Origin of the sequence: Streptococcus sp. 2106 (assembly GCF_013277315.1) — a bacterium.
Taxonomy (GTDB): domain Bacteria; phylum Bacillota; class Bacilli; order Lactobacillales; family Streptococcaceae; genus Streptococcus; species Streptococcus pseudopneumoniae.
On sequence record NZ_VMMS01000047.1, the window covers coordinates 1 to 46,703 of the forward strand.

The following is a 46,703-nucleotide window of genomic DNA, read 5'->3' on the forward strand; positions in this document are numbered from 1 at the left end:
CCTGTTGCCATGGAACCATCAGTATTATAAAAATACCACATACCATTTTCTTGTTTCCAACCTGTTGTTGGAGCAACTGGTTTAGCTAATTCTACTGCTGCGTTTGTTCCTTGGTTAGATGTAACAGATACAGGATACGAAGGAATAGATGATTGCTCAGGAACAACAACTTTTTCAGGTTCTCTCGTCCCTCTCCTTATACGTCTTTTTACCATCTCTTTAGTAATTTGACGAGAAGTAGTTTCTTCAATTGTTCCATCACGTTCATCTACAGTATAGATTGTAGTAAGCGTAATTTCACCAATTTCTCCTGCTTCTTCTATTTCTTGACCTTTATCAAGAGTTGAGTCATCGAGATATTCTGTTTCGATTGGAATTTCTTGGACAAGAACTTGGGGCTTGGTTCCTTTTTTAACAACTCTTGTTTGAGAGTCTTCTTTTTGACTTAAAGTACTCTCAGTTACTTGTCCACTCTTTCCATCTACATCATAAGTTATCGTTGTAACTGTTTTCCCATTCTTTCCTAGAGTAATCTCTTGCTCCTGTCCTGCAGAAAGGTCATTGTCTGCTTCATATTTAGTAGCAAATGGAACAAGAACTTCTTCAACCTTGCTCTTAGCTGGAACTTTGATAACTGTATCCGTGGCTTCTTTTCTATCAACAGTAACCGTTTCGCTAACCTTACCAGTCTCTGGATTAACATCGTAGGTCGTCGTTGTGGTTACATAGCCATCCTCTCCGTCAACCATCTCAATAGAAGCTCCTCGGTCTCTACTTTCATCTTTTTCATAACGGATGACACTTGTAGGCAGAACTTCACGCTCAACCTTGCTTTTGGCTGGAACTTTGATAACTGTATCCGTGGCTTCTTTTCTATCAACAGTAACCGTTTCGCTAACCTTACCAGTCTCTGGATTAACATCGTAGGTCGTCGTTGTGGTTACATAGCCATCCTCTCCGTCAATTGTAACAGGATTTTCATTACGGTCTCTAGTTTCATCTTTTTCAAAACGGATAACACTTGTAGGCAGAACTTCACGCTCAACCTTGCTTTTGGCTGGAACTTTGATAACTGTATCCGTAGCTTCTTTTCTATCAACAGTAACCTTTTCGCTAACCTTACCAGTCTCTGGATTAACATCGTAGGTCGTCGTCGTGGTTACATAGCCATCCTCTCCGTCAATTGTAACAGGATTTTCATTACGGTCTCTAGTTTCATCTTTTTCAAAACGGATAACACTTGTAGGCAGAACTTCACGCTCAACCTTACTTTTAGCTGGAACTTTAATAACTGTATCCGTGGCTTCTTTTTTCTCTACGGTAACCTTTTCGGTAACCTTACCAGTCTCTGAATCAACATCGTAGGTCCTTGTCGTGATTACATAGCCATCCTCTCCGTCAATTGTAACAGGATTTTCACTACGGTCTCTAGTTTCATCTTTTTCAAAACGGATATTTGTACTTTTTTCGGCGATGCGTTTTTCTACCTTATCTTTAGCTGGAACTTTTACAACAGTAGGTGTAGGCTGAGTTAGTATTTTTTCAGTTGTTTCTAGTTCGGAGACTTCTCCAGTATTTGTATCTAATTTGTATGTTGTAGTGATTTCCTTAGTTCCATTTTCTCCAGGTATAGTTTCAGGGTTACTTCCTCTTGGATGTTCTAAATCTTTTTCGAACTTAACTTCTTTTGATTCAATATCTCCAACACGAACAGTAGGTTTAGTTCCGACTTTTATGATTTTCTTTTCCATAGGAGTTGTTACTTTTTCTGTAGAAGTATCCTCTACTGCTTTACCATTTTCAATTCTGTAAGTAGTAGTAATAGTTCTGATACCTAGTTTACCTTGACGATTTGGATCATCTACTTTTTTCCCTTTTTCTAACGTGGGGTCCGCCTCGTATTCTGCTTCTATTGGAATATCTTTATGCTCAATCTTATCTTTAGCAGGGACTTTTACAACAGTAGGAGTAGGCTGAGTTAGTATTTTTTCGGTTGTTTCTAGTTCTGAGACTTCTCCGGTATTTGTATCTAGTTTGTATGTTGTAGTGATTTCTTTAGTTCCTTTTTCTCCAGGTATAGTCTCAGGGTTACTTCCTTTTTGATGTTCTAAATCTTTTACGAACTTAACTTCTTCTGAATAAAAATCTTTAACACGAACAGTAGGTTTAGTACCAATTGTTATCACTTCAGTTTTAGGTTCTGTTCTTTTTTCTATTGGTGTATTAGGAGTAGGTGTACCATTAATAGGGGATACACTATATGAAGTAGTTGTAACTATTTTTCCATTTTCTCCTGGAGTTTTTACTTTTCGTGTTCTAACTTCAAGATTATCATCGTTCTCATATATTTTTTTATGATTAATCGTAGTTTCTTGAATTTTATCTTGAGCTCCGACTTTATAGACGATGTCTTGCGCTTTTTTCTCAATAGTAGTTGTGTTTTCTTTAACCGTAACCTCTCCAGTATTTTCGTTTAAAGAATAGGTAGTGGTAATTTTCTTAATACCATCCTCCCCATCACTTTCTGTTAAAACATTACTTCCAACAGGGCGAGTGGCATCTTTTATATATCTAATAAGAGAGCTAATCGTTTCGGTAACTACAGTAGGCTTTGTTCCCACTTTGATAACTTCTGTTTGAGGTTGAAGAATAACAACGTCAGATTTCTCGCTGACCAACTGTAAAGTTGTAGATGAATATGTTTTTACGGTAGCTTTTATTCCTTTTTTACCAGGTGTTTTTGTTTCTTTCGTTCCTTTAGGAAGATTGTCATCTCTTTCGTATATTGTTTCATAGGGGATATCTTTTCGGTTATCTTGGGTTTCAAAATTATCATCCAATTCACTTGTCACATCTGCCCCATCAGCATGAACAAAACTTGTATTCAGGACTCCTCCTAAAAATAAAGTTAGCCCGATTATCACAGAACCAAAAATCTTTCCGAGTTTACGTAATGCATAGCGCTTATTGGTATTAGATTTTGCCATTACATCCTCCTTCTAAAAATTACTACTTCTAGTATAGCATCTTTTTTGGCAAATGTTAAACAATATGTTTCATACATCAAATAAACTTAGAATGCCATTTATTATATTTACAATAAATAGTTGACTTCGATAGAAACAGAAAATAGAATTCAACATTCTTCCCTACTTATCTGATAATAAATAAGATCCGCAAGATAGCCTTTTCTCTCTACACCATTAACAATCGTTTGTAGATAGGACATTCCAGCCTTCTCCATGACACGACCTGAAGCTGGGTTGAGACTGGCATATCGAGCTTTGACTTTTTGAAATCCTACTTGAGTAAAACAAAAGTCCAAGACAGCTTTTAAGGCCTCTGTCATAAGACCACGACCCCAATAGTTTTTTCCTAAAATATAGCCAATTTCACAAGAAGAATTGTTCTCATCTATTGCAACGATGCTGATATCTCCTATCACTTGCTCTGGGTTTTCTTTGAGACAAATAGCCCATTTGTAATAGTTGGGATTAGTATAGGAAGCAACCCAGTTACGAATCGAATTTCGAGTCACCACGACATCAGGATGGGGATCCCAGGTAACATAGGTCAGATTCTCAGCGGATGAAGCCCAATTTTGAAACATAGCTTCTGCATCACTCTCCACAAATCTTCTTAAAATCAAACGTTCTGTCTGGAATATTTGCGTACCAATAGATTTCATGATACTACCTCACTTCCTTATTTCTATGCTCGTAGTAAAAAGGCTCAACTCAGTAACAGCTAGAAAACGAGTTTGTCTTCTAATTTCTTGACGCAGTCGCTGCCTGGTTTGAAATGCGCTCTAGCAAGCTTTTTCAAACCTAGTCATCGTTGCAGGGGTAAGACGATGAAATCGAACTCTTCGAGTTACCGAATCTGCCTCATTTTCTTATTTCTAAACTCGGGGTTCAAGATCCCCCAGACCTACTCTCACTTTTTTATTTCAAGGTGAGAGGCTGAAAACCTCCACTGGAGGTTTTTCTTGCTTTTTAATTTCAGGGCAAGAAGCTAAAAAGGTCCCCCGGACCTTTTCACTCCCAAAAGTCATCAAATACGGTGATGGGTAGGTGGCGTTTATGTTGGCCTTTATGCCACCAGTTTTCGATTCTTGCTTGAGCTTCTGAGCTGATTGTTTTGCCTTCTAGGTAGTCGTCAATCTCTTCATAAGTAACTCCAAGGGCTACTTCGTCAGCTAGGCCTGGTTTGTCTTCTTCTAGGTCTGCCGTTGGGATTTTTTCATAAAGGGCTGGGTCTGCACCAAGTTCCTGCAAGAGTTGTTTTCCTTGGCGTTTATTGAGGCGGTAAAGAGGGAGAATATCCGCACCACCATCACCAAACTTGGTAAAGAAACCTGTGATATTTTCCGCGGCGTGGTCTGTCCCAATGACCGCTCCACTATGGGCACCCGCAAGGGCATATTGGGCAATCATACGACTACGAGCCTTGATATTGCCCTTGTTAAAATCTGAAACAGGACTACCTGTCGCTTCAACAGCAGCTGTCATAGCGTCAGCTGATTCCTTAATATTGACGACTAAACTGACATCTGGCTGGATGAAGTCTAGGGCTTTTTGAGCGTCTGCTTCATCGGCTTGTACTCCATAAGGCAGGCGGACAGCGATAAATTTGTAGCTGTCGTCTCCCGTTTCTGCTCGCAGTTCTTCCATAGCTAGTTGAGCCAAACGACCTGCTAAGGTTGAGTCTTGTCCTCCAGAAATCCCTAGCACAAAGGTTTTAAGGAAGGGATGTTTTTTCAGGTATCTCTTTAAGAAATCAATGGAACGACGGATTTCTTCTTGGACATCAATCACTGGTTTCACGCCCAGTTCTTGGATAATCGTTTCTTGCAAACTCATTCTTCTTCTCCTTCACCAAGGGCTTCCTTACGCATTTTGTCTATCAAGTCCATCTTGTCTTGCCATACATCACGCGCCAAATCCACTGGATAATGCTGCGGATTGAGCACACGCTTGTACTCATCCCAAAGCTTGTCAAATTCCTTACGAGCATAAGCCTGAATCTCAGTTAAACTAGGCAGGTTGTAAATCAATTTCCCGTCTTTGAAGATATCCACCAAGAGAGGAACAGCGTCAAAATTACGAACGGTCTTCTTGATGTAGGTATAAGTCGGATGGAACATCTTGATTTCTGTCATACTGGCAACATCTACGCCGTCATAAGTGATGTAATCACCCTCTGACTTGCCTTTTTCACGACTGGTAATGCGCCACACCTGCTTCTTACCTGGCGTAGACACTTTTTCCGCATTATTAGACAGCTTAATCGTATTGCGCATGTTCCCATTTTCATCTTCGATCGCAACAATCTTGTAAACTGCACCAAGAGCTGGCTGGTCATAGGCTGTAATTAGCTTGGTACCCACACCCCAGACATCAATCTTGGCCTTTTGCATCTTGAGGTTGAGGATAGTATTTTCATCTAGGTCATTTGAAGCATAAATCTTAGCTTCTGTAAAGCCAGCCTCGTCCAATTGCTGACGGACTTTCTTGGAAATGTAGGCAATATCCCCAGAGTCAATCCGCACACCCATAAAGTTAATCTGGTCACCCAGCTCACGCGCCACCTGAATAGCAGCTGGCACACCGATGCGAAGGGTGTCATAGGTATCCACAAGAAAGACACAATTTTTGTGGGTCGCAGCATAAGCCTTGAAGGCCTTATAGTCGTTACCATAAACCTGTACCAAGGCATGGGCATGGGTCCCCAAGACAGGAATGTCAAAGAGTTTACCAGCACGCACGTTACTAGTTCCATTGGCACCACCAATCACCGCTGCGCGTGTTCCCCAGATAGCCGCATCCATCTCTTGCGCCCGACGTGTCCCAAACTCCATCAAGGGTTCATCTTCGATGACCGAACGAATACGAGCTGCCTTAGTCGCCACCAAGGTCTGGTAGTTAACGATGTTCAAAAGAGCTGTTTCGACCAACTGACATTGGGCTAGAGGGCCTTCCACCTGCACAATAGGCTCATTAGCAAAAACCAAGTCCCCTTCTTGGGCAGAACGAACGGCCAACTCCAACTTGAAATTGCGGAGATAGTCCAAGAACACCCCATGATAACCAAGCGACTCCAAATAGGCGATATCACTATCTGAAAAACGTAAGTCTTCAAGATAGTTCACAATTCTTTCCAAACCTGCAAAAACCGCATAGCCATTTTTAAAAGGCTGCTGACGGAAATAAACCTCAAAGACCGCCTTTTTATTGTGAATCCCTTGGTCAAAGTAAACCTGCATCATGTTGATCTGGTACAAGTCCGTGTGCAATGTCAAACTATCATCTGGATACATACTTTTCCTACTTCCTTAGCTAGAAACCCATGAAAATTTTCAAGAACTTTCATGTATTCCAATAAATTAGTACTATTATATCACATTTTAGCTGGATTGAGAAAAGAGTAACAAGCTATTCACCACTCTCCAGTTCATCCATATCTTGTTCAAATTTTTTCTGCGCCCATTCGCCATAGCTCTTCAGACCAAGATTGCCAATAAAGACCCATGGAAGGTAAATGACATAAGTAATGACCCAAGCAGATAGGTATTTAACGTTCAAAGGATTGTGCTGATAAATTTCTATGTTGAATTGATAATTCTGCAACATCAAAAGAGCCGTAATAGCCAAGGTTAGGAAAAAACAACCCAAAATCGTAAAATGAAAACGACTATAGTAGGTCACTCCCAGATAACGGGCACGATTGAAAAAGTAAAATGTCCCTATGATGATAACGATTAGCAGCATATTAGAATTAAAAAGGCTTGGTGCTAATACTGAAATGATATAAGATAGGAGCGACAAAGCGATGCAGATATAGAAACTTTCAGAGCCCGCTTTATTGAACAGTTGTTCTTCTCTTTCGTCTAGTAATTGATAATAATAAAATCTATTTTTCATCTTCTTCCTCCCAAAATAGTTGGTCTAGGGTTTTCCCTAAACATCTGCAAATAGACTGGCAGAGCGAGAGACTGGGATTGTATTTTCCCGCCTCTATCAAACCAATAGTCTGGCGTGTCACCCCGACAGCCTCTGCCAATTGACCTTGAGTTAAATCAAGCTCTACCCGAGCTAATTTTAATTTTAAATTTTTAGCCACCTTCGTCCTCCTTATAGTTTTAATACTCATCTACTCTTAAAAAATCCAAAACCAACACAAGCTATCAGCTATTTATTATAACCCCATTAATTTGCACTCCAGTATTATCTTCAGCCGAAAATCAGTATTTTAGGTTGTTTGAAATAAACTTCCTAGTTTACTCTTTTATTTTTATTTAGTATTAGCTTTAGTAGGATCTTTTAAACGAGTTTTTATTGCTTATATTTCTTGTTTAGTTTAGTTGGTTTCATATCACTATTATATAATGCTTTTGGAAATGAGCCTAGTATAAGTCAAAAACGTGTTGAATAGTGAAATCAGGAGCATACCAAGATGACTGATTTTTTTATTGTATTTTAGGTATGCAAAATAATACTAAATGAAACTAAAATGAATACTTCTTGCTTTTCTTGAGAGTGAAAAAGTACAATAAAATGATTGTAGTGATTACCACAAGATACTGACTAATAGACATCGTATTTGAAGCCACAAATACAGGTAAAGAATAAAAAGGAAGAAGTTCAATTGCTTTGATAAACAAATCATTACTAGTATTCATCATCATCGTATTTAATATATTAGGGATAAAGAGTAGTAAAGCTACTAAAATACCAAGCCACTTTTCAATTTGTATAAATAGAAAATGTAAGATAATAGAAAATAAAATAGGACTAACAAAATTGTATTGACTACAATAGCTACTATAAAATCTAATCCTAAAGCACCTGGAACACCCAATTTACTTACGATGACTAGTAGCACAATGCCATTCAAAGCATAAATAATGGAAACTGAGATGGCATCTAGAAAATTAGACAAGACGTAAATCATCCGATTTTTCTGTTGATTATAAAACAAACTTACCGTATTGTGGGAAAAATCTCTACTAATGACTCGATTAGCATGTATAACAGCCATTAACATACTGGGCATAGCATAAAAGTTTGAAATATGCTTAATACCTAGCGATGTCCCTTGAGTCTTTAGAATAAAGAATGTAGCCAATATCGGCGGTATAAACGAGATAAGCAAACCGAGATATATTACGCCTGATGAATATAAATTTCTTATATTTCCCTTAAGAAAATTCAATTTATTTAATTTCATGATGATAACCTTCCTTTATTTTGAACGATTTAGATAAATATCTTTAAGCGTCTCTTTTTTAGTTTCAAAATCAACTACTTTAATAGAGTTTTCGTTAAAAAATTTAAAAAGCTCACTACTTTGAATATTTCCAGACATCGTAATTCTCAGTCCCTCTTCCTCCCAAATTCTTATTTGGTAATGAAAATGTCTCTATCTGTAGCTGATGAAAAAGCTATCTCAAACAAGCAATTATGACTATCTTTTCCTACTTTTTGAAATGTCAAAAGCCCGTTCTCCAAGAAAAGAACCCTCTCACAAATTTCTTCAATCTCTTCTAATTTATGACTCGATATTAAAATTCCCACATTTTCATGTAAAGCTAAATTTTTTAGAACCGCTAAAACTATTTGTGATGATTCAATATCTAAACCATTAGTCGGTTCATCTAAAATCAATATATCAGGTTCCGTAACGAGAGTTAGAAGCAAAGCTAATTTTTGTTTTGTACCCAAAGAATAGGTCTTTACTTTTTTATTAATAGACTGAGTCAAATCTAACTCTTGGATCAAACTTCTAAATCTTTCTTGATTGTAGTCAACACCATATAAATTTGACAAATATTTTAAATTCTCTAAACCTGTTTTAGATAAAAATAATTTTGGTTCTTCGATTAAATACCCAACATTATCACTACTTATAATATTCCCTGAAGTCGGTTGGTTATTCTGAACAAGAATTTTCATCAACGTACTCTTACCAACTCCATTTCTCCCTACTAGACCAACAATTTCACCCTTATTAAGTACGAAATTTATATCTTTGAGAATGATTGAATGACCATAATGCTTACTTACATTTATAACTTCCATTTTTTATTCCTCCATTAATATTCTTGGTTTTCTCTTTGATTCTCATTAATTTTAAAAAGTTGCGCCTCTTTTTAACAACATTATATCATATATCTAACTTAATGCAATATATAAATGTCATTTTGTAAGATTTTACTAGCAAAAAAACTCTCTACCACAAAAAGATAGAGAGTTTTTAGTTTAAATATATAATTTCAAAATATCGACGGCATCGCTTCTTTGTTTAATTTGATAGGCTTTGGATACCTAAGCTCCGACTTTATCACTTAAAAAATAAAAAAGGACAGCTAATCCCTTGCGCATCAAGGGATTTCGCCATTCTTTAATCTCGTTTAAGTGTTGTATATGGAGCTTTGCATAATTTTTTAACACTAAACAACTACATTAAGCTCGAACTGTGACACTGGTTCCATCTTCCTTATAAAGATTGATGAGACCCTCTTTAAGAGCTCGAACCATGTCTCCAGCTTGAACAGGTTGTGGGACTTTGATTGTCAAGAGTTCCATTGGATTTGGAGCGCGATCGATTTTATTGCCTTTGGCATCGTGAAGATCCTCAATATAGGTTTCAAAATGACGGAAACCTGGGCCATAAAACTCAACTTGGTCGCCTTCGTTAATAACGTTCCGTTGACGAATAGTTGCTGTTTGTGTCACATCATCATAAGAAACCACTTCAGCGACAAATTTATACTCAGGAATTTTACGACGAGCACCAAATAACTGCTCATTTTCAGATGGTGTACCATAATAAAAACCTGTTGCTAATTCACGTTGGGCAACCTTCCACATCTCATCGACCAAGTCTTGTTTGATAGCTTCAAACTTTTCAGGACTTTCAAGATATGCATCCACAGCCGCCTTGTAGCAGTTGGTTACTGTTGATACGTAGTGAATAGACTTCATACGTCCTTCGATTTTTAGACTGTCCACACCATTTTCAATCATATCTGGGATATGGTCAATCATGGACATATCAACGGCTGACATTGAAAATTCTTCTGGAATCTCACCCTTCAAACTATTACGTTCTTTCCCAAATGGCATATCGTAAAGGTCGTATTTCCAACGGCAGGACTGAGAACATCCACCACGGTTGGCATCACGCATACTCATGTGGTTTGAAAGAGTACAACGACCAGAGTATGAAATACACATAGCTCCATGGACAAATGCTTCAATCTCAACATCTGTACGTTTGCGAATTTCAGCTAATTCTTCCATCGAAACCTCACGCGCCAAAACGACACGAGTCAAGCCCAGTTCTTTCCAAAATTCAAGTGTTTCATAGTTAGTGGCACTTGCTTGGGTAGAGAGGTGAATTTCAAGACCTGGTGCTTCTGTCGCTGCAATCATAATCAAGGCTGGGTCAGACACGATAACTGCTGCAATCCCGATATCACGCAGTTTACGGAACCACTCACCAGCACCAGCTTCATTTCCTTCGTGCATAACCATATTAGCCGCTACATAGACCTTGGCACCATACTTGGCCGCAAACTGGACACCTTCTTCCATTTGTTCAAAGGTAAAGTTACCTGCACGGCTACGAAGACCATAGGCCTGACCACCGATAAAGACAGCATCTGCCCCATACTGAACAGCTACCTTTAGCTTCTCCAAAGTCCCTGCAGGTGATAAAACCTCAGGACGTTTTAATGTTTTTGTCATGTTTTCTCCTATTTGCAATATAAAAGTTTGACGTATTTCCTTCTCATTTTTATAGTAAATAAGGGATAAAATCAAGCCTAGACAGATTGTTTTGACAATTCTAATCTTTTAATACTCTTCGAAAATCTCTTCAAACCACGTCAGCTTCCATCTGCAACCTCAAAACACTGTTTTGAGCAACCTGCGGCTATCTTCCTAATTTGCTCTTTGATTTTCATTGAGTATAAATACAAACTATTATCCACTCGAACAATTAAGAGATTTAAAATTAAAAGTGTTGATTGATATTTTTGAAACCGAATTTGATTATAAATTCGAAATCAAAAAAATGGAAGAATCTTTAGCGATTGTTCATAATTTGTCCCCATTTGATGAGTTTGAAAAATTATCAATAAATAATACGGACGAATATATGAAAAAAAACATTTTTTTATCAAAAATATGATATAATGGTTTTATATTACGAATAAGGAAGTAGGGAAGAAAATATGCAGGGTGGCACACGCAAGGGAGCGGGAAGAAAACCAGTTTCTGATAAAAAACAGATGAAAAATATTTATCTAACTCAGAGTGAGATTGATGTAATTGATTCACTTGAGCTTGATGACTGTAAGAATTTTAGTCAAAAATGCTCCGAGCTAATTAAAATAGGAATAGACACACAAATGAACACTAAAAAGAAAACTACTTCAAATGATTCAATAAAGTTTATCGACTTATTCGCAGGTATTGGTGGAATCCGTAAAGGATTTGAGGATAAGAACACAGAATGTGTTTTTAGTTCCGAATGGGATAGGTATGCTTCTAAAACTTATGAAGAGAATTATGGCGAAAAACCATATGGGGATATTACTCAAATCAATGAGAAAGATATTCCAGACCATGACATTCTTTTAGCAGGTTTTCCATGTCAGCCATTTAGCCATATTGGTAAGCGTGAAGGTTTTACTCATGAAACCCAAGGAACTTTGTTCTTTGATGTACTTCGTATCTTAAAAGAGAAAAAACCAAAAGCTTTCTTACTTGAGAATGTAAAAGGGCTTGTAACTCACGACAAAGGGAATACTTTAAAAGTCATTATGAGAGCGTTAAAAGAAGAATTAGGCTACTCAATTTTCTATGAAATTCTTGATGCTCAACGTTTTGGTTTACCACAAAGAAGGGAACGTATTATCATTGTAGGTTTCCATCCAGATATAAAAGTAGATAACTTTGAATTTCCTAAAGGAAGCGATAAAAAAGTCCCAGTAGGTTCTATTTTAGAAGATAATCCAACTGGGTACAAAATTTCAAAACATCTGCAAGATACATATCTTTTTAAAAAAGATGATGGCAGACCTCAAATTATTGATAAAACTAGCGAAATTCAGGTAAATACACTTGTTGCAAGCTATCACAAAATTCAGCGTTTGACAGGAACGTTTGTAAAAGGTGGAGAAACTGGGTTGAGACTTTATAGTGAACTAGAATGTAAGCGACTAATGGGATTTCCAGATGATTTCAAAGTACCAGTTTCAAGAACTCAAATGTATAGACAATTTGGTAACTCAGTAGCTGTACCAGTAATTAAAGCTGTCGCTGATAAAATGAAAGTATACCTTTAATCAAAAAATAGCATATCATATTTGAACTGCTACTTTTTATTATTCGTAAAACCTTTGATTTGTACTTTTTGACCTCGTTTTTTACTAGGGTATGTCCATTTAAACGGAGTTCCAAACTGTCCTTTAGATGAATATTTCTTAATATATTCATCAACATACAAATCCCTTAAAATAACCTCAAATTTTTTAGTATACAGCATTATATCAGCAACTTGAATAGAATTGTTAACTAATGGACTATTGACCCCAAACATAAAGAAGTTAACTAATTCTTTATTGTATTTATGAATTTCATCAACTAATGTGTTATAGGCAACTTCATTATTTTCTTTCAAACCTTTAGCACTACCATATGCTTGAAATTCTTTGAGTGAATTAGCCAATGACGAAGAAGAATCGAGATTAAGGGCAAGAATAATATCATCTACAGCTCCCTCATGGACTGTTACGGTATCCGCAGAAGTATTTTTTACACTAATATTTTTAGTTATTTCTTTTTGTTCAGTAGTAATCGTAAAAGATACATCTGTTTTTGGATAACCACGATTACTTAATTTAGGTATTGAATTAGTTGCCACAATATCTAAAACAGTATCTTGTTCACTAACACCAGAAACTTTTAAGATTTGACTAAACCAATTATAAGTGGAAGATTTAATTGTTTGGCTATGTTTTGCGTGATTATTCCATAGAAGGATATTGTTTTTGTCAGTCAGTAAGTCAACTATACTATCCTCAGCATTGTTTCCCAAAATATTAGCACTAATCCCTTGAGATAGATTTTCGGAAGCATGATTTAGTACAAAGTCTTTTAATTCAGAAAAAGTTAGTACATCATCTAAGAAAGATACATAAGTTTCGCTATGTATCTTATTTGAATAGTCGTTTTTATTTTTTATTTCTTTTTCGGTAATAGAATCTGGTACAACAACAAAGATTCTTGTGACATTCTTATCAACTAACTTGATGTTTTGAGCAAAAAATTCATTCCCATAGATTCTATCAGTTCGAATCGAGCTAGTCGGTTTAACTAACCAAGTTTCATTATCAAAGTCATTGAAAGTAATTGCATAATCCATTTTAAATTGTTTTTCACAATTTTCATATCCAACTGAATAACCTTTTTTTACAGATACATTCAATTTGGGAATCTTTTGGATTTTTTGAAGCAATTCAGACAAAGTTAAATTTGAAGCAGAACCAGATAAAGATTTTTGCTGATTATCAACGTTAAAACTCATAATATTTTTACTCCATATTAGAAAAAAGAAGCTCATTTTAGAGCTTCTTTGGAAACGCTTTGGAGACAATCCAAATATATTTATCTCATTTTAATACTTCATACAGTTGTTAAAATGATGTTAAATCAAGGATTCTTAGCCTAAGTTACTCTTATATTTTATTCCCACTCAACGGTTGCAGGTGGTTTACTTGTAATATCGTAGACGATACGGTTAACATGATCAACTTCATTTACGATACGTACTGAGATTTTTTGAAGGACATCCCAAGGAATTTTGGCAAAGTCAGCAGTCATACCATCAATAGAGGTGATAGCACGGATTGCAATTGTGTAGTCGTACGTACGACCGTCACCCATAACCCCAACTGAACGAACGCCTGTATTGACCGTGAAGTATTGCCAAATATCGCGGTCAAGACCAGCTTTAGCAATTTCTTCACGAAGAATAGCGTCCGACTCACGAACAGTTTCAAGTTTCTCTTCAGTGATTTCACCCATGACACGGATAGCAAGTCCTGGTCCTGGGAATGGTTGGCGCCATACGATATGGTCTGGCATACCAAGCTCTGTACCAAGGGCACGAACTTCGTCCTTGTAAAGAGTATTCAATGGTTCGATCAATTCAAACTGCATGTCTTCTGGAAGACCACCCACGTTGTGGTGTGACTTGATAGTTTGAGCTGTATCCGTACCAGACTCGATAACGTCTGTATAAAGAGTTCCTTGAGCAAGGAATTTCACATCTTTGAGCTTGCTTGCTTCGTCATCAAAGACATAGACAAACTCGTTACCGATGATTTTACGCTTTTGTTCAGGGTCAGAAACTCCTGCAAGTTTATCAAGGAAACGTTTAGCTGCGTCTGCTTTGACGATATTCAAACCAAACTTACCACCAAGCATGTCCATAACTTGGTCCGCTTCTCCTTTACGAAGAAGACCGTGATCCACGAAGATACAGATCAATTGATCGCCAATCGCTTTTTGGAGAAGAACTCCAACAACTGAAGAGTCAACCCCACCTGAAAGGCCAAGAAGGACACGTTTATCACCAACAGTCTCACGGATTTTTTGGATCTGCATGTCGATGAAGTTATCCATTGTCCAATCGCCTTTAGCCTTACAGATGTTAAGGGCAAAGTTACGAAGGATATCATTTCCGTATACAGAATGACGAACTTCTGGGTGGAATTGGATACCGTAAATGTGTTTATCTGGATTTTCGATGGCTGCGTAAGGGCAGTCAGCTGATGTTCCAGTACGAACAAAGTCAGCAGGAATCTCAGTAACCGCATCACCATGGCTCATCAATACAGTTTGTTCATCAGGTGTTGATTCAAAAAGAGATGATGGTGTGTGTGTTAGGGTTGATTGACCGTATTCACGATTTCCAGCATCACCTGCAGGAACAACTTTTCCTCCAAGTTTATGGGTCAATAACTGCATACCATAACAGATTCCCAAAATTGGAATTCCGAGTTCGAAGATTTCTGGGTCAATATCGAATGAACCATCTTCGTATACAGAGTTTGGACCACCTGATAGAATAATTCCTACAGGATTGACTTCACGAACTTCAGCAGCTGAAATTTTATGGCTCTTTAGTTCTGAAAAAACACCAATCTCACGGATACGGCGTGAAATCAGCTGGTTGTATTGGCTACCATAGTCCAATACGATGATTTTTTCTACATCTTGCAAATCAGTTGAAATGTTGCTCATCTTTTTCCTTTCTCAAAAGAAATATCTTTTCTCAATATTCTATCACAAATAAGGGCGAATTACCAACTAAACAAGGCGAAGTTTGACTTTTTCTAGTTTATTGGGGTACAATAGAGAAAAGATAGAAATGAAGTGAAAAATATGCTACCTGCTTATATGAAAATCCACGATCAGATTAAAAAGGATATTGACGAGCACCGTTGGGCTATTGGTGAGAGGCTTCCCAGTGAAAGATATTTAGCAGAGCAGTTTTCGGTCAGCCGCATGACCCTCCGCCAAGCCGTATCTCTATTGGTTGAAGAAGGTGTCTTAGAGCGCAGAGTTGGAAGTGGCACCTTTGTGTCCAGTACTCGGGTACAAGAAAAGATGCGAGGGACAACCAGTTTTACTGAAATTGTTAAGTCCCAAGGTAAAGTACCCTCTAGCCAGCTCATTTCCTACAGAAAAACCATTCCCAATGAGCAGGAGGTTGCCAAGCTAGGTATTTCTCCAACTGAGAATATTATCCGAATGGAGCGGGTCCGCTATGCCGACAAAGTTCCTCTGGTTTATGAAGTTGCTTCTATTCCTGAAAAATTCATTAAGGACTTTAAAAAAGAAGAAATCACTAGTCATTTCTTCCAAACACTGCAAAAACATGGCTACCGTATTGGTAAATCACATCAGACCATTTATGCTCGTCTCGCTAAGGAAAAAATCGCCCACTATTTGGAAGTTGAAAAAGGACATGCTATTCTTGGTTTGACTCAGGTTTCCTACCTAGAAGATGGTACTGCATTTGAATACGTAAAAAGTCAGTATGTAGGCGAACGCTTTGAATTTTATCTTGAAAACAATTAATACTCTTCGAAAATCTCTTCAAACCGCGTCAACGTCGCCTTGCCGTACTCAAGTACAGCCTGCGGCTAGTTTCCTAGTTTGCTCTTTGATTTTCATTGAGTATAAAATACTACGCAAAAACTCTCTGTTCACGGACAAAGAGTCTTTTTTATTTTTCTAAGAGTAAATCTTTCAAAGAAATCAGTGTTACTGCAATTAAAATCATTGCCATGCCAAGAAAATCAATAGGGTAAAATTGTTCATTCATGATTAGGAAAGCAAAGAAAACAGCCGAAATTGGCTCAATTGAAGCCAACAAACTTGACTTGACCGGCCCAATCAGACTGGCTCCTTTTAGAAAGGCTGTATAGGCAAAGACAGTCCCGATAAGGATAATGCCCGCAAAAGCGAGGAGAAAATCAAGACTAGTTGGGATAGCAGTCTGTAGAACTCCTGTAAAAGGAAGGGCAACCAAACCTGCTATGACCCTTCCCACACCAATGACCAAACTGCTCCCCCACTTCTTAATCAAGGTTATGGGCAAAATGATATACAGGGCGTAAGTCAGAGCAGAAAAGAGCCCCCAGAACAGTCCCGAAGGTGTCATAGATAACTGGTCCAACTGCCCATGAGTGGCAATCAGGAAGGTCCCTCCGATGGCTAATATGATAGAACCTATCTCTCCCAGTGTCGGTACCACCTTATCCTTGATACAGCTATAAATCAAAATTCCGACAGGACAAACATACTGAAGTACTGTCGCGGTACCTGCATTGGTCTCCTGAATAGCAGTTAGATAGGCGAATTGGTTGAGAAAAAGACCAATCAGAGCAAAAATAAGAAGAGACAGCAAACTCTTTCTATCCTTTAAAAAGACCAGTATTTTATTCTTTGCAGTAGCATAAGCCAAGAGCATGAGAATTCCACCAACGATTAAAAGACGCAAGTTGGTCAAGACCAGAGCCGAAATTCCGTGTGCCATTAGGTATTGGCCACTCGTTCCTGACAACCCCCAAGCAATACCAGCCACAACTGTTAGTAAAGTCCCTTTTAAACTATTTGACATGTCTCTCCTTACTCTTCTTTGCGAATCAAGTTCATCACTTGATTGCGGTCTAATATCCATTGAGCTCTCTCGTCCTTTTCATAGGTACGATTCGATAGGAAAATAGTGGCTTCTTGCTTCTGACGATTCCACATGATAAAGGTACCTGTATAGCCCGTATGGTCTAGCCAATCTCCTTCCAAATTCCATGCTAAAGAACGTTCCTTGTCATCCAAAGGAGAAAAATTTTGATTTAAGTCTCTTGCAAAATCATCTGCTAAATAGTGTTCTAAAAAGATTTGTAAATCCTTTATAGTCGAAAATAAACCAGCACTCCCAGCATGTCTACCCAGGAGACGAGCCTTGGGATCATGCACTATGCCTGCCTCTACACCTCTAACTGTTGGAACAGCAAGCTCAACTGGCCCAAACTTAGTTTCCGTCATTCCCCAAGGTTTCCAGACTTGATCCTTTAAAATCACATCCAAATCTTGATTAAAAATTCTTTCCAAAATAAAGCCCAACAGCAAAAAATGGACATCCGAATAAAGAAAGGCTGGCTGACTTCGTCTGTTGAGATGAAACATCGCTTCCTTTAATTCAGGGGCTGTTAAAAGATCACGATTAGGAATAAAAGGATCAAGGTCTGTTGCATGAGTCAAGAGCTGGCGAATAGTGATGTCTGGATAATCACTCTCAGGTAAAAAATCTATTACCAGTCTATCAATATCTAATTGACCTATTTCCCACAAGAAGGTACAAACTGTGCCAACCCCAACAACCTTGCTGACACTAGCTAGGTCATAAACTAGTCCTGCCTCAGTCTGCAAACCATGCTCTGGGTGACTCTGGCCAATATAGAACTCCGTCCATTGATTGTCCTTAAAATACGCAAAAGAGGCTCCGGGATAAATCCCTGCCTCGATTTGTTCTTCTATTTTTTTAATAATCTGGGTCCACTTCATACTTCTTCAAACCACAATTCAACATTATTTCTATCTTTTCCAAGGAAGAATTTTTCAGACTTAGGAATAAAATATTCTGTAGACTCAAACTTCTGGCGAAGACTTGATATATCTAGTTCATTGACCAAGAACTTGAGCATAGATAAGTCCCAGGTAACCGTATTGTCCACAGTCAAATCCTTCCCCTGAGCTGGAATAAAATCAAGGGATGCCCCAATTTCAGATGATTCCAAGAAACTTTCGATATCAGTTTGGAGATGTAATTCCATAGAAATCTCAAATTTACTTAAAGAGATTGATGCCAAATCTGTTTGAAATTCAGGCTTTTCTCCTACTTCTACTAGACTTGCTCTGTCATCTTCTGCATGAATCAAAATCAAATCATCTTCTGGTGAAAAAATTTCAAAAGCGTAGCCATTTTGACCTTTATATAATCGATGAATCGAATCTGTTTTAGATAAGAGTCCCTCGATTTCTAAGGGATTTTCCACCTTGATAATCAATCTAGCCAGTTTTTTTCGTCCCTCTACCTTACGAGTACGCATGCTTGGTGCTTCTTCTAAAACCAGCTTTTCAAGACCTGTTTGGTCCCCTAGTGATAGGAAGGCTGATTCCTCTAACAAGGCCTTCATGCCAAGGGTTTCAATATAAAATGTTTCATTTAATTTTCTATTATTAACTTTTAAAGTAGGAATAATCCGTACAATCTGATTTACATTCATAAATTCCTCCATCACTTTTTATTTTAAAGGATTTTAGAATTTTTTACAAGATATTATGCTCAAATTTAACTTTATTTAGCTATTTAGTAAAGATAGCCTTTCAAGGCTTTTGTCAAAACCTGATAACCAGCAACACTGAGGTGCAGTCCATCAGTTGTATATTCTTTTTTTAGTTGGCCCGCCTGGTCTGTCAAACTGTCAAAAACTGACAAAAATTCCACCTGCATATAGGCAGAAGCAAGCTCTTGATAGGCGTGATTCCTGTTCTGAATTTTTTCATTCGTGCGGATATAGACTGTCTGCTTATACTCCTCGCCTTCATTAACTGGCAAAATGGAAAGTAATTTTATCTCAGTCAGTGGATAATCGCGAGCAATGGATTGATGATAGCTTCGAGATTATTGAGAGCCTCATTCACAGGCACATCTTTTCCAATATCGTTCGTCCCAATTAAAAGGACAATTTTATCTACCTCCCCACCGTACAGATGCGCATCCAGATTCTCTAATAACAGTCCTGTCTGATAGCCACAAATTCCTCGATTGACAATTGTCTTTGAAGTCCCAAACAACTCCTGCAGAGGATAATATTCGACAATGGAATCCCCAATAAAAAGAATATCTGGCTCTACAACTGAAACCTGATTTAGGTGACGATACTTGGTTTGGATTTTTTCTTGTTCCTTTAGTAACCAATTTTCTAATAACTGTACTGCTACTTCATTCTCCTTTTTCTAACCAGTTTTCCAATACTTGGTAAACTCCTCCTTGGCTATTGGCTGGCGCTAGAGCCGTCGCCACAGCTTTGGCTTTGTCATCAGCATTTTCCATCGCATAGGCAATTCCAGCCATTTCAAGCATTTCAACATCATTTTCACTATCGCCAAAAGCCATGATTTGTTGGGGGTTCAAGTCCCAACGCTTGAGTAATTCTTCCAAGCCCCATGCTTTATGAATTCCAACTTGGAGGATATCAATGCAACCATAGCCACTCGATACAGCCCGAACACGGCCATCAAAGAGGTCATTGATTTCTTCCAATACCGAATTCAAACGTTCCTCACCAACAACCATACTCATCTTGAGCACACCACCAAAGAGGTCAGAGGTTAATTCATCCACAAAATTCATTCGTTGGTAGAATTCTTCAATCATTTCTGGAGTCATAAAACTTTCAAGGTCTGTAAAAATGGTACCTTCCTTGACGAAACCACCCTTCATCCCTGTTACAACAAATTGATCCTGACACGCTCGACCCTCGAAATGAGCCAAAGCCTTATCGACAATGGCATCATCCCAAGTCTGAGCCTGAATCAATTCATTGTTTTCAAAAATATGAGCACCATTAGCAACCACCAGAACCACTCGATCCACCAAGTGCTCCAGGAGTTGCCTCATGCGGTGAATTTCATTCCCCGTCGCGATAACAAAACGAATCCCCCTTTGATCCAACTGATCCACAATCTTTTCCAAGCGTGGGAGATCAAGCTGGCCTCTAGCATCCAGCAAGGTCCCATCCATATCTGTCGCAATTACCTTAATCGTCATTTACTTTCCTCTTGATTAGACTTCCTGCAAAACTAGAATCCTAGTTCATGATTGATAATACCAGCAATCAAATTCATTCGTAATCCGAAGTGTTTACGATGATTTCGATAGGTTGTTGAAAATATTTTAAACGTTTTCATAGTGAAATGAAATAAGAACAGGACAAATCAATCAAGACAGTCAAATCGATTTCTAACAATGTTTTAGAAGTAGAGGTGTACTATTCTAGTTTCAATCTACTATACTTTGTCAAAAATACTCTCAACCTTGATTCTCTCCTTAGATAGCGCATGGTTACAGGCTTTATCTTCAGCTGTTAGCGGCTTGAGTTTGCTGGATTTACGTGGAGTTTGTGCTTGAGGATATATCTTCATGAGTCCTTGATAACCACTGTCAGACAAGATTTTACCAGCTTGTCCGATATTTCTGCGACTCATTTTGAACAACTTCATATCATGACAATAGTTCACAGTGATCTCCAAAGAAACAATTCTCCCTTGGCTTGTGACAATCGCCTGAGCCTTCATAGCGTGGCATTTCTTTTTACCAGAATCATTCGCTAATTGTTTTTTTAGGACGATTGATTTTTACTTCCGTCGCATCAATCATTACCGTGTCCTCAGAACTGAGAGGAGTTCTTGAAATCGCAACACCACCTTTGAACAAGAGTTACTTCAACCCATTGGCTCCGACGGATTAAGTTGCTTTCGTGGATACCAAGATCAGCCGCAATTTCTTCATAAGTTCGATATTCTCGCACATATTGAAGTCGCCATAAGAAGGTATTCTAGGCTTAGTTTAGGTTTTCGTCCCCCTTTTGCGTGTTTACCTTGATAATCTCTTTTTAATACAGCTAACATCTCTTCAAAAGTCGTGCACTGAACACCAACCAGGAGCTTAAATCGTGCATCAGTTAGTTGTTCACTTGCTTCATAATCCATAGAACTATTATACCATATATTGTTTCGCAGGAAGTCTAATAATGTTCGAAATTGAAGCAGGTTAAAGAGACAACTAAAGGCTTGTCGCATAAAAGACTGCATGATAGCCAAATTGACCTGCTACTGCAGAACCTGCCATAGGCCCAACAACACCTCCCAGATAAAAGAATACCTGATTGAAGGCAAAGACCCTCGAAATGCCGGCTTTGGGAGTCATTTTGCTGAGTAGGGCATTAACCCCGGGAATCAAGGCACCAGTTCCCAATCCAAAGAGAAATCGATAGAGTCCTAGTTGAAGGGGGCTAGAGGCATTGGCACAGAGGAGATAGATGATGACTGAATAAAACTGGGCGACAACCAAGAGACGATGATTGCCCACCTTGTCACCTAGCTTTCCCATAACTCCTGCACTCATCATACTGGAAAAGCCCATACTGGACACAATCAAACCAGAGACAAAAAGAAGATTCTCTGTCTGCCCTAAGTCGCGTACATAAAGAGCCAAAATAGGGCCGATCGATTGAGCTGAAAATTGGATGACAAAACTGGTTAAAAAGAGATTGAGCAAAAGATAGGGATATTTAACAGAGGTAAATAATTCCTTTGTTGGAATGGCCTTTTCCTTGGCTACTGGTTGAAAATCTTCCTTGATAAAGCAAATAGTCAAAAGAGCAGCTAAAAATAGAAAACTACCAACCAGTAAGAAAACTGTACGAATGCCAAATAATTCTGCGATAAAGCCACCAATAAAGGGACCAGTTAGAGTGCATGCAACTACGCCTGTAGACAAAGTACCTAAGGCAGAGCCTGATTTCTCCTTGGGAACCTGACTGGCTATCAAGGCAGTTGCATTAGGAACAAATCCTGCAAATACACCGTTTAATAAACGAAGAAAGATTAGCCAATAGATATTTGGGACAAAGGCTAAGCCTCCCATAGTAATGGTCATGGCAAGCCCAGCTCGAATCATCATGGGTTTTCGACCGTATTTGTCAGCAAGAATACCCCAAATAGGAGAAAAGAGCGCCGCAGAAATAGCAGAGACAGAAATAGCTAAGCCTGCAAAAAAAGCAACTTGCTCTCCCCCTACACCCAGACTTTCCACAAAGATGGGCATAAAAGGCACAACCAAAGAAATACTGGCTCCTGTCAGAAAATTACCAAACCAGGCAATGCGCAGATTATCTTTTCAGTTAATCTCTGTCATCTTGCTTACCTCCCTCAAGCAGGATACGTACCTGAGTGAGAAGCTGGTCTTGATTTCCATTGTTGTTTAAAACATGGCTGGCCAAATCTTTCTTTTTCTCTAAAGGCCACTGGGCTGCCAGACGAGATTCAGCTTCATCTTTGGACAACTGGTCCCTTTTCATTAAGCGTTCTACTTGAGCATCTCGGTCCACATAGACCAACCATATCTCATCAAACCAAGCGCTGTAGTCCTGCTCAAAAAGTAGGGGAATATCCATGAAGAAAATCTCTTCTGTCTGAACCAATTGGTCTCTCAAAGTAGCCAACTCTTCACGGATAATCTCTCCTTGGATTTGCTTAGACCATTCTCGTTCTTCAGGATTTGAAAAGATAAGACTAGCTAGGAGAAGGCGTTTAAGTTCTCCGTTTTCAAGGATGATTTCTTGCCCAAAGTGCTGGACTAGAGCTTCAAACAGACGACCACCAGGTTTCTGTAGTTGGTGGACGACTGCGTCGGCATCCACTACTTGAAAACCTTGCTTTCTTAGAAAATTTGTCACAGTTGACTTACCAGAGGCAATTCCCCCAGTGATTCCGATGATTTTTCTCATCAGTCCCTCCTTTGACAGTTTGGACAAAAGTGGGTGCCTCGTCCGCCTAGTTGAATTTTCTCAATGATGGTACCACAGCGTACACATTCTTGACCAGTCTTATCATATACCTGATGAAAATCCTGCATGGTTCCATCTTCTCCAAAGGCATTGGTATAGGTCCGAATGGTGGATCCACCTTTTTCAACAGCCTGTCCCAATACAGCAATGGTCTGGTCATGAATAGCTGTCGCTTCTGCTGCTGTCAAAGTCTGGGAAGGTCTAGCCGGATGAACCTGAGCTCGCCAGAGAACCTCATCCACATAGATATTGCCAAGTCCAGCTACCAAAGTCTGGTCTAGGAGATGGGATTTGATAGGCTTTTTGGACTTGGCTAGGGCATCTTGAAAAACCTGTAAATCAAAGTCTTGTTCGCTTGGTTCAGGACCTAATTTTTTAGAAATAAAGTAGGCGTCTAAAAGGTCTGGCACCAGCAATTCCATAGTACCAAACTTGCGAACATCCTCATAAACAAGCGTGCCACCATCTTCAAACTGAAAGAAAACATGGGCATGTTTGCGTTCAGGTACTTGGTCTGGATAGTAAAAATACTTGCCCTCCATCCGCAGATGGGAAATCAAAACCTTTTCTGTCAGGCAGAAAAGTAAATATTTACCACGACGTCCCATTGACTCAACAATCTGACCAGGCACTTCCTTTTGAAACTCGTCCAAATCCGTCTTAATCATCTTGGGATAACGAATTTCTATACTCGAAATCTTCTTACCCAAAATCAATTTTTCCAAGCCACGACGAACGGTTTCAACCTCAGGTAATTCAGGCATAAGTTCTCCTTCTGTAAAAACAAGAAGCAGGCATGAGCCCACCTCTACTTAGTATTCTTTTTCATTATAGCCAAAGTCAGCTAAATCCAGCTTTTTATCGCGCCAGTTTTTCTTGACCTTGACCCAGGTTTCTAGGAAGACCTTGTCTCCTAGCATGAGTTCGATATCACGACGGGCCATGCTACCGATTTTCTTAAGCATAGCGCCACCTTTACCGATGATAATCCCTTTTTGGCTATCACGCTCGACCATGATGGTTGCACGGATATGAACCTTGTCTGTCTCTTCGTCTCGTTTCATAGAATCCACAACTACTGCAACAGAATGCGGAATCTCTTCACGAGTTAGGTGCAAGACTTTCTCGCGAACCATTTCTGAAACCAAGAAACGTTCTGGATGGTCTGTGATTTGATCAGACGGGAAATATTGGAAACCTTCGTCCAGATTTTCACTCAAAATATCCACTAGACGAGACACATTATTTCCCTGAAGGGCTGAGATTGGAACAATTTCCTTAAAGTCCATTTGATTACGGAAGTCATCAATCTGAGACAAGAGCTGGTCTGGATGAACCTTATCAATCTTGTTCACAACCAAAATCACAGGAACCTTGGCAGCCTTGAGACGCTCAATAATCATGTCGTCCCCCTTACCACGCGCTTCATCAGCAGGCACCATGAAAAGCACGGTATCCACTTCACGAAGGGTACTGTAGGCAGACTCAACCATGAAATCTCCAAGAGCCGTCTTAGGCTTGTGAATCCCTGGCGTATCGATAAAGACGATTTGCTCTTTATCAGTCGTGTAAATTCCCATAATTTTGTTGCGCGTTGTCTGCGCCTTGTCACTCATGATGGCAATCTTTTGCCCCATGACATGATTTAAAAAAGTTGACTTCCCAACATTGGGACGTCCTAAAATGGCTACAAAACCTGATTTAAAAGTCATAATTTCCTCTTACTGTTTAAAATAATAAATCCCAGATTCGTGGGAGAAAAATTAATGCGCCTGTTAAGGCTGCGAAAAGAGAAACCACTAATACCGCGCCAGCCGCCATATCCTTGGCATTTTTAGCCAGCATGGAAAAGTGATAGTGACTGGCTAAATCCACCACATTTTCAATAGCAGAGTTGATAATCTCAAAGGCTACTACCAAGAAAATGCTCAATAGGAGAAAGAGCCATTCGATTCGTGACACCTGAAAAACAAAACCTGCAAGGATGACCACTAGAGCCGTCACTGCGTGTTTTCGCATATTGCGTTCTTCCTTGATAGCAGTAAAAATACCTGTCAAAGCAAATTCTAAACTGGATATCAGGTCACGATTTTTCCATTTTCGTTTATTGTCTTGTGAGTCCATAGGCTGTCAAAATTTCTTCTTGTAAACCGAACATCTCCGCTTCTTCTTTCGGAGTGTAGTGATCATAGCCGTTAATATGTAAAAAGCCGTGTACTGCCAAGAAGCCCATCTCACGCTCAAAGCTGTGACCATATTCTTCGGCCTGCTCATGAGCCTTATCGATAGAGATGAACAATTCCCCAATATAGGCATCAAACTCAGACATCATCTCTGTCAATTCTGGATTTTCAAGCAAATCCTCTTCGTCAAAGGCAATTTCCAATTCTGGTTTATACTCAAGGCTAATGACATCTGTCGGACGGTCGGTGTCACGGTACTCCAGATTAAGTTCATGACTACGCTCATTGGTCACAAAAGTGACTGCCATCTCCTTGTCTTCTTTTCCTAATTTTTGGGCTGCAAATTCCAAAATTTCTTGGGTTTGTTGCAACATTTCTTTTGAAACTTGACCAGTTTCATCTACCATTTCAATATACATGTGCTTCTCGTTTCTCTTTACTTGGCTTTATTATACCACATTTCCATGATTTTATTCTACCTTTTTGATATAATACTATGGAATACAATCACAAGGAGAGAACGATGTCATTTGATGGATTTTTTTTACACCACATAGTTGAGGAATTGCGAAGCGAATTAGTGAATGGTCGCATCCAGAAAATCAATCAGCCTTTTGAACAAGAGTTGGTCTTGCAAATCCGCAGCAATCGCCAAAGTCACCGCCTGCTCCTTTCTGCCCATCCCGTTTTTGGACGCATTCAGCTGACCCAAACGACTTTTGAAAATCCAGCCCAACCTTCTACCTTTATCATGGTTTTGAGAAAGTATTTACAGGGGGCCCTGATTGAGTCGATTGAGCAGGTGGAAAATGACCGTATTGTGGAAATGACAGTTTCCAATAAAAACGAGATTGGAGACCATATCCAGGCTACCCTGATTATCGAGATTATGGGGAAACACAGTAATATTCTACTGGTTGATAAAAGTAGCCACAAAATTCTCGAAGTCATTAAACACGTTGGTTTTTCACAAAATAGCTACCGCACCTTGCTTCCTGGATCGACCTATATCGCTCCGCCAAGTACGGAATCTCTCAATCCTTTTACTATCAAGGACGAGAAACTCTTTGAAATCCTGCAAACACAGGAAACGACAGCTAAAAATCTTCAAAGCCTCTTTCAAGGTCTGGGACGCGATACGGCAAATGAATTGGAAAGGATTCTGGTTAGTGATAAACTGTCTACTTTCCGTACCTTTTTCCATCAAGAAACCCAGCCATGCTTGACTGAGACATCCTTCAGTCCAGTTCCTTTTAAAAATCAAGTAGGAGAGCCTTTTACCAGTCTTTCTGATTTGCTGGACACCTACTATAAGGACAAGGCAGAACGCGACCGCGTCAAACAGCAAGCCAGTGAACTCATTCGTCGTGTTGAAAATGAACTTCAGAAAAACCGACATAAGCTGAAAAAGCAGGAAAAAGAGTTACTGGCGACAGACAACGCTGAAGAATTTCGTCAAAAAGGAGAATTGCTGACAACCTTCCTCCACCAAGTGCCTAACGACCAAGACCAGGTTATCCTAGACAACTACTACACCAACCAACCTATCACGATTGCGCTTGATAAGGCCTTGACTCCCAACCAAAATGCCCAACGCTATTTTAAACGGTATCAGAAACTCAAAGAAGCTGTCAAATACTTGACTGATCTGATTGAGGAAACCAAGGCCACTATTCTCTATCTGGAAAGTGTAGAAACCGTCCTCAACCAAGCTGGGCTGGAAGAAATCGCTGAAATCCGTGAAGAATTGATTCAAACTGGCTTTATCCGCAGAAGACAGCGGGAGAAAATCCAGAAACGCAAAAAACCAGAACAATATCTAGCAAGCGATGGCAAAACCATCATCTATGTCGGCCGAAACAACCTACAAAACGAGGAGCTAACCTTTAAAATGGCCCGCAAAGAGGAACTTTGGTTCCATGCCAAGGACATTCCTGGAAGCCACGTTGTCATCTCAGGCAATCTTGACCCATCTGATGAAGTCAAGACAGAAGCAGCAGAACTAGCTGCCTACTTCTCTCAAGGTCGCCTGTCAAATCTGGTGCAGGTAGATATGATTGAAATCAAGAAACTCAACAAACCAACTGGTGGAAAACCCGGCTTTGTCACCTACACAGGACAAAAGACCCTCCGTGTCACACCAGACCCAGAAAAAATCGCATCCATGAAAAAATCCTGATTTTACTTAAAATCAGGATTTTTAACATACTATTCACTCAAATCATATCCAATTATAGGACTAATCTTTGCCACCTAGTTTCTCATTGATTTTCATCATCACACTAGCAATTTTTTCACCCCAATAAGGGTCTGAGGCATATTCTACATTCATACCAGACGCCTTGTTTCCAAGGAAAGTTCTTCCCCTATCGATATAATTTTCCTTAATCCACTTGGTTGCACCTAAAATTCCCTTATCCACATCATCAAATGTCTTAGCAGAAAGGTAAGGGGTCGTATCATAGGCTGTAATGCCAAAGAAATTATTCTTATCTTTGGCAATTTTACTTCTTCCCCAGTCACTTTCTAGGGCACTATGGGCAAGGAGATAAAGGGCATTGATATGGTAATGTTCTTCGGCTTCCTTAAAAGTAGCGCCCTTGTTCTCCAAAAGGCTATTGTTAATGTTTAGCAAACTAAATACCTTATCCAATTCTTCAGCACTGTAGTTGGTAGCCTCTGTTAAATCTTTGAAAAGGAAGGGATTCTCAAGCTTAAAACCATCAAAATGCAGGCCATCTGCCGAATAATATTTCTTGCCTACTTCCATATCAGAAAGATGAGAAGCTACTGGGATACTAGCATTCTGAGCCACATAGTGATAAAAACGGTGGCCATCACTCTCATAATAAGGGATAAAGTCCTTACTGGCATCTAGCGCTTGTAAATCTTCTGTTTTCATATAGCCTGACAAACCAGAAATAGTAATAGCCAGGCGCTTGTCATCACTTTTTCTATCCTTATCTAGCCAAACAACACTAGCTTGCGATATATAGGAGAGCTTTTCACCATCTGCATTATAGATATTTGCTGTGACTGGTACTACTTGATAATAAGCAGCATTTTCATTTGTAGCTTTTTCTCCACGCCATTTACCATCGCTTCCAAGCTGATAACCATCTACTGTCTCATTTTTCGCCATGTAGCCACCGGATTTGAAGTAGTACCAGGCTTGACTTTTAGAATCGTAGACCCATTCTTTTTTAGCCATTTTGCCATCAGACTTGAGGTAAAACCATGACTCCTTATCCCAAATCCATTCATTGGCTGCCATGTAGCCACCAGATTTGAAGTAGTACCAGGCTTGACTTTTAGAATCGTATAACCATTCTTTATCTGCCATTTTGCCATCAGATTTGAGATAAAACCATGACTTCTTATCCCAAATCCATTCATTGGCTGCCATATAGCCACCAGATTTGAGATAATAATAGTGACCATTCTCGAAAATCCATTCTTTATCAGCATAGTTTCCATTTTCTTTGATGTAAAACCAAGATTGGTATTGTTTGTCAAAAAGCCAACCTTGCTGTACTTTGGCACCACTAGCATTCACATAAGCTTGATTAATCCACTGACTTGTCAGTAGATAACCACCGGATTTGAAATAATAGTCCTTCCCTTTAATTTGGAGCCATTCTTTCTCTGCGTGCTGTCCATCTGCTTTGATATAAAACCAAGCATCGTATTGAGAATCATAGACCCAGTCTTCTATTACTTTGGCACCTGTTGCACCAACATAGGAAGTTCCTACCCAAGCATTTCTTTTCATCTTTCCAGCTTGGTCAAGATAATAAAAGGTTCCCTTGTCTTCTACCCATTCTGATTTGGCCATATAGCCACCAGATTTGAGGTAAAAATAGTCGTCACCTTGCTTTAGCCATTCATTTTCAGCATAGTTAGCATCTGCTTTTATATAGAACCAAGATTGATAATGAGTATCAAAAACCCACTCATTTGCTGCTTGACTGCCATCTTCTTTCAGATACTGTTTTCCTTGCCAAGTACCATCACTAGCCATTGCACCCTCTGGACTAGCTAAGAAAAATAGCAGAGCTAAAAAAATAAATCTTACTTTCTTCATTAACCTTCTTCCTCTGTTCTTATTTATTTTATTGTACCAAAATTCTCTTAAATTTATATTACAAACTAATAAAAAATCAAGAACAGATTGATTGTAGCTTACTTCAGAGACTCTTTTACTTCCTTGCGTAAATCTTCCAGACTGCTAATGCCGTATTTGTCCATGACTTTTGGTAAATTTTCGATGATATCAGGACAGGCATATGGATTGGTAAAGTTGGCTGTTCCAACTCCGATGGCCGAGGCTCCAGCCATATACATTTCTAGGGCAGCTTCAGCCGAATCCACTCCCCCCATTCCAATGATTGGCAGGTCTGTGGTTTGGGCGACTTGACGGATGAGTTTGAGCGCTACTGGAAAGACTGCTGGACCTGACATTCCACCTGTTCCATTAGCCAAGATTGGTTTTCTGGTTTTGAGGTCAAAGCGCATTCCAACCAGAGTATTGATCATGGTCAAGCCACTTGCTCCCGCATCTTCTGCAGCTTTTGCGACTGTGACAATATCCGTCACACTAGGAGTTAGTTTGACATAAACCGGTACATCAGAAGCCTCTACAGCTGCTTTCACCACATCATAAGCCAAATCTGGGTCTTGACCAATCAAAAGCCCGTGATTACAGTGATCTACGTTGGGGCAAGAAATATTGAGCTCAATAGCCTTTATATTAGCTGCCTTGGAAATCCCATGAGAAACAGCTGCATATTCTTGTTTTGAAAAACCAGCCACATTGGCAATAATAGGAAGATTTGGATATTCTCTTTCCAGCCAAGGTAACTTTTCAGCCAAAACAACTTCCAAACCCGGATTTTGCAAGCCAATTGCATTGAGCATACCAGCAGGCGTCTCTGCCACTCTTGGAGTTGGATTGCCAAAACGGGATTCAAGGGTTGTCGCCTTGATCATAATAGAACCTAAAAGGTCTAAATCATAGTACTTGGCATACTCTTGTCCAAAACCAAAACAGCCTGATGCTGGAATAATCGGATTTTTCAAATCCAAACCAGGTAGAGACACTTGTAATCGATTTGTAGTCATAATTTTCTCCTTATAATACAACTGTTCCTGTGCGGAAAACAGGACCATCTTCACAGACGCGTTGGCTGACCGTCTCGCTTTCTGGTACTTTTAGAACACAGGCATAGCAAGCTCCCATCCCACAAGCCATACGAGATTCCAGAGATAAATAGGCTCTTGGGTGATCATCAAAGGTTTGATTGATATACTTCATCATTCCTGGAGCCCCACACGAGTAAACAGCATCAAACTGACTATCTAAATCATTGATAACAACGGAAACATTTCCCTTGATGCCATAAGAACCATCATCTGTCGTTACAAAGACCTGACCATACTGAGCCAATTCCGTTTTCAAAATAACAGCATCCTTATTAGCAAAGCCAAGGACAGTCACTACTTTCACACCACGCGCATGCAATCCCTTAGCAAGCTCAAGCAAGGGCGGAACACCAATCCCCCCACCAACAAGGAGAACCTGGCTCTGCTCATCAAGGTCAGACAAGTCAAAACCATTTCCCTGAGGCCCCATCACATCAAGAGTATCTCCCTGACTTAGGGTTGAGAAAATAGCTGTCCCAGCTCCCTCAATTCGGTAAATGAGATGACACTGCTTCTTAACCTTATCGATAGACGAAATTGAAATAGGACGACGCAAAAGATGGGCATCATCAGGCACACGCAGATGTAGAAATTGTCCTGCTCGCATGACTTCAACCATTTCTCCTTCTAAGACTAGTTCAAAGATTGCTGGCGCGATTTCCTCCTGTGCAACCACCTTCATGGTTTCCAACCGAATGGCACCCAAACGTTTCTTACATGTGGGATTCATGACTTTTCCTCCTTAAATTTTAAGGGGACCAGACAAAGAAAAGACCTTGCTAGTGCAAGGCCTCAGTTAAAATTGTACAACAGAAGAGAGCACACTCAAAAGTCTCCTCTAGAAAATTGTACTATTCTTTTATCTGACACCTTGTGAGTCTCTCTGGACTCCCCTTAAAGGTTAAATTTTTATTAGTATACTCTTTCAGCTAAAAAAAGTCAAGTAGAAAAGGAACATTCTACTTGACCTCATGAGATTATTTTTCACGAATGACTTCGACCTTGTAGCCATCAGGGTCTTTGACAAAGTAATAGTTTGGTGTAGTTCCTGGTAGGCCATTTGGCTCAGTCACTTCATAGCCTTTTGCACTGTGCTCTTGATGAAGAACCTCAAGATCAGGTGTACTTAGGGCGATATGAGCAAAGCCATCTCCAACCACATAAGGGCCGTGATCGTAGTTATAAGTCAATTCCAACTCATAGTCATCACCCTCAAGACCTAGATAGACAATCGTGAAGGCATGATCTGGAAAATCTCTGCGACGCAATTCTTTAAAACCAAAAGCATCTTGATAGAATGCAATTGATTTTTCAAGATTTTCTACTCGCAAGCAAGTATGTAGCATTTTTGAAGCCATATTTTTCTCCTTTATTTTTAAAAAGACTGGACAATCCTCTTCCAGTCTCATCAGTTGTTATTTACCAAGTTTTGCTTTAGCTGCATCTGCAAGAGCTGTGAAAGCTGCTGCATCGTTAACAGCCAAGTCAGCAAGCATTTTACGGTTAACTTCGATCTCAGCCAATTTCAAACCATGCATCAATTGTGAGTATGAAAGTCCGTTCATACGAGCTGCCGCGTTGATACGAGTGATCCACAATTTGCGGAAGTCACGTTTTTTCTGACGACGATCACGGTATGCATAGTAGTAAGAGTTCATTACTTGTTCTTTTGCAGTACGGAACAAGATGTGTTTAGCTCCATAGTAACCTTTTGCTAATTTAAGAATACGTTTACGACGTTTGCGTGATACAACGCCACCTTTAACACGTGCCATGTTTTATTTCCTCCAAATATTTCCTAGAATTATTTACTTACAGTCAAGCTATTATTTCAAGCGAGTAAGCATTGCTTTGATACGTTTGTAATCTCCTGAATGCACCATAGATGCTTTACGAAGATGACGACGTTGTTTCTTAGTTTTTCCGTGGAAACGGTGAGAAGTGTAAGCACGGAAACGTTTAAGTCCACCAGAACCTGTACGTTTGAAACGTTTAGCTGATGCGCGGTGTGTTTTTTGTTTTGGCATGATTTTTTCTCCTTTATTTAACTTTCTGACAATTATTTTTTGTCAGTCGCTGGCGCCAATTGCATGAACATTTGACGTCCATCCATTTTAGCACGTTGTTCGATGATGGCAATATCTTGAGTTGCTTCAGCAAACTCGGCTAAAACTTTTGCACCAATCTCTTTATGGGTAATCATACGACCCTTAAAGCGAATAGATACCTTAACTTTATTTCCTTTTTCAAGGAACTTACGTGCATTACGAAGTTTTGTCTCAAAGTCACCCTTGTCAATAGTTGGACTTAGACGAACTTCTTTCACAGTAACAACGCTTTGTTTTTTACGTTGTTCTTTTTGCTTCTTCTGGTACTCAAATTTGAACTTACCGTAGTCCATAATTTTTGCAACAGGCGGTTTGGCTTGGGGTTGAATCAATACTAGGTCAACATTAGCGTTATCAGCCAAAGCTTGCGCTTCACTGAGTGGCTTGATACCTAGCTGTTCTCCTTCAAGACCAATCAAGCGAACTTCACGTACACGAATCTCATCATTGATGAATAAGTCTTGCTTTGCTATGGTTTTCACCTCTTTTGTTTTATTAGAGAAAAACAATAGCGGACTCGTAAATATACAAGCCCGCACGTTATGATAGCGTTTCTTAGAAACTTTTCATCCGTAGGGCCAGGCAACTTGATGTCACAAGGCGAGAAGCTCTCACTTCTGCTTTTCTCAACTTTTATATGATACCAAGTTTTCTAGATCTTGTCAAGATAAAAAGTTATTTTTTTGAAAAGTTTCTGTTTGTATTTTGGTTTGGTTTTCGAATCAAAAAGAGAGAATCAAGTTGATTCCCTCTCTATGTTAGTTTTTACTTATTTTCCCTATAGGAAAGCTAGGATCTATTAAAAATTTCTTTTTTCTGTGAACTTCCCCATCTTTCGATAAATAGAATTCCCACTAGCAAAAGGATAATCAGGCAAGGAAGTAAAACTAGCCCCATGTCCCAATTTAGATTGACATTATCAATTTGCTTAGGTAATCTTCCAGATAAAATCTCCACTGAACGCAAGTAAGTAAAGGGAATCAGATGTGCAATCTTTTGAAGAGGCTGAATGGTTTGGATGCCAAACAGTAAGCCAACAATCCCAATGAGTGAAAGAAAAAGGACAGGACAAATCGATCAAGACAGTCAAATCGATTTCTAACAATGTTTTAGAAGTATAGGTGTACTATTCTAGTTTCAATCTACTATACTCTGTCAAAAATATTCTCAACCTTGATTCTCTCCTTAGATAGCGCATGGTTACAGGCTTTATCTTCAGCTGTTAGCAGCTTGAGTTTGCTGGATTTACGTGGAGTTTGCGTGCGACTCATTTTGAACAACTTCATATCATGACAATAGTTCACAGTGATCTCCAAAGAAACAATTCTCCCTTGACTTGTGACAATCGCTTGAGCCTTCATAGCGTGAAATTTCTTTTTACCAGAATAATTCGCTAATTGTTTTTTTAGGGCGATTGATTTTTACTTCCGTCGCATCAATCATTACCGTGTCCTCAGAACTAAGAGGAGTTCTTGAAACCGTAAAACCACTTTGAACAAGAGTTACTTCAACCCATTGGCTCCGACGGATTAAGTTGCTTTCGTGAATACCAAAATCAGCCGCAATTTGTTCATAAGTGCGGTATTCTCGCACATATTGAAGAGTGTCCATAAGAAGGTCTTCTAGGCTTAATTTAGGTTTTCGTCCCCCTTTTGCGTGTTTACGTTGATAAGCTCTTTTTAATACAGCTAACATCTCTTCAAAAGTGGTACGCTGAATACCAACAAGGCGCTTAAATTGTGCATCAGTTAGTTGTTTACTTGCTTCATAATTCATAGAACTATTCTACCATATATTGTTTCGCAGGAAGTCTAATCAAACAGGATATCCTGTTGAAACGGAACTAGCGAGTCTAACAATCATCTCTGATAAATCAGTCGATGGCGAAATCTGAACGACTCGACTCTTTGGAGAAAGACATGCTTCTAACCTCTGGCAAGTCGAAAGTTTTGAGGGCATCGAAGCCATCCTCATCGATAAAGAAGGTCATCTAAGCTGTTCTTCAGGAATTCCTACTCTATAGAGACAACTGTTTCAATGGAGTTTTAAAATTGTATTATGTAAAAAGAGAAAGGAAATCTCATGTTATAGTCATTTAGTTTTAAAAAAGAAAGAATACATATTATGAATTTGGGTCATCAAGACTACGGCCATGTAATCCTTTTTCACGTTGTACTTGGCGTAGTTTTTCTGGTGTAACATCGTTTCCTTCTTCGTCCACAATTTTGATTCCTTCAATGTGATGACGAACAGCGCGACGATAACCTTCGATGTACTCCTCACGTAGTTTGGCTTGTTCCACTTTTTCTTCTAGTGTTAAGCCTTCTGTTTTTTTCTTTTTAGCAAGCTCATTGATACGAGCAATTTTTTTCGGATCCATTTCTTCTCCTCTGTAATAAGATAAAGTCCGTTTATCAAATTTTATTTAGTGTTAATTTGGTTAAAACAAGCAAACTTAGCTGCTTTCTTGGTTAGTTGTGACAAGATTGCCAAACGATTTTGACGGACAGCCTGATCTTCAGCCATTACTATAGTATTTTCAAAGAAAGCATCAATGACTGGGCTAAGCGCAAAGAGTTGTTTCAATTGCTGACTTGCAGGTCCTGATAAAACGAGTGTTTCTACTGCTTCTGCCAAAGCTTTTTCTTGGTCATTCTCAAATAGTGCTGAATCAACCGTAGCAACCCCTTCTGCCTTCTCAGCCAGGTTAAAGGCACGAGAAAGTGATTCAACAGATGGTTTAAAATCTTCTTCCTTGCTTACTTCTACGAGAGCACTTGCTGCTTCCAACATATCTGCCACAACAAAGTTTGAACCTGCAAGAACTGCTTCCTTGATATCTTTTGGAGTAGAGCCCATCATCTTATCAACACGAGCCTTGATAAAGTCCATAACCTCTGCTTTATTTTCATAAGTCAAACTGTCAAATTTCAATGCATAAAGGCTATCAATCAGCTCATCCATAGCAATGTGCCAACCAAAGGCATCCAAGATACGAACCACACCTTGAGTTGCACGACGAAGGGCATAAGGGTCATTAGAACCTGATGGAATCAATCCTACTGAGAAGAAACTCAAAATCGTATCCAATTTGTCTGCAATGGCTAGAACTGCGCCGACCTTGCTCTCTGGAAGTTCTCCTTCAGCTGATGTAGGCATGTAGTGTTCACGAATAGCAGCTGCCACCGCTGGAGTTTCACCAGCAAGAAGGGTGTATTTTTCACCCATAATTCCTTGGAGTTCGTCAAATTCACCAACCATACCTGTCAACAAGTCAAACTTGTAAATGGCTGCTGCACGAGCAAGGTCAACTGTTTCATCCACTGACAAACTAGCTTTTTCTGCCAAAAGTACAGTGATTTGACCCGTACGAATCATGTGTTCACGAAGGGAACCAATCTTCTCATGGAAGGTGACATTGTTTAATTTTTCAACAAGATCTGAAATCACCAATTTTTGGTCTTCACGCCAGAAGAATTCTCCGTCTTCCAAGCGGGCTACCAAGACTTTTTCATTTCCTTTAATGACATTTTTCAAACGCTCTGCGTTTCCGTTACGAACAGAAATGAAGTTTGGCAAGAGTTTTCCATCTTGATCACGAACAACAAAGTAACGTTGGTGTTCCTTCATAGAAGTCACCAAGACTTCTTCTGGAACTTCAAGGTATTTAGCATCAAAACTTCCCATGAAGGCAGTTGGGTATTCAACCAAATTCAAGACTTCATTCAGCAAATCCGCATCAATTTCGATACGTACACCATGTTTTGCCTCAATTTCCTTGATTTGGTCAACAATCATTTGCTCACGTTCACATGGATCTGCGATTACAAACTGCTTACGAAGGTCTTCTTCATAGCTCAATGCTGACTGAATTTTGGTTTCTTTCCCCAAGAAACGATGGCCACGGCTCACACGACTTCCCTTGATATAAAGGAAATCCAAGTCAAACTCTTCTTTATCTAAAAGAACAGTTAAAGTGTGGACAGGACGAATGTATTCAAAGCTATTTCCCGCCCAGTGCATGCTGACAGGGAAAGTCAATGACTTCAAGACATCTACAACACCAGGAACAATGGCTTCAACTGCTTGACCAACTTCTTCCTTAGTGACATAGACATATTCTTCACCCTTGATTTCACGGAATTCGATATCTTCAACAGTCAAACCTTTCCCACGGACAAATCCTTGAGCTGCTTTGGTGAAGTTTCCATCACTATCCAAGGCAATTTTCTTTGCTGGTCCCTTGAAATCTTCTGTCAAATCAGACTGTTTGTCTGATAAACCAGTCACACGAACAGCCAAACGACGTGGTGTTGAGAAGGTTTGAATGGCTTCAAAAGACAGGCGGTTTTCCTTGAGGAAGGCTGCCATTTTTTCGCCTAGTTGTTTTTCACTTGGTGTGACAACATAGGCTGGTAATTCTTCAAGACCGAGTTCTACTAATAAGTTTTTTGTCATGTTTTTTCTCCGAAAAGTATCTTTTTATTTTCCAGTTTGCCTTATGTGATTGGCACGCAAGCAACCAACTTCGTTGTTTCATTGCTAAAATTGGAGCCAAAAGTCTCCAATTTTGCCTAGTATCCTTAGTTTCACTAAGGATACCTTCATCACTGCGGCAACTGGCTCAGGGCTCACTCTGTTCGCCCATTTTCGTAATTTGTCACTCTCTTTATTCTGCGTCTTCTGCTAGGAGTTTAGCTCTTGTTTCTTCATCCAAAAGTGGGTAGCCTAGGCGTTTGCGTTCTGCGACAAAGGTTTTGGCTACGACACGGGCCAAGTTACGGATACGAGCGATATAGCCTGCGCGCTCTGTTACAGATACGGCACCACGCGCATCAAGCAGGTTAAAGGTATGTGAACATTTGAGAACATAGTCATAGGCAGGGTGCACCAATCCTTCTTCCAAGGCGCGACCAGCTTCTTTTTCAAACTTATCAAAGTTTTCAAGCAACATTTCTTGATCAGAAATTTCAAATGAATATTTTGAATGCTCGTACTCAGGCTGGATAAAGATTTCTCCATATTTTACACCATCAGCCCATTCAATATCATAGACAGAATCTACTTCTTGGATGTAAGAAGCCAAACGCTCCAAACCATAGGTAACTTCCGCAGTCACAGGTCCAGTTGCCAATCCACCGACTTGTTGGAAATAAGTGAACTGAGTAATTTCCATCCCATCAAGCCAAACTTCCCAACCAAGACCAGCTGAACCAGTTGAAGGGTTTTCCCAGTTGTCCTCAACGAAACGAATATCATGTTCCAAAGGATTAATTCCCAATTTTTCCAAAGATTCAAGGTAAAGTTCTTGGATGTTTGATGGAGATGGCTTCATGACCACTTGGAATTGGTGGTGTTGGTAGAGACGGTTAGGATTTTCCCCATAACGACCGTCAGCAGGACGACGTGATGGCTCTACATAAGCCGCATTCCATGGCTCAGGTCCGATAGCACGAAGGAAAGTGTAAGGACTCATTGTTCCCGCACCTTTTTCATTGTCATAAGCCTGCATGAGCATACAACTTTGGTCATTCCAAAATTGTTGCAAAGTAAGGATGATTTCCTGGAAAGTCAATTTTTTAGACATTATTTACTCCTTTTTATATAAATTACTTGCGACACGAGTCTGCCTCGTCAATCATACGAGGCAAGACGAGTTAGTACTGCGTCTAGCTCAAGCACTCTAGTGCTGAGCGTGGAGCAGTCCGACTGTAAGGAGGTTTCTGCCACTGACGCAGTAAAATGTTAATTTCTTAGACATTGTTTACTCCTTTAGTTTTTATATTTCTTTTTCAATTAATTTCTGCTGAACAAACCAATTTAACAAGGGAAGAGTTTTATCTGTATTTGCCCATAGATGATAAGAATCGAAGACCGCTTGTACACTACCTAGATTCTCTACCAACTTATCTACTGTCAAAAAGCTGCGCCAATATTCATAAAAAATACTTGCATAGTTCTTATCATAAGTCGAAGAACCAAAATCATTCAGTGAATGCCAACCATACTTCTTCTGAAAAAGTTCTACGAGAGATTGATTACAAATTTTTTCCGCTTGAAATTCCTCTTCTGTCAAGAAATACTTGCGACTAATATATTCAACCATCCCCTCTTCGAACCAGATATAAGAGTCGTAACCATCAAAATCATCTAAAAAATGCTCCGACCAATGAGCTAGCTCATGTCCTACAATCTGTAAGAGGAAATTTTCAGATAAAGAATGATAGTGACTTTCTATTGCTTGAGTTTGCTGAGAACACTTGTAGTCCATCAACTGATACAAATATAACTCTTTCCAAACAGCTAAATCAGGCGTCATAACCATTCGTCTATTATTTGTATAGGCTGGAACAGCGCTTTCCCTAATAATCTGTGTAGCAGCATTAAAATCTGACCAAATAACGGCTTGCGGTAAATCACAGACTGCAAGTTCATTCTTTAAAAAAGATTGATAATCTTTCAACTTTTCAGTATTTCTTACTACAAAATCACGAAATGTAGCTAGTTGACTATCGTCTTTTACAAGATAAAGGTTTTCCACGTCTCTCCTTTCTTTCACACAATAGACTGAATAAGCAAAAGAACCGCGTCCAACAATCCTAGGTTGATTTAACCTAGGGGCGTCAGAAACGCGGTTCCACCCTAATTTATTACTTCATTGTTTTTGAAAATAGTACAGAAAGCGCCAGCTCTTTATTTTGTCCTACTTGGCTCCCACTATCCCAAGCTCGCTTGAAGAACGCCATAAGACTTTCTTTCCTGCTGTCTATTATATCAAAAATTAGAATAATGTACAATTCTTTTTATGATTTTCTAAAAATCCACATCATCAACTCGTGGAGCACCAGATTGAACAGCAATCGTTTTTAAGGTTTCTCGTTCCTCTTGACTTAATTCAATTCCAAAGCAATCAAGATTAGCCTGAATACGACAGGCTGTAACAGATTTCGGAAGTGGTAAAAATCCTTCTGCCAAGCTCCAGGCCAAGGCTATCTGAGCAACCGACTTTCCATAATTTGTTGCTATTTCTTGGACTTGCTTGCTATCAAACAGTTCTCCCTGACCAAAAGGTCCCCAAGCTTCCAATAAAATTCCTTTTTCTCGACAGTAAGCTACGACTTCCTCTTGATACACACCTGGCGCCAAGCGAACTTGATTGACCGCAGGAAGAATAGTTGCAGTTTCAAGCAAGGCATCCAAATGATGGGGAAGAAAATTGCTAACGCCGATAGCACGGATTTTCCCTTCTTGATAGAGGTCTTCCATCGCTCTCCAAACTTCCGCATTTCGGATTTTCCATTGGTCATTCTCTCTGAGAGGTTTTGGGTTTGGCCAATGAATTAAATACAAATCCAAATATTCCAAGCCCAGGTTCTCTAAAGACTCTTCAAAAGCCTGACGAGCTTGCTCATAGGTTTGTTGGCTATTCCACAGCTTGGTAGTTACGAACAATTCCTCTCGTGGAACTCCGCTATCTTTGATTGCTTGACCAACACTTTCTTCATTCTGATAAATCGCCGCCGTATCGATATGGCGATAACCAGCCTTCAAGGCTTCTAACACTGCACGATAAGCTTCTTCCCCATTTTTAGCCTTAAAAGTTCCAAATCCTAGAACTGGAATTTTTACTCCATTATTTAATTGATAAGTATTCATATACTTCTCCTTCTATTTTATTTCTCATTTATAGCATAATTTTTTTGCTAATTAGTACTATCTTTTGTAAAAAATAAGTCTATCACATATCTGACAGACCTATTTTTTCTTGCTTATTCATCACGACTATAATACAGTTCATGAGGTTTTAGGCGAGTATTGAGCATCTCTGGTATGGTCACAAAGGTATAACCTTGATTTTTCAAATACTCAATGACCTTTGGCAAAGCATTGACTGTCGGACTGTGAATATCATGCATCAAAACGATAGAGCCGTTAGCTACTTGATGCTGAATTTCCGTCAAAATAGCTGCTTCATTTTTACTCTTCCAGTCCAGACTATCCACATCCCACATGATAAAGCTCAAATCCAAGCTATTGCGAATATCATCTGTAATGGCTCCATAAGGCGGGCGCATGAGTTTTGAACTAGAACCCAACACTTTAGTTAGCACATCCTCAGTATCAGTAATCTGCTTTTTAGCTTCATCAAGAGAAAGTTGCGAGAGAATCGGATGGCTCCAACTATGGTTTCCAACAACATGACCTTCAGATTTTATCCTTTTCACCAAGTCCTCATTCCCAGAAACATTTTTCCCAAGCACAAAAAAAGTGGCTTTAACACCATATTTAGCTAGAGTCTCTAATGCCTGCGGAGTCGTTGCTGGATTTGGACCATCATCAAAGGTTAGAGCGACAACTTTTTGATGTTTCTTTTCAAAGTAAGACTGGTACAAGGCTGCGTCTTTTTCAAGTAAGTACGAAGATTGGATAACATCAAAGAAAGCAGATACTGGCAAGACTATCTCTTCTAAATTTTCAACCACAGGACTTGGATAAAGGATGATCTGACTATCCTTGTAATCAAAATTCCATGCAGACAAGTCTTGGTCGGAGAAATCTTTAACAATCTGATCACTCTGGTCTTGCTCCAATTTCTTATCCTGTAAGAAGGAAGTCAATTCTTTTATCAGCTGTTCCTTGGCCTTACTAACATCTGAAAACAGTTGGTCAAGTGTAAAAGGTTGCCCATCTTCTGTTAAGTGAACCTTTCCTAGACTGGTCTTTTCAGTCTCTTCAACCTTAAAATCAACTAAATCATAGATTTGTTTCGTCGCATTACGATTGACGACTCCCTTTAAACCTGACTCTTCTTGCTCTGTATAGTAGAAAACAAGATTGTCCTTACTTTCTAGCTTGTCCTTAATATCTTGATTTATCAGCTCCTTAACAGACGAAATCACTTGCTCCCCTTGGAGAGGATAATAGGCAATCACTTCGGTTTGTCCCTTACGAAAATGCTCCCTCTGATTTCCCTCACTCAATTGATCGTCTTTCTCTTTTTTGAGCGATTCAATCTTTTGCTCAAAACTTTTTTGCTGATACATTTTAAAAGCAATAAATCCGCCTAATAAGCAAATAGAAATTGCTAAAATACCAATCAAAGCCAATAATACATGTCTCTTTTTCCCGTGTCTGCCACGTCCCAGTCTACTTTTATTCATATTTATATCATAACAAATTTGAGCAATAATTTCAATGATAAAGTTTGGCAATCCTCAATTCCTCCAGCAAGCCAAAGCATCTCACATCAACTCCAACATCCGTATCTGTAGAGATTATGTAGTTTTCTATCTATGGAATTTCTAGTAGATTGAAGCTAGAATAGACATCGTGACTTCTAAAAACATTCTGAAAAATTGATTTATTTTTCCCAGTCGATTTATCCTCAAACATCCCTATACCTCTGATATTTTCTTGATAATACTATATACCCAGACACTTGTAGTTTTACCTTCAGCTAGTAATGTTGACTTTTCTTCTTCAGATAATTTTTTCCGTAAGTAGTCAATCTGCTGAGAAGTAATGTTCTCTTTCCCCATTGCCTTGACAGATTGTATCACCATTGCAGTTAAGGTTGACATATTTGAAATATCTCCATTATTTCTATGCTTAAATTCTATTCTTGCCTTACCAACATTAAAACTAGCATATCTTCCATCTGATATATAGGTCCATTTTGCTGGTACCTGCGTAGATAAACCAAGTAAATTAAGGGCTGTGTTTCCCGATGGAGCAATGGTCCAATTATATTTTCTAGCAATAGCATCAGCAACTTCATCCACAGACGCCATTGCATACTCTCCAATCAGTTCTATATATTTTGGTTTATAATAAATACCTTTCAAAATGCGAGTAACCTTTTTGTCTTTTACAAGACGATTTAATGTACTACGAACAGTTTCATATCCTGCAATATCAAAGAAATCATTTACTATAAAAACTTGATTCGATTCAAAATTTTCTATCCTGTTTACTATTTCCTGCTTATAGTTCATCTATCACGCCTCCTTTGCACCGAATATTATACTATTTTTGGTGCAAAAAGTCAAATGAGAGTCATTTTATCAAGAGGGAACAGACCTCTTACAATTTCTTATGTAACATCTCTATCCATCTTTATCCCATTTCTTATTTCAGTAATAGCTTGATTATAAAAATCATGATAGTCAGCCGTATTTATTTCTTTTATATTGTAAAATGAAATAAGAATAGGACGATTCGATCAGGACAGTCAAATCGATTTCTAACAATGTTTTAGAAGTAGAGGCGCACTATTCTAGTTTCAATCTACTATAATAGAAATTACTTTGACTTTCCTGACTGATTTGTTTAGTTCTTATTTCATTCAGATATGCTATGCATTAACCAATAGCGGATACCTACGGAGAACTTGCCACTCAGATGTAGGACCTGCCCATCATACAAAAAAACAGACTTCATCCCACAAAGAGATAAAATCTGTTACTATTTTCTACACGATATTTCCTAATTTTTAATCCAGCAGTTGGTCTACTTGGCTGATGGCTCGCTCGGGTTGCTGGGTAAAGGGCTTGTTGCCAAAAAACTCCAACCACGGCTTGCGAACCTCGTCTTTGCTGGTTTCTCTGTATTTTTTAGGTCTTATTTATGATGCTCTTTCAATAGTTCTTCAAACTCAGCCACAGTCATGCCTAATTGCTCACTCGCAACCTCAGGTGTTAGAAGACCTTGACGAACTAGATTTGCTAAACTTACTTTTAATCCCTGTTCGATGCCTTCAGCTCGTCCACGTTCAATTCCCTGTTCAATGCCCTCAGCTCGCCCACGTTCAAGACCGCGCTCCAGTCCTTGTTCAATCCCTTCCGCCCTAGCAGTTTCTAAGGCATAGTCCTGTGCTAACATGGCTTGTTCTTCTCGCCTGCGTTGTTCACTAAACATCTTTCTGTCCTCCTCGGACCAGCTCTTGTAGTCCAGCAGTTGGTCTGCTTGACTGATGGCTCGCTCGGGATGCTGGGTAAAGGGTTTGTTCCCAAAAAACTCTAACCACGGCTTGCGAACCTTGTCTTTGCTGGTTTCTCTGTATTTTTTTAATTCCAAGAATGCCATCTTAACCAGATGGTTTTCTTGTCCGTTATTTGTAATTGTTAAAACCTCACCTGTCGTGTCCTCTCGCATACTAAAGCTATGGAAAGCCAAGTCATCTTGGAAATAATTGCTGTCCACGATTGCGATAGCGTATACTGGTGCGATATGCTTGTAACTCTGGTGGGTATCACCTTCTCTTTGGCGAATTTTTTCAAGATTTTGATTGACCTGACTGCATAGGTAAGCCCACAGGCGATTGATGAAAAAATTCTGATGATGTACCTGAATCTCAATGATAACTTGCGTTCCATTATCCAACTCCGCTAAGACGTCTATACTGGTATAGAAATCCTGCGCCGAGTAAGGCAGGGAAGGTAGTACATGAATATTACTTCCCTCCAAAATGGTCACATTTTTTGCTGGTAAATCCAACATATCGCGAATAAATTGACAAGTGATTTCTGGATTACTAAAAATCTTCTTAGCAACCAAGTCATTAGTTGGGCTGATGCCCGGATGTCTTAGAATCATCCTTCTCCTCCTTCTATTATAGCACATTTTTTAATCTAATTTGCTAGATTTGATGCTTCTATCTATTTATTCGTAAAAGAAAGCTTTTCTTCAGAAGAAAGCTAATCGCTTATTTGAAATTTTTCCCCTCTGTTGGATAGTCCCGTCTATCTATGTTATAATGAAAGAAGGATTTAAAATCAGAAAAGGAGTATTTATGCTTAAATTAGGTATCATTGGCACTGGCGATATCAGCCACCACTTCATAGAAGCAGCCCATGCTAGTGGGAAATACCAGCTGGTCGCAGTCTATTCTAGGAAACTTGAAACCGCAGCAACCTTTGCTTCTCGCTATCAGGATATCCAACTATTTGATCAATTAGAAGACTTCTTCAAGAGCTCCTTCGATGTAGTCTATATTGCCAGTCCAAACTCCTTGCATTTTGCTCAGGCAAAGGCTGCCTTGTCTGCAGGTAAACATGTCATTCTTGAAAAGCCAGCTGTCACTCAGCCACAAGACTGGCCGGATTTGGTTCAAACAGCTGAAAAAAATCACTGTTTTATCTTTGAAGCAGCTCGTAATTACCATGAAAAAGCTTTCACTATCATCAAAAACTTTTTAGCAGACAAACAAATTTTGGGGGCAGATTTCAACTATGCCAAATATTCTTCCAAAATGCCTAACTTGTTGGCTGGGCATACGCCCAATGTCTTTTCAGAGCGTTTTGCTGGTGGAGCACTTATGGATTTGGGGATTTATCCTCTCTACGCTGCCGTTCGTCTCTTTGGAAAGGCTGAGGACGCAACCTACATGGCTCAACAGCTTGACAATAGCATGGACCTAAATGGAGACGGTATCCTCTTCTACCCTGACTTTCAAGTTCATATCAAGGCTGGGAAAAACATCACTTCCAATCTTCCTTGCGAAATTTACACAACAAATGGAACCTTGACCCTCAACACGATTGAGCATATTCGCTCAGCTATTTTTACCGACCACCAAGGCAATCAAGTCCAGCTCCCTATTCAACAGGCTCCTCATACGATGACTGAGGAAGTCACTGCATTTGCACACATGATTCAGCAACCAGACCAGACACTCTACCAGACTTGGCTGGATGATGCAGGCTCTGTTCATGAGCTACTATATACCATGCGCCAGACTGCTGGCATTAGATTTGAGGCAGAAAAATGAAAAGCAAACTACCTACTGAATGGCAAGAACTAAGTGACCAACTCGGTTTCCAAGAATTTACCCCCATTCAAACTCAACTATTTGAGCCCATTCTTGCAGGAGAAAATCTTCTAGGAGTGAGCCCGACAGGAACCGGTAAGACCCTAGCTTACCTCCTACCAAGTCTTCTCAGACTACAAAAGAAAAAAGCGCAGCAACTCTTGATTCTAGCACCAAATACAGAGCTTGCTGGACAGATTTTTGATGTATGTAAAACGTGGGCTGAGACTATCGGCTTGACTCCCCAACTCTTCTTATCAGGTTCGAGCCAGAAACGCCAGATTGAACGCCTAAAAAAAGGACCAGAAATTCTGATTGGAACTCCTGGACGTATCTTTGAACTCATTAAATTGAAAAAAATCAAGATGATGAATGTGGAAACCATCATCCTGGATGAATTCGACCAATTGCTAGATGATTCTCAGATTCACTTTGTTGAGAAAATCACTCACTACGCACCGCGTGACCACCAACTCGTCTATATGAGTGCGACGACTAAGTTTGACCAAGAAAAGATTGCGCCAAACACACGTACCATTGATCTCTCTGACCAAAAACTAGATAACATCCAACATTTCTATATGCAGGTAGACCAACGTCACCGAGTGGATATGCTACGAAAACTAGCTCATGTGGAGGATTTCCGCGGTCTGGTCTTCTTTAACAGCCTATCAGACCTTGGAAGTGCAGAGGAAAAACTACAGTATCGGGATATATTAGCTGTTTCCCTAGCTAGTGATGTTAATGTCAAATTTAGAAAAGTCATCTTAGAAAAGTTTAAAGACAAGCAACTAACCCTGCTTCTAGCAACAGACCTTTTGGCTCGAGGAATTGATATCGATAGCCTAGAATGTGTCGTAAACTTTGATATTCCTAGAGATATTGAAACCTACACTCACCGCGCTGGCCGTACAGGTCGCATGGGCAAGGAAGGTTATGTTATCACTCTCGTCACTCATCCAGAAGAACTTAAAAAACTCAAGAAATTTGCGAGCGTACGTGAAATTGTCTTGAAAAATCAAGAACTCTATATCAAATAATCTCCCATTGCTCTATACACATCCAGTGTATGGAGCTTTTTTATAAGCAATTCAATTTTATACTCTTCGAAAATCTCTTCAAACCGCGTCAGCTTCGCCTTGTCGTATGTATATGATACTGACTTCGTCAGTTCTATCTGCAACCTC

The 46,703-nt window shown here is 39.4% G+C and carries 39 protein-coding genes, 10 pseudogenes and 1 other annotated feature; of the genes and pseudogenes, 7 read left to right on the forward strand and 42 right to left on the reverse strand.

The genetic code is table 11. The annotated features are described in order from the left end of the window. The 9 genes and pseudogenes from HT723_RS05680 to HT723_RS05725 all read right to left on the reverse strand — a co-directional run. On the reverse strand, window positions 1–2,987 hold a 2,987-nt coding region (locus HT723_RS05680; RefSeq protein WP_172934819.1), incomplete at its 3' end, for a PspC-related protein choline-binding protein 1. Window positions 2,988–3,136: 149 nt separating this feature from the next. Next, entirely contained in the window at window positions 3,137–3,688 is a 552-nt protein-coding gene (locus HT723_RS05685) for a GNAT family N-acetyltransferase (protein WP_172934820.1), read from the reverse strand. A gap of 349 nt (window positions 3,689–4,037) precedes the next feature. Further along, window positions 4,038–4,862, reverse strand: a complete 825-nt coding sequence (gene nadE, locus HT723_RS05690; RefSeq protein ID WP_172934821.1) for an ammonia-dependent NAD(+) synthetase — start codon at window positions 4,860–4,862, stop codon at window positions 4,038–4,040. After that, window positions 4,859–6,319: a nicotinate phosphoribosyltransferase gene (locus HT723_RS05695; protein WP_172934822.1), complete on the reverse strand. Its 1,461-nt coding sequence runs from the start codon at window positions 6,317–6,319 to the stop codon at window positions 4,859–4,861. Before HT723_RS05695 ends, nadE begins: the two co-directional genes overlap by 4 nt. Window positions 6,320–6,434: 115 nt before the next feature. Next, window positions 6,435–6,923, reverse strand: coding sequence for a DUF6773 family protein (locus HT723_RS05700; RefSeq protein WP_138024115.1), 489 nt, complete (start codon window positions 6,921–6,923; stop codon window positions 6,435–6,437). Then, window positions 6,913–7,122, reverse strand: coding sequence for a helix-turn-helix transcriptional regulator (locus HT723_RS05705; RefSeq protein WP_001812672.1), 210 nt, complete (start codon window positions 7,120–7,122; stop codon window positions 6,913–6,915). The genes HT723_RS05700 and HT723_RS05705 overlap by 11 nt, the downstream gene beginning before the upstream one ends. Window positions 7,123–7,507: 385 nt before the next feature. Further along, window positions 7,508–8,229 (reverse strand): annotated as a pseudogene (locus HT723_RS11560) (hypothetical protein). Between the two features lie 15 nt (window positions 8,230–8,244). Then, window positions 8,245–9,126 (reverse strand): annotated as a pseudogene (locus tag HT723_RS05720) (ABC transporter ATP-binding protein). Between the two features lie 338 nt (window positions 9,127–9,464). Next, window positions 9,465–10,751 (reverse strand): U32 family peptidase, encoded by a 1,287-nt coding sequence (locus HT723_RS05725; RefSeq protein WP_054392801.1) that lies wholly within the window; start codon window positions 10,749–10,751, stop codon window positions 9,465–9,467. Window positions 10,752–10,968: 217 nt separating this feature from the next. On the opposite strand from HT723_RS05725, the gene HT723_RS11295 reads away from it, so the two are divergent. Further along, window positions 10,969–11,196 carry a hypothetical protein gene (locus tag HT723_RS11295; protein ID WP_101514779.1) on the forward strand — a complete coding sequence of 76 codons (228 nt, stop codon included), beginning with the start codon at window positions 10,969–10,971 and terminating at the stop codon, window positions 11,194–11,196. A 43-nt stretch (window positions 11,197–11,239) separates the two neighbouring features. Beyond that, window positions 11,240–12,355, forward strand: a complete 1,116-nt coding sequence (locus tag HT723_RS05730) for a DNA cytosine methyltransferase (protein WP_166731598.1) — start codon at window positions 11,240–11,242, stop codon at window positions 12,353–12,355. 29 nt (window positions 12,356–12,384) lie between these two features. Here HT723_RS05730 and HT723_RS05735 read toward each other — a convergent pair whose 3' ends face one another. Together HT723_RS05735 and guaA are read right to left on the reverse strand one after the other, a co-directional pair. Beyond that, on the reverse strand, window positions 12,385–13,596 hold the full coding sequence (locus HT723_RS05735) for an MspI family type II restriction endonuclease (RefSeq protein ID WP_023941642.1): 1,212 nt from the start codon (window positions 13,594–13,596) through the stop codon (window positions 12,385–12,387). Between the two features lie 158 nt (window positions 13,597–13,754). Continuing rightward, a complete protein-coding gene (gene guaA / locus HT723_RS05740; protein WP_050208596.1) occupies window positions 13,755–15,317 on the reverse strand; it encodes a glutamine-hydrolyzing GMP synthase in 1,563 nt (520 codons plus the stop codon). A 141-nt stretch (window positions 15,318–15,458) separates the two neighbouring features. On the opposite strand from guaA, the gene HT723_RS05745 reads away from it, so the two are divergent. After that, window positions 15,459–16,157: a GntR family transcriptional regulator gene (locus tag HT723_RS05745; RefSeq protein WP_050208593.1), complete on the forward strand. Its 699-nt coding sequence runs from the start codon at window positions 15,459–15,461 to the stop codon at window positions 16,155–16,157. Between the two features lie 148 nt (window positions 16,158–16,305). Here HT723_RS05745 and HT723_RS05750 read toward each other — a convergent pair whose 3' ends face one another. The 13 genes and pseudogenes from HT723_RS05750 to ybeY all read right to left on the reverse strand — a co-directional run bounded on the left by HT723_RS05750 (window position 16,306) and on the right by ybeY (window position 25,817). Then, window positions 16,306–17,202, reverse strand: coding sequence for a DMT family transporter (locus HT723_RS05750; protein ID WP_172934824.1), 897 nt, complete (start codon window positions 17,200–17,202; stop codon window positions 16,306–16,308). Window positions 17,203–17,210: 8 nt separating this feature from the next. Next, the gene (locus HT723_RS05755; RefSeq protein WP_172934825.1) at window positions 17,211–18,146 is read right to left on the reverse strand and encodes a serine hydrolase domain-containing protein; all 936 of its coding nucleotides are present in this window, start codon (window positions 18,144–18,146) and stop codon (window positions 17,211–17,213) included. Beyond that, a complete protein-coding gene (locus tag HT723_RS05760) occupies window positions 18,143–18,868 on the reverse strand; it encodes a CppA family protein (protein WP_023936414.1) in 726 nt (241 codons plus the stop codon). The genes HT723_RS05755 and HT723_RS05760 overlap by 4 nt, the downstream gene beginning before the upstream one ends. Window positions 18,869–18,951: 83 nt before the next feature. Further along, window positions 18,952–19,538 (reverse strand): annotated as a pseudogene (locus tag HT723_RS05765) (SGNH/GDSL hydrolase family protein). 49 nt (window positions 19,539–19,587) lie between these two features. Continuing rightward, window positions 19,588–20,415: an HAD family hydrolase gene (locus HT723_RS05770; RefSeq protein WP_054392807.1), complete on the reverse strand. Its 828-nt coding sequence runs from the start codon at window positions 20,413–20,415 to the stop codon at window positions 19,588–19,590. Between the two features lie 32 nt (window positions 20,416–20,447). Next, window positions 20,448–20,555 (reverse strand): annotated as a pseudogene (locus HT723_RS05775) (IS5/IS1182 family transposase); the annotation flags it as partial. A 102-nt stretch (window positions 20,556–20,657) separates the two neighbouring features. Beyond that, window positions 20,658–21,356: pseudogene (locus HT723_RS05780) on the reverse strand (transposase family protein); the annotation flags it as partial. 36 nt (window positions 21,357–21,392) lie between these two features. Then, window positions 21,393–22,536: pseudogene (locus HT723_RS05785) on the reverse strand (multidrug efflux MFS transporter); the annotation flags it as partial. Between the two features lie 13 nt (window positions 22,537–22,549). Next, entirely contained in the window at window positions 22,550–23,155 is a 606-nt protein-coding gene (gene coaE, locus HT723_RS05790) for a dephospho-CoA kinase (protein WP_119941980.1), read from the reverse strand. Further along, on the reverse strand, window positions 23,155–23,979 hold the full coding sequence (gene mutM / locus HT723_RS05795) for a DNA-formamidopyrimidine glycosylase (RefSeq protein ID WP_172934826.1): 825 nt from the start codon (window positions 23,977–23,979) through the stop codon (window positions 23,155–23,157). The genes coaE and mutM overlap by 1 nt, the downstream gene beginning before the upstream one ends. Before the next feature lie 48 nt (window positions 23,980–24,027). Next, entirely contained in the window at window positions 24,028–24,927 is a 900-nt protein-coding gene (gene era / locus HT723_RS05800) for a GTPase Era (protein ID WP_000143264.1), read from the reverse strand. 16 nt (window positions 24,928–24,943) lie between these two features. Then, complete coding sequence (locus HT723_RS05805) at window positions 24,944–25,339, reverse strand: diacylglycerol kinase (protein ID WP_000378166.1); 396 nt, start codon at window positions 25,337–25,339, stop codon at window positions 24,944–24,946. Beyond that, window positions 25,320–25,817: an rRNA maturation RNase YbeY gene (gene ybeY / locus HT723_RS05810; protein ID WP_172934827.1), complete on the reverse strand. Its 498-nt coding sequence runs from the start codon at window positions 25,815–25,817 to the stop codon at window positions 25,320–25,322. Before ybeY ends, HT723_RS05805 begins: the two co-directional genes overlap by 20 nt. Window positions 25,818–25,921: 104 nt before the next feature. On the opposite strand from ybeY, the gene pavA reads away from it, so the two are divergent. After that, window positions 25,922–27,577, forward strand: coding sequence for an Rqc2 family fibronectin-binding protein PavA (gene pavA, locus HT723_RS05815; RefSeq protein ID WP_031233604.1), 1,656 nt, complete (start codon window positions 25,922–25,924; stop codon window positions 27,575–27,577). Between the two features lie 60 nt (window positions 27,578–27,637). Here pavA and HT723_RS05820 read toward each other — a convergent pair whose 3' ends face one another. From HT723_RS05820 to HT723_RS05860, 9 genes and pseudogenes are all read right to left on the reverse strand, one after another. Next, entirely contained in the window at window positions 27,638–29,539 is a 1,902-nt protein-coding gene (locus HT723_RS05820) for a glucosaminidase domain-containing protein (protein ID WP_172930833.1), read from the reverse strand. Window positions 29,540–29,580: 41 nt separating this feature from the next. Then, window positions 29,581–30,567, reverse strand: coding sequence for a dihydroorotate dehydrogenase (locus HT723_RS05825; protein ID WP_172930832.1), 987 nt, complete (start codon window positions 30,565–30,567; stop codon window positions 29,581–29,583). Continuing rightward, complete coding sequence (locus HT723_RS05830) at window positions 30,530–31,330, reverse strand: dihydroorotate dehydrogenase electron transfer subunit (RefSeq protein WP_172925722.1); 801 nt, start codon at window positions 31,328–31,330, stop codon at window positions 30,530–30,532. Before HT723_RS05830 ends, HT723_RS05825 begins: the two co-directional genes overlap by 38 nt. Window positions 31,331–31,577: 247 nt before the next feature. Continuing rightward, window positions 31,578–31,958 carry a VOC family protein gene (locus HT723_RS05835; protein WP_000157159.1) on the reverse strand — a complete coding sequence of 127 codons (381 nt, stop codon included), beginning with the start codon at window positions 31,956–31,958 and terminating at the stop codon, window positions 31,578–31,580. Window positions 31,959–32,015: 57 nt separating this feature from the next. Beyond that, window positions 32,016–32,375 (reverse strand): 50S ribosomal protein L20, encoded by a 360-nt coding sequence (gene rplT, locus HT723_RS05840; protein WP_000124834.1) that lies wholly within the window; start codon window positions 32,373–32,375, stop codon window positions 32,016–32,018. Window positions 32,376–32,426: 51 nt separating this feature from the next. Then, the gene (gene rpmI, locus HT723_RS05845) at window positions 32,427–32,627 is read right to left on the reverse strand and encodes a 50S ribosomal protein L35 (protein WP_001125943.1); all 201 of its coding nucleotides are present in this window, start codon (window positions 32,625–32,627) and stop codon (window positions 32,427–32,429) included. 32 nt (window positions 32,628–32,659) lie between these two features. After that, a complete protein-coding gene (gene infC, locus HT723_RS05850) occupies window positions 32,660–33,190 on the reverse strand; it encodes a translation initiation factor IF-3 (RefSeq protein WP_172930831.1) in 531 nt (176 codons plus the stop codon). Window positions 33,191–33,205: 15 nt separating this feature from the next. Then, window positions 33,206–33,337 (reverse strand) — a sequence feature (ribosomal protein L20 leader region). Between the two features lie 160 nt (window positions 33,338–33,497). Next, window positions 33,498–33,776: pseudogene (locus HT723_RS05855) on the reverse strand (hypothetical protein); the annotation flags it as partial. 80 nt (window positions 33,777–33,856) lie between these two features. Beyond that, window positions 33,857–34,484 (reverse strand): annotated as a pseudogene (locus HT723_RS05860) (transposase family protein); the annotation flags it as partial. A 37-nt stretch (window positions 34,485–34,521) separates the two neighbouring features. Here HT723_RS05860 and HT723_RS05865 point away from each other — a divergent pair. Next, window positions 34,522–34,731, forward strand: a pseudogene (locus HT723_RS05865) (FAD:protein FMN transferase); the annotation flags it as partial. 99 nt (window positions 34,732–34,830) lie between these two features. Here HT723_RS05865 and HT723_RS05870 read toward each other — a convergent pair. The 9 genes and pseudogenes from HT723_RS05870 to HT723_RS05905 form a co-directional block, all read right to left on the reverse strand. Next, a complete protein-coding gene (locus tag HT723_RS05870) occupies window positions 34,831–35,088 on the reverse strand; it encodes a DUF896 family protein (RefSeq protein ID WP_000371285.1) in 258 nt (85 codons plus the stop codon). 41 nt (window positions 35,089–35,129) lie between these two features. Next, on the reverse strand, window positions 35,130–37,166 hold the full coding sequence (gene glyS / locus HT723_RS05875; protein WP_172934828.1) for a glycine--tRNA ligase subunit beta: 2,037 nt from the start codon (window positions 37,164–37,166) through the stop codon (window positions 35,130–35,132). 211 nt (window positions 37,167–37,377) lie between these two features. Next, window positions 37,378–38,295 (reverse strand): glycine--tRNA ligase subunit alpha, encoded by a 918-nt coding sequence (gene glyQ / locus HT723_RS05880; protein ID WP_100127909.1) that lies wholly within the window; start codon window positions 38,293–38,295, stop codon window positions 37,378–37,380. Between the two features lie 192 nt (window positions 38,296–38,487). Next, window positions 38,488–39,249, reverse strand: a complete 762-nt coding sequence (locus HT723_RS05885; RefSeq protein ID WP_172934829.1) for an elongation factor Tu — start codon at window positions 39,247–39,249, stop codon at window positions 38,488–38,490. 272 nt (window positions 39,250–39,521) lie between these two features. Further along, on the reverse strand, window positions 39,522–40,364 hold the full coding sequence (locus HT723_RS05890; RefSeq protein WP_172934830.1) for an aldo/keto reductase: 843 nt from the start codon (window positions 40,362–40,364) through the stop codon (window positions 39,522–39,524). Window positions 40,365–40,477: 113 nt separating this feature from the next. Beyond that, window positions 40,478–41,869: a peptidoglycan-N-acetylglucosamine deacetylase PgdA gene (gene pgdA / locus HT723_RS05895; protein WP_172934831.1), complete on the reverse strand. Its 1,392-nt coding sequence runs from the start codon at window positions 41,867–41,869 to the stop codon at window positions 40,478–40,480. Window positions 41,870–42,103: 234 nt separating this feature from the next. Continuing rightward, entirely contained in the window at window positions 42,104–42,703 is a 600-nt protein-coding gene (locus HT723_RS05900; protein WP_172934832.1) for a DUF6088 family protein, read from the reverse strand. A 500-nt stretch (window positions 42,704–43,203) separates the two neighbouring features. After that, window positions 43,204–43,323 (reverse strand): annotated as a pseudogene (locus HT723_RS11565) (flagellar assembly protein H domain protein); the annotation flags it as partial. Between the two features lie 5 nt (window positions 43,324–43,328). Then, window positions 43,329–44,303 carry an Rpn family recombination-promoting nuclease/putative transposase gene (locus HT723_RS05905; protein WP_172925572.1) on the reverse strand — a complete coding sequence of 325 codons (975 nt, stop codon included), beginning with the start codon at window positions 44,301–44,303 and terminating at the stop codon, window positions 43,329–43,331. A gap of 196 nt (window positions 44,304–44,499) precedes the next feature. Here HT723_RS05905 and HT723_RS05910 point away from each other — a divergent pair, with 196 nt between their 5' ends. Both HT723_RS05910 and HT723_RS05915 read left to right on the forward strand, forming a co-directional pair. Further along, window positions 44,500–45,477, forward strand: a complete 978-nt coding sequence (locus HT723_RS05910; protein ID WP_000915857.1) for a Gfo/Idh/MocA family oxidoreductase — start codon at window positions 44,500–44,502, stop codon at window positions 45,475–45,477. Further along, window positions 45,474–46,556 (forward strand): DEAD/DEAH box helicase, encoded by a 1,083-nt coding sequence (locus HT723_RS05915; RefSeq protein ID WP_000837546.1) that lies wholly within the window; start codon window positions 45,474–45,476, stop codon window positions 46,554–46,556. The genes HT723_RS05910 and HT723_RS05915 overlap by 4 nt, the downstream gene beginning before the upstream one ends. Window positions 46,557–46,703 lie beyond the last annotated feature (147 nt).

Bases quoted from the DNA above. Each gene is read 5' to 3' on its own strand.
- era (WP_000143264.1), bottom strand. From the start codon at position 24,927: ATGACTTTTAAATCAGGTTTTGTAGCCATTTTAGGACGTCCCAATGTT.
- HT723_RS05730 (WP_166731598.1), top strand. From the start codon at position 11,240: ATGCAGGGTGGCACACGCAAGGGAGCGGGAAGAAAACCAGTTTCTGAT.
- glyS (WP_172934828.1), bottom strand. From the start codon at position 37,166: ATGACAAAAAACTTATTAGTAGAACTCGGTCTTGAAGAATTACCAGCC.
- pavA (WP_031233604.1), top strand. From the start codon at position 25,922: ATGTCATTTGATGGATTTTTTTTACACCACATAGTTGAGGAATTGCGA.
- HT723_RS05745 (WP_050208593.1), top strand. From the start codon at position 15,459: ATGCTACCTGCTTATATGAAAATCCACGATCAGATTAAAAAGGATATT.
- nadE (WP_172934821.1), bottom strand. From the start codon at position 4,862: ATGAGTTTGCAAGAAACGATTATCCAAGAACTGGGCGTGAAACCAGTG.
- mutM (WP_172934826.1), bottom strand. From the start codon at position 23,979: ATGCCTGAATTACCTGAGGTTGAAACCGTTCGTCGTGGCTTGGAAAAA.
- HT723_RS05755 (WP_172934825.1), bottom strand. From the start codon at position 18,146: ATGAAGTGGACCCAGATTATTAAAAAAATAGAAGAACAAATCGAGGCA.
- HT723_RS05770 (WP_054392807.1), bottom strand. From the start codon at position 20,415: ATGACGATTAAGGTAATTGCGACAGATATGGATGGGACCTTGCTGGAT.
- HT723_RS05825 (WP_172930832.1), bottom strand. From the start codon at position 30,567: ATGGTCCTGTTTTCCGCACAGGAACAGTTGTATTATAAGGAGAAAATT.
- HT723_RS05835 (WP_000157159.1), bottom strand. From the start codon at position 31,958: ATGGCTTCAAAAATGCTACATACTTGCTTGCGAGTAGAAAATCTTGAA.
- glyQ (WP_100127909.1), bottom strand. From the start codon at position 38,295: ATGTCTAAAAAATTGACTTTCCAGGAAATCATCCTTACTTTGCAACAA.
- HT723_RS05915 (WP_000837546.1), top strand. From the start codon at position 45,474: ATGAAAAGCAAACTACCTACTGAATGGCAAGAACTAAGTGACCAACTC.
- ybeY (WP_172934827.1), bottom strand. From the start codon at position 25,817: ATGTATATTGAAATGGTAGATGAAACTGGTCAAGTTTCAAAAGAAATG.
- coaE (WP_119941980.1), bottom strand. From the start codon at position 23,155: ATGAGAAAAATCATCGGAATCACTGGGGGAATTGCCTCTGGTAAGTCA.
- rplT (WP_000124834.1), bottom strand. From the start codon at position 32,375: ATGGCACGTGTTAAAGGTGGCGTTGTATCACGCAAACGTCGTAAACGT.
- HT723_RS05700 (WP_138024115.1), bottom strand. From the start codon at position 6,923: ATGAAAAATAGATTTTATTATTATCAATTACTAGACGAAAGAGAAGAA.
- HT723_RS05900 (WP_172934832.1), bottom strand. From the start codon at position 42,703: ATGAACTATAAGCAGGAAATAGTAAACAGGATAGAAAATTTTGAATCG.
- HT723_RS05870 (WP_000371285.1), bottom strand. From the start codon at position 35,088: ATGGATCCGAAAAAAATTGCTCGTATCAATGAGCTTGCTAAAAAGAAA.
- HT723_RS05910 (WP_000915857.1), top strand. From the start codon at position 44,500: ATGCTTAAATTAGGTATCATTGGCACTGGCGATATCAGCCACCACTTC.
- HT723_RS05750 (WP_172934824.1), bottom strand. From the start codon at position 17,202: ATGTCAAATAGTTTAAAAGGGACTTTACTAACAGTTGTGGCTGGTATT.
- HT723_RS05695 (WP_172934822.1), bottom strand. From the start codon at position 6,319: ATGTATCCAGATGATAGTTTGACATTGCACACGGACTTGTACCAGATC.
- HT723_RS05905 (WP_172925572.1), bottom strand. From the start codon at position 44,303: ATGATTCTAAGACATCCGGGCATCAGCCCAACTAATGACTTGGTTGCT.
- guaA (WP_050208596.1), bottom strand. From the start codon at position 15,317: ATGAGCAACATTTCAACTGATTTGCAAGATGTAGAAAAAATCATCGTA.
- HT723_RS05685 (WP_172934820.1), bottom strand. From the start codon at position 3,688: ATGAAATCTATTGGTACGCAAATATTCCAGACAGAACGTTTGATTTTA.
- rpmI (WP_001125943.1), bottom strand. From the start codon at position 32,627: ATGCCAAAACAAAAAACACACCGCGCATCAGCTAAACGTTTCAAACGT.
- HT723_RS05830 (WP_172925722.1), bottom strand. From the start codon at position 31,330: ATGAATCCCACATGTAAGAAACGTTTGGGTGCCATTCGGTTGGAAACC.
- HT723_RS05805 (WP_000378166.1), bottom strand. From the start codon at position 25,339: ATGGACTCACAAGACAATAAACGAAAATGGAAAAATCGTGACCTGATA.
- HT723_RS05890 (WP_172934830.1), bottom strand. From the start codon at position 40,364: ATGAATACTTATCAATTAAATAATGGAGTAAAAATTCCAGTTCTAGGA.
- pgdA (WP_172934831.1), bottom strand. From the start codon at position 41,869: ATGAATAAAAGTAGACTGGGACGTGGCAGACACGGGAAAAAGAGACAT.
- HT723_RS05725 (WP_054392801.1), bottom strand. From the start codon at position 10,751: ATGACAAAAACATTAAAACGTCCTGAGGTTTTATCACCTGCAGGGACT.
- HT723_RS05760 (WP_023936414.1), bottom strand. From the start codon at position 18,868: ATGAATGTAAATCAGATTGTACGGATTATTCCTACTTTAAAAGTTAAT.
- HT723_RS05735 (WP_023941642.1), bottom strand. From the start codon at position 13,596: ATGAGTTTTAACGTTGATAATCAGCAAAAATCTTTATCTGGTTCTGCT.